The sequence below is a fragment of the Jeotgalibacillus malaysiensis genome (assembly GCF_044789845.1).
GTDB classification, from domain to species: Bacteria; Bacillota; Bacilli; order Bacillales; family Jeotgalibacillaceae; genus Jeotgalibacillus; species Jeotgalibacillus malaysiensis_A.
Map to the genome: position 1 here is coordinate 3,359,067 of NZ_CP085252.1, position 57,180 is coordinate 3,416,246.

The 57,180-nt window shown below is 44.3% G+C and carries 60 protein-coding genes, 1 pseudogene and 1 riboswitch (1 of these 62 cut by a window edge); of the genes and pseudogenes, 27 read left to right on the top strand and 34 right to left on the bottom strand.

Annotated features, from left to right (window positions below; all coding sequences use genetic code 11):
• A protein-coding gene (locus LG330_RS17355) for a CynX/NimT family MFS transporter (protein ID WP_404406095.1) crosses the window boundary here: on the bottom strand, window positions 1–584 show its 5' portion. The gene continues 571 nt to the left of window position 1, outside the view; only the first 584 of its 1,155 coding nucleotides appear in the window; the start codon lies at window positions 582–584; its stop codon lies beyond the left edge, outside the window.
• A gap of 190 nt (window positions 585–774) precedes the next feature.
• Here LG330_RS17355 and LG330_RS17360 point away from each other — a divergent pair, with 190 nt between their 5' ends.
• Entirely contained in the window at window positions 775–1,413 is a 639-nt protein-coding gene (locus LG330_RS17360; protein ID WP_404406097.1) for a DUF429 domain-containing protein, read from the top strand.
• Here LG330_RS17360 and LG330_RS17365 read toward each other — a convergent pair whose 3' ends face one another.
• From LG330_RS17365 to LG330_RS17395, 7 genes are all read right to left on the bottom strand, one after another.
• Complete coding sequence (locus LG330_RS17365; protein ID WP_404406099.1) at window positions 1,414–1,965, bottom strand: TVP38/TMEM64 family protein; 552 nt, start codon at window positions 1,963–1,965, stop codon at window positions 1,414–1,416. It abuts the gene before it with no gap.
• Between the two features lie 273 nt (window positions 1,966–2,238).
• Entirely contained in the window at window positions 2,239–2,451 is a 213-nt protein-coding gene (locus tag LG330_RS17370) for a hypothetical protein (RefSeq protein ID WP_404406101.1), read from the bottom strand.
• Between the two features lie 51 nt (window positions 2,452–2,502).
• The gene (locus tag LG330_RS17375; protein WP_404406103.1) at window positions 2,503–2,772 is read right to left on the bottom strand and encodes a hypothetical protein; all 270 of its coding nucleotides are present in this window, start codon (window positions 2,770–2,772) and stop codon (window positions 2,503–2,505) included.
• A gap of 55 nt (window positions 2,773–2,827) precedes the next feature.
• Window positions 2,828–3,898, bottom strand: a complete 1,071-nt coding sequence (locus LG330_RS17380; protein WP_404406105.1) for a branched-chain amino acid aminotransferase — start codon at window positions 3,896–3,898, stop codon at window positions 2,828–2,830.
• 302 nt (window positions 3,899–4,200) lie between these two features.
• Window positions 4,201–4,824 (bottom strand): NUDIX hydrolase, encoded by a 624-nt coding sequence (locus tag LG330_RS17385; RefSeq protein ID WP_404406107.1) that lies wholly within the window; start codon window positions 4,822–4,824, stop codon window positions 4,201–4,203.
• 79 nt (window positions 4,825–4,903) lie between these two features.
• The gene (locus tag LG330_RS17390; RefSeq protein ID WP_404406109.1) at window positions 4,904–5,533 is read right to left on the bottom strand and encodes a lipase family alpha/beta hydrolase; all 630 of its coding nucleotides are present in this window, start codon (window positions 5,531–5,533) and stop codon (window positions 4,904–4,906) included.
• Between the two features lie 576 nt (window positions 5,534–6,109).
• On the bottom strand, window positions 6,110–6,352 hold the full coding sequence (locus tag LG330_RS17395) for a type B 50S ribosomal protein L31 (RefSeq protein WP_404406111.1): 243 nt from the start codon (window positions 6,350–6,352) through the stop codon (window positions 6,110–6,112).
• 165 nt (window positions 6,353–6,517) lie between these two features.
• On the opposite strand from LG330_RS17395, the gene selD reads away from it, so the two are divergent.
• The 5 genes from selD (at window position 6,518) to LG330_RS17420 (ending at window position 10,000) form a co-directional block, all read left to right on the top strand.
• A complete protein-coding gene (gene selD, locus LG330_RS17400; protein ID WP_404406113.1) occupies window positions 6,518–7,582 on the top strand; it encodes a selenide, water dikinase SelD in 1,065 nt (354 codons plus the stop codon).
• Window positions 7,579–8,631, top strand: coding sequence for a tRNA 2-selenouridine(34) synthase MnmH (mnmH, locus tag LG330_RS17405; protein WP_404406115.1), 1,053 nt, complete (start codon window positions 7,579–7,581; stop codon window positions 8,629–8,631). The genes selD and mnmH overlap by 4 nt, the downstream gene beginning before the upstream one ends.
• Window positions 8,632–8,673: 42 nt before the next feature.
• On the top strand, window positions 8,674–9,036 hold the full coding sequence (locus LG330_RS17410; protein WP_404406117.1) for a fluoride efflux transporter FluC: 363 nt from the start codon (window positions 8,674–8,676) through the stop codon (window positions 9,034–9,036).
• Window positions 9,033–9,383 (top strand): fluoride efflux transporter CrcB, encoded by a 351-nt coding sequence (gene crcB, locus LG330_RS17415; RefSeq protein WP_404406119.1) that lies wholly within the window; start codon window positions 9,033–9,035, stop codon window positions 9,381–9,383. The genes LG330_RS17410 and crcB overlap by 4 nt, the downstream gene beginning before the upstream one ends.
• Window positions 9,384–9,715: 332 nt before the next feature.
• The gene (locus LG330_RS17420) at window positions 9,716–10,000 is read left to right on the top strand and encodes a hypothetical protein (RefSeq protein WP_404406121.1); all 285 of its coding nucleotides are present in this window, start codon (window positions 9,716–9,718) and stop codon (window positions 9,998–10,000) included.
• A gap of 10 nt (window positions 10,001–10,010) precedes the next feature.
• Here LG330_RS17420 and LG330_RS17425 read toward each other — a convergent pair whose 3' ends face one another.
• Entirely contained in the window at window positions 10,011–10,361 is a 351-nt protein-coding gene (locus LG330_RS17425; RefSeq protein ID WP_404406123.1) for a hypothetical protein, read from the bottom strand.
• Window positions 10,362–10,565: 204 nt separating this feature from the next.
• On the opposite strand from LG330_RS17425, the gene LG330_RS17430 reads away from it, so the two are divergent.
• Complete coding sequence (locus LG330_RS17430; protein WP_404406125.1) at window positions 10,566–12,767, top strand: EAL domain-containing protein; 2,202 nt, start codon at window positions 10,566–10,568, stop codon at window positions 12,765–12,767.
• Between the two features lie 42 nt (window positions 12,768–12,809).
• Here the strand turns inward: LG330_RS17430 and LG330_RS17435 are convergent, their stop codons facing one another.
• Window positions 12,810–14,462, bottom strand: coding sequence for an alpha-glucosidase (locus tag LG330_RS17435; RefSeq protein WP_404406127.1), 1,653 nt, complete (start codon window positions 14,460–14,462; stop codon window positions 12,810–12,812).
• Between the two features lie 93 nt (window positions 14,463–14,555).
• Here LG330_RS17435 and LG330_RS17440 point away from each other — a divergent pair, with 93 nt between their 5' ends.
• Window positions 14,556–15,155: a class I SAM-dependent methyltransferase gene (locus LG330_RS17440; protein WP_404406129.1), complete on the top strand. Its 600-nt coding sequence runs from the start codon at window positions 14,556–14,558 to the stop codon at window positions 15,153–15,155.
• 324 nt (window positions 15,156–15,479) lie between these two features.
• On the opposite strand, the gene LG330_RS17445 is transcribed toward LG330_RS17440, so the two are convergent.
• The gene (locus LG330_RS17445) at window positions 15,480–17,012 is read right to left on the bottom strand and encodes a gluconokinase (protein ID WP_404406131.1); all 1,533 of its coding nucleotides are present in this window, start codon (window positions 17,010–17,012) and stop codon (window positions 15,480–15,482) included.
• 234 nt (window positions 17,013–17,246) lie between these two features.
• On the opposite strand from LG330_RS17445, the gene LG330_RS17450 reads away from it, so the two are divergent.
• The gene (locus tag LG330_RS17450; RefSeq protein ID WP_404406133.1) at window positions 17,247–18,596 is read left to right on the top strand and encodes an FAD-dependent oxidoreductase; all 1,350 of its coding nucleotides are present in this window, start codon (window positions 17,247–17,249) and stop codon (window positions 18,594–18,596) included.
• 298 nt (window positions 18,597–18,894) lie between these two features.
• Here the strand turns inward: LG330_RS17450 and LG330_RS17455 are convergent, their stop codons facing one another.
• From LG330_RS17455 to LG330_RS17475, 5 genes are read right to left on the bottom strand one after another with little or no spacing between them, the layout of a single operon-like run.
• The gene (locus tag LG330_RS17455; RefSeq protein WP_404406135.1) at window positions 18,895–19,479 is read right to left on the bottom strand and encodes an SCO family protein; all 585 of its coding nucleotides are present in this window, start codon (window positions 19,477–19,479) and stop codon (window positions 18,895–18,897) included.
• On the bottom strand, window positions 19,476–23,138 hold the full coding sequence (locus LG330_RS17460; protein WP_404406137.1) for a copper oxidase: 3,663 nt from the start codon (window positions 23,136–23,138) through the stop codon (window positions 19,476–19,478). The genes LG330_RS17455 and LG330_RS17460 overlap by 4 nt, the downstream gene beginning before the upstream one ends.
• A complete protein-coding gene (locus tag LG330_RS17465; protein ID WP_404406139.1) occupies window positions 23,135–23,437 on the bottom strand; it encodes a hypothetical protein in 303 nt (100 codons plus the stop codon). The genes LG330_RS17460 and LG330_RS17465 overlap by 4 nt, the downstream gene beginning before the upstream one ends.
• Window positions 23,438–23,451: 14 nt before the next feature.
• A complete protein-coding gene (locus LG330_RS17470) occupies window positions 23,452–23,742 on the bottom strand; it encodes a hypothetical protein (RefSeq protein WP_404406141.1) in 291 nt (96 codons plus the stop codon).
• Between the two features lie 43 nt (window positions 23,743–23,785).
• Window positions 23,786–24,454, bottom strand: a complete 669-nt coding sequence (locus LG330_RS17475) for a hypothetical protein (RefSeq protein ID WP_404406143.1) — start codon at window positions 24,452–24,454, stop codon at window positions 23,786–23,788.
• A 125-nt stretch (window positions 24,455–24,579) separates the two neighbouring features.
• Here LG330_RS17475 and LG330_RS17480 point away from each other — a divergent pair, with 125 nt between their 5' ends.
• Entirely contained in the window at window positions 24,580–24,984 is a 405-nt protein-coding gene (locus tag LG330_RS17480; RefSeq protein WP_404406145.1) for a hypothetical protein, read from the top strand.
• A 14-nt stretch (window positions 24,985–24,998) separates the two neighbouring features.
• On the top strand, window positions 24,999–25,427 hold the full coding sequence (locus LG330_RS17485) for a hypothetical protein (RefSeq protein ID WP_404406147.1): 429 nt from the start codon (window positions 24,999–25,001) through the stop codon (window positions 25,425–25,427).
• 4 nt (window positions 25,428–25,431) lie between these two features.
• Here the strand turns inward: LG330_RS17485 and LG330_RS17490 are convergent, their stop codons facing one another.
• On the bottom strand, window positions 25,432–26,973 hold the full coding sequence (locus LG330_RS17490; protein WP_404406149.1) for an esterase/lipase family protein: 1,542 nt from the start codon (window positions 26,971–26,973) through the stop codon (window positions 25,432–25,434).
• A 318-nt stretch (window positions 26,974–27,291) separates the two neighbouring features.
• Entirely contained in the window at window positions 27,292–28,269 is a 978-nt protein-coding gene (locus LG330_RS17495; RefSeq protein ID WP_404409656.1) for a ring-cleaving dioxygenase, read from the bottom strand.
• Between the two features lie 166 nt (window positions 28,270–28,435).
• Here LG330_RS17495 and LG330_RS17500 point away from each other — a divergent pair, with 166 nt between their 5' ends.
• From LG330_RS17500 to phnC, 9 genes are all read left to right on the top strand, one after another.
• Window positions 28,436–28,936 (top strand): hypothetical protein, encoded by a 501-nt coding sequence (locus tag LG330_RS17500; protein ID WP_404406151.1) that lies wholly within the window; start codon window positions 28,436–28,438, stop codon window positions 28,934–28,936.
• A gap of 17 nt (window positions 28,937–28,953) precedes the next feature.
• Entirely contained in the window at window positions 28,954–29,136 is a 183-nt protein-coding gene (locus LG330_RS17505; protein WP_404406153.1) for a DNA-directed RNA polymerase subunit alpha C-terminal domain-containing protein, read from the top strand.
• 287 nt (window positions 29,137–29,423) lie between these two features.
• A riboswitch (TPP riboswitch) is annotated at window positions 29,424–29,527 on the top strand.
• An 82-nt stretch (window positions 29,528–29,609) separates the two neighbouring features.
• The gene (locus tag LG330_RS17510; RefSeq protein ID WP_404406155.1) at window positions 29,610–30,200 is read left to right on the top strand and encodes a YkoF family thiamine/hydroxymethylpyrimidine-binding protein; all 591 of its coding nucleotides are present in this window, start codon (window positions 29,610–29,612) and stop codon (window positions 30,198–30,200) included.
• Window positions 30,193–30,765: an ECF transporter S component gene (locus tag LG330_RS17515; protein ID WP_404406157.1), complete on the top strand. Its 573-nt coding sequence runs from the start codon at window positions 30,193–30,195 to the stop codon at window positions 30,763–30,765. The genes LG330_RS17510 and LG330_RS17515 overlap by 8 nt, the downstream gene beginning before the upstream one ends.
• On the top strand, window positions 30,758–32,137 hold the full coding sequence (locus LG330_RS17520) for an ABC transporter ATP-binding protein (protein ID WP_404406159.1): 1,380 nt from the start codon (window positions 30,758–30,760) through the stop codon (window positions 32,135–32,137). Before LG330_RS17515 ends, LG330_RS17520 begins: the two co-directional genes overlap by 8 nt.
• Window positions 32,109–32,804, top strand: a complete 696-nt coding sequence (locus LG330_RS17525; RefSeq protein WP_404406161.1) for an energy-coupling factor transporter transmembrane component T family protein — start codon at window positions 32,109–32,111, stop codon at window positions 32,802–32,804. Before LG330_RS17520 ends, LG330_RS17525 begins: the two co-directional genes overlap by 29 nt.
• A gap of 261 nt (window positions 32,805–33,065) precedes the next feature.
• The gene (gene phnD / locus LG330_RS17530; RefSeq protein WP_404406163.1) at window positions 33,066–33,971 is read left to right on the top strand and encodes a phosphate/phosphite/phosphonate ABC transporter substrate-binding protein; all 906 of its coding nucleotides are present in this window, start codon (window positions 33,066–33,068) and stop codon (window positions 33,969–33,971) included.
• An 11-nt stretch (window positions 33,972–33,982) separates the two neighbouring features.
• On the top strand, window positions 33,983–34,735 hold the full coding sequence (phnE, locus tag LG330_RS17535) for a phosphonate ABC transporter, permease protein PhnE (RefSeq protein WP_404406165.1): 753 nt from the start codon (window positions 33,983–33,985) through the stop codon (window positions 34,733–34,735).
• Between the two features lie 12 nt (window positions 34,736–34,747).
• Window positions 34,748–35,488: a phosphonate ABC transporter ATP-binding protein gene (gene phnC / locus LG330_RS17540; protein ID WP_404406167.1), complete on the top strand. Its 741-nt coding sequence runs from the start codon at window positions 34,748–34,750 to the stop codon at window positions 35,486–35,488.
• A 185-nt stretch (window positions 35,489–35,673) separates the two neighbouring features.
• On the opposite strand, the gene LG330_RS17545 is transcribed toward phnC, so the two are convergent.
• On the bottom strand, window positions 35,674–36,462 hold the full coding sequence (locus LG330_RS17545; protein WP_404406169.1) for a cytochrome c oxidase assembly protein: 789 nt from the start codon (window positions 36,460–36,462) through the stop codon (window positions 35,674–35,676).
• Window positions 36,463–36,903, bottom strand: a complete 441-nt coding sequence (locus LG330_RS17550) for a DUF2243 domain-containing protein (RefSeq protein WP_404406171.1) — start codon at window positions 36,901–36,903, stop codon at window positions 36,463–36,465.
• A 157-nt stretch (window positions 36,904–37,060) separates the two neighbouring features.
• Between LG330_RS17550 and LG330_RS17555 the strand changes: the two genes are divergently transcribed.
• Entirely contained in the window at window positions 37,061–37,927 is an 867-nt protein-coding gene (locus LG330_RS17555) for a pirin family protein (protein ID WP_404406173.1), read from the top strand.
• A gap of 282 nt (window positions 37,928–38,209) precedes the next feature.
• Window positions 38,210–38,770 carry a DUF2179 domain-containing protein gene (locus tag LG330_RS17560; protein ID WP_404406175.1) on the top strand — a complete coding sequence of 187 codons (561 nt, stop codon included), beginning with the start codon at window positions 38,210–38,212 and terminating at the stop codon, window positions 38,768–38,770.
• Window positions 38,771–38,809: 39 nt separating this feature from the next.
• Here the strand turns inward: LG330_RS17560 and LG330_RS17565 are convergent, their stop codons facing one another.
• From LG330_RS17565 to LG330_RS17580, 4 genes are all read right to left on the bottom strand, one after another.
• The gene (locus LG330_RS17565) at window positions 38,810–39,262 is read right to left on the bottom strand and encodes a GNAT family N-acetyltransferase (protein ID WP_404406177.1); all 453 of its coding nucleotides are present in this window, start codon (window positions 39,260–39,262) and stop codon (window positions 38,810–38,812) included.
• A gap of 161 nt (window positions 39,263–39,423) precedes the next feature.
• Window positions 39,424–40,335 carry an HD domain-containing phosphohydrolase gene (locus LG330_RS17570; RefSeq protein WP_404406179.1) on the bottom strand — a complete coding sequence of 304 codons (912 nt, stop codon included), beginning with the start codon at window positions 40,333–40,335 and terminating at the stop codon, window positions 39,424–39,426.
• 63 nt (window positions 40,336–40,398) lie between these two features.
• Window positions 40,399–40,980, bottom strand: a complete 582-nt coding sequence (locus LG330_RS17575; protein ID WP_404406181.1) for a hypothetical protein — start codon at window positions 40,978–40,980, stop codon at window positions 40,399–40,401.
• A gap of 240 nt (window positions 40,981–41,220) precedes the next feature.
• Window positions 41,221–42,063 (bottom strand): methyl-accepting chemotaxis protein, encoded by an 843-nt coding sequence (locus tag LG330_RS17580; RefSeq protein ID WP_404406183.1) that lies wholly within the window; start codon window positions 42,061–42,063, stop codon window positions 41,221–41,223.
• Window positions 42,064–42,242: 179 nt separating this feature from the next.
• Here LG330_RS17580 and LG330_RS17585 point away from each other — a divergent pair, with 179 nt between their 5' ends.
• Window positions 42,243–43,082, top strand: a complete 840-nt coding sequence (locus tag LG330_RS17585; RefSeq protein WP_404406185.1) for an aldo/keto reductase — start codon at window positions 42,243–42,245, stop codon at window positions 43,080–43,082.
• Between the two features lie 135 nt (window positions 43,083–43,217).
• On the top strand, window positions 43,218–44,111 hold the full coding sequence (locus LG330_RS17590) for a fructose bisphosphate aldolase (RefSeq protein ID WP_404409658.1): 894 nt from the start codon (window positions 43,218–43,220) through the stop codon (window positions 44,109–44,111).
• A gap of 202 nt (window positions 44,112–44,313) precedes the next feature.
• On the opposite strand, the gene LG330_RS17595 is transcribed toward LG330_RS17590, so the two are convergent.
• From LG330_RS17595 to LG330_RS17640, 10 genes are all read right to left on the bottom strand, one after another.
• A complete protein-coding gene (locus LG330_RS17595; RefSeq protein ID WP_404409660.1) occupies window positions 44,314–45,894 on the bottom strand; it encodes a malate:quinone oxidoreductase in 1,581 nt (526 codons plus the stop codon).
• 366 nt (window positions 45,895–46,260) lie between these two features.
• Window positions 46,261–46,764 (bottom strand): hypothetical protein, encoded by a 504-nt coding sequence (locus LG330_RS17600; protein ID WP_404406187.1) that lies wholly within the window; start codon window positions 46,762–46,764, stop codon window positions 46,261–46,263.
• A 177-nt stretch (window positions 46,765–46,941) separates the two neighbouring features.
• Window positions 46,942–47,589 (bottom strand): IucA/IucC family C-terminal-domain containing protein, encoded by a 648-nt coding sequence (locus LG330_RS17605; protein WP_404406189.1) that lies wholly within the window; start codon window positions 47,587–47,589, stop codon window positions 46,942–46,944.
• A gap of 35 nt (window positions 47,590–47,624) precedes the next feature.
• Entirely contained in the window at window positions 47,625–48,659 is a 1,035-nt protein-coding gene (locus tag LG330_RS17610; RefSeq protein WP_404406191.1) for a FecCD family ABC transporter permease, read from the bottom strand.
• The gene (locus LG330_RS17615) at window positions 48,656–49,660 is read right to left on the bottom strand and encodes a FecCD family ABC transporter permease (protein WP_404406193.1); all 1,005 of its coding nucleotides are present in this window, start codon (window positions 49,658–49,660) and stop codon (window positions 48,656–48,658) included. The genes LG330_RS17610 and LG330_RS17615 overlap by 4 nt, the downstream gene beginning before the upstream one ends.
• A gap of 61 nt (window positions 49,661–49,721) precedes the next feature.
• Entirely contained in the window at window positions 49,722–50,711 is a 990-nt protein-coding gene (locus LG330_RS17620; RefSeq protein ID WP_404406195.1) for an ABC transporter substrate-binding protein, read from the bottom strand.
• A gap of 154 nt (window positions 50,712–50,865) precedes the next feature.
• Complete coding sequence (locus LG330_RS17625) at window positions 50,866–51,528, bottom strand: hypothetical protein (protein WP_404406197.1); 663 nt, start codon at window positions 51,526–51,528, stop codon at window positions 50,866–50,868.
• Window positions 51,529–51,649: 121 nt separating this feature from the next.
• Window positions 51,650–52,381 (bottom strand): sulfite exporter TauE/SafE family protein, encoded by a 732-nt coding sequence (locus tag LG330_RS17630; protein WP_404406199.1) that lies wholly within the window; start codon window positions 52,379–52,381, stop codon window positions 51,650–51,652.
• 123 nt (window positions 52,382–52,504) lie between these two features.
• On the bottom strand, window positions 52,505–54,310 hold the full coding sequence (locus tag LG330_RS17635) for a dihydroorotate dehydrogenase (protein ID WP_404406201.1): 1,806 nt from the start codon (window positions 54,308–54,310) through the stop codon (window positions 52,505–52,507).
• 169 nt (window positions 54,311–54,479) lie between these two features.
• Window positions 54,480–55,619: a M50 family metallopeptidase gene (locus LG330_RS17640; RefSeq protein WP_404406203.1), complete on the bottom strand. Its 1,140-nt coding sequence runs from the start codon at window positions 55,617–55,619 to the stop codon at window positions 54,480–54,482.
• A 228-nt stretch (window positions 55,620–55,847) separates the two neighbouring features.
• On the opposite strand from LG330_RS17640, the gene LG330_RS17645 reads away from it, so the two are divergent.
• The 3 genes and pseudogenes from LG330_RS17645 to LG330_RS17655 form a co-directional block, all read left to right on the top strand.
• On the top strand, window positions 55,848–56,408 hold the full coding sequence (locus tag LG330_RS17645) for a sugar O-acetyltransferase (RefSeq protein ID WP_404406205.1): 561 nt from the start codon (window positions 55,848–55,850) through the stop codon (window positions 56,406–56,408).
• A 105-nt stretch (window positions 56,409–56,513) separates the two neighbouring features.
• On the top strand, window positions 56,514–56,819 hold the full coding sequence (locus LG330_RS17650; protein ID WP_404406207.1) for a nucleotide pyrophosphohydrolase: 306 nt from the start codon (window positions 56,514–56,516) through the stop codon (window positions 56,817–56,819).
• Window positions 56,820–56,844: 25 nt separating this feature from the next.
• Window positions 56,845–57,126: pseudogene (locus LG330_RS17655) on the top strand (esterase family protein); the annotation flags it as partial.
• Between the last annotated feature and the right edge of the window lie 54 nt (window positions 57,127–57,180).

The following is a 57,180-nucleotide window of genomic DNA, read 5'->3' on the forward strand; positions in this document are numbered from 1 at the left end:
GTCCAAGGCAGCTCGGTTTTCTCAGGCAGACCTGACTGCTTTTTACCGGGAAATCTGATCCACACAACCATTGCAGCCAGTCCAAGCACTGCCCAGATCGCAAGCGCAGGCTCCCAGTTGCCGAGTGATTCGTAAATAGGTGCTGAAATGCCGGTCGCACTGCCTGCACCAATTGCCATTGATACTGTATAAACACCTACGACCCCAGGCTTTGTCGGAAAATACTGCTTAATAAAACCTGATACAAGCGGTCCCGCGACACCAATTCCAACACCTGCTAAAAATGCCGTCACAATCAATAATGGAACCGTACCGAAAAATCCTCTTAATGCAGTAGCAATTGTAATTAATACGAGAGAATAAAAGATTCCGCGTTCAAGTCCAACGCGTTCACTGATTTTAGTCGCAAAAGGCGCAAAGATCCCCATACATAATACAGGCAGTGTCGTTAAAAGTCCTGCAGTCGTCCCGCTCATGCCAAGATCCTGCTGAATTGTATCTAAAAGTGGCGCTACAGATGTAATCGCCGGTCTCAAATTGATCGATATAAGAAATAATGCAATGATGTACATCCAGATCTTCATCCTGTTCACCTGCCCGTTTCAAGAATAAGAGCTTTGCCGGAGTGGCAAAGCTCTCTATTAACCTTACTGCTTTTTACTGTGAATCTCTACCACTTTGAACGATTTGTTCTCTGTGGCTAATCATAGCATGCGTGTAAAAGGACATTTGTCCTGATATGATGAAAAGACATTATTTTAAAGGAGCGCGACTATGATCATTATTGGAATCGACTTATCTGGCCCGTCTAATCATCAGGATACAGTGGCTACAGCTTTTAATATGGATCACGGCTTGACCTTTAAAAAATCGGTATCCGGTGCCTCTGATGATGAGATCCTGAATCTTGTCAGGGAATGTTTGACTGAAGGAGAGGTAGTGATTGGAATTGATGCACCTTTATCTTATCAGGATGGGGGCGGTGACAGACCGCATGATAAAGCACTCAGAGGCGTATTGAAAGCAGGAGGGTTGAATGGGAGCTCCATTATGACGCCGACCATGACGCGAATGGTTTATATTACGCTAAGAGGCATCCAGCTCACAAGAATGCTTCAGGATCCCGGCGTCGAAATCCTTGAAGTTCATCCCGGCGCTGCAATCGGCTTAAGGATGGAAGACCCCACACCGGCACTCAGCTATAAAAAAGACCCTTCTAAAAGGGCAGAAGTTTTCACCTGGTTACAGCAGCAGGGACTGCATGGGCTCACAGAAGATATCGCTGAAACCACCCATTCCATTGATTCCTGCGGGGCAGCCCTTGCAGCGTGGCATTACAAAGCACCTGATAAACAGCCGGTCTGGAGCTATACACACACTTCAGCAGCACATCCTTTTATCATGTGCTGCTGATTATGAGATCGTATCCATCTTCTCGTTATGCATTTTCCCGATCACCTTATAGACAACCAGCAGTAAAATAAAGAGAATCGCCGTTCCATACCACGGCAGCTCATGGATTGCTCCGCCAAATGCAGTATAGATGACTGCCGGAGCAATGACACCGACCATAGAATAAATCATATACTCCTTACGCGTTTCAGTCATTTCCATTAAGTAAAACGATAAAAGATGAAAATGGACAAATGGCATAATCCGAAGCACCATGATCTGTCCCACTGATAAATGGCGATCCGGAAGTACTTTATCTTTCAGCTTTGAAAGCTTTTGTTTAAATGCCGGAAAACGGTAGATCAATGTATAAGAGACAAAGCTCATCAATGTGAGTCCGATAAATGACAGGATGGCACCTTCTATAAAACCAAACAGCAGACCGCCTGCCACGCATACTAAGATCACCGGCAAAAATAACAGCGGTCTGATAAGGTGCAGCAGGATAAACAGGGCCGGACCAAGCCAGCCTGACTCTTCGATTAAATGCTGAACTTCCGCCAGTTCTTCCAACCGGATCCCCTCCCTGCGTTACTTCAATATATGTTTAAACTCATCATATAGGCTTTTTAAGTAAATTGCATCATGAAAAAGCCGGACCTTCTGGCAGATCCGGTTCATTCCCTATTATGACGTTTATACGCCGGCTTTTTCAAGCGACATTTCTCTCAGTACGTATTTTTGGATTTTACCGGAAGCGTAAGGCGGCGTCCGTAAAGCTTCCGCCTGAAGCGCAGCGGAACGATTAAAAAAGCTGAAACAATGATATGTCCCAGCTCCATCAAATTACACTTTTTCTACAATATAAGCACGCTTCGTCTGGTAGGATGCACCGTGACTGTGAAAGCCCTCATACCATGAAACCACTCTATATTCACGCGACGCATCAGTAAATAGCTGGTCTTCATTGGAGGACAGCAATAAAACATCTTTACTTTCACTGATTTTCTGCAGCTCTTCTCCAGTGTAATTTCTGCCTGGTTCCAGTAATTGGGTCATCTTACCACTCCTTTTTACGAATTGGTAAGTCTTTTCCCATTACGTGGGTTCCTAAACCAGTTTCAGCGCACGCTCAGTCTGTAATCTGCGAATATACTTTTGAGCTTCCGGCTGGTTCAATCCAGTTTCATCTCTGACAAATCGTACGATAATTTCTTCGTCCTGACCGCTTCTGATTAGATTGACTACCTGCTGTTCAAGTTTTTTATCATTACTCAGTCTGCCTGAGACATCCTGATGAATCTTTTTGTTATTGTTCATGACAACAGCAATGATCAAAGCGAGCATCATCAGCGTCATAATTAATGCAACATATACCATATATAAACGCCCTCCCTGACTGTTATTTTACATCAGGAAGGGCGTTTGAAGAAAGTTATTTTACCTCGACTGTCCAGTTGAAGTCATCAGGTCTTCTGCCTGTCTGGATGCCTGTGATCGTGTCATATAGTTTCTGGGACAGCTCTCCGATATTATGATCATTGAAGACCATTTTTTTGTCTCCCCAGTTCAGCTCGCCAACCGGTGAAATCACAGCTGCTGTACCAGTTCCGAATGCTTCTTCAACCTGACCCTTTTCATATAAATCATACAGCTCATCAATCGCAATGCGACGCTCTGTAACAGGAATGCCCCAGCTATTCAGCACTTCGATAATTGACATACGCGTGACACCTTTTAAAATACTGCCGCTCAGCGCAGGTGTTACGACTTCTCCATTAATTTTGAAGAAAATGTTCATGCTGCCCACTTCTTCAATGAAGCGTTTTTCAATCCCATCCAGCCATAACACGTCTGCGTTTCCTGCTTCTTTAGCACCGGCCTGTGCCTGATAGCCTGATGAATAGTTTCCTGCTGTCTTCGCCATACCAGTCCCGCCTTTTACAGCGCGCGTGAATTCCTGTTCAACATGGATGGTAACCGGCTTCAGCCCACCCGGGAAATAAGGGCCAACTGGTGAAAGGAGAATCATCATCCGGTATGTTTTTGACGGACTGACTGCCAGATTCGGTTCTGTTGCAATAATAAACGGACGGATATACAGAGAGTGTCCAGGTGTAGACGGCACCCAGTCCTTTTCAAGTTCGATTAACGTCTTTAAATATTCGAGCACCTGCTCTTCATCAACAGGTGGAATGCTCAGGCGCGCTCCTGAAAGATTCAGCCGCTCAAAATTCTTCTCAGGACGGAACAGAAGAATACGGTCGTCTTCTGTACGATAAGCTTTTAATCCTTCAAAGATCGTCTGTCCATAGTGAAAAATCATTGCTGCAGGATCGAGTGTCAGCGGTGAGTATGGTGTAATCCGGGCATCATGCCAGCCTCTTCCTTCTTCATATTCCATAATAAACATATGATCTGTAAACGTTGTACCAAAGGGAACCCCCTCAGATGGCTTCTCTTTCAGCTGCTGTCTTTTTACAATTTCTAATGCTTTTGTCTTCATCTGTCATGACTCCTTTTTTGGCTCTTTATTTGAACCATTGTACACAGAAGTTTTAATGATTAAAAGTACTAAAGTGAAAAAATTCAGAAATAATTGTATTTTAGTAGTGGGGGTTTGGCGGGGTTCGGGTTTAAATCCAGGTGGTTCGGCACATCTTCTGTATGGTTCGCCACTCAATCTAACTACTTCGACGCTTGTCCCTGCACTTTCAACGTTCATCACCTGATGTTCGACACTTCATGACATTTGACCCGCAAAAAAAGCTCCACCCAACCGCTTCAGAAGCCGCCGGATGGAACCTATTATTCTTTCTTTAACACTTTATCAACAAACTCCTTCAGTACACGCGCTGTCAGACCCCAGATCACTCTGCCTTCATAGTGATAAAAGTACTCTGAATACTGCCTTGTCTGCCATTTATATTCACGTCCATTGGCAATCAGCTCATAAGGAAAGCCATCCTCAGGCTTCACTTCAACCTTAATAATGTGCTCATCCGGATTTTCGTTCAAAAAGTAGGAAAGTGGCACTGTAAATACTTCTTCCACTTCTGCCGGATTCGGTTGGATTTCAGATTCATGATCAATAAAACCGACAAATGTGCTGATCGTCATGCCAAAAGGGGATACCAGTTTCCCAAACGAATAGACGCGCCCGATCGATGCGTCGCACAGCCCCAATTCTTCCTGGGCTTCACGGATTGCTGCACCCTTCGCGCTGTCATCATCACGATCAACTTTTCCGCCCGGGAAGCAGACTTCTCCAGGCTGTCTGCGCATGGTTAGGGAGCGGACTTCGAACAGCAGATGAAGTCCATCTTCTTTTTTAATAAAAGGGATTAAAATGGAATAATTGCGTACGGTCTCTTCCCCGAGAATGATTGGTTCATGCGCCTGAAGCCGTTCAATGATTTTATGTTCTTCCATGTCATCAGCCCCGTTACTCTTTTTCTTAACTATATCAGAATTTCATATCCAGCAGTCTGCTTACCATCTGCCGAGTATGTTAATGAAAGCTGCCATGCCTGAAAAAGTGATCGATCAGCCCGGCAGTTTCCGGCTGGTGATGAATCTGCTTGTGATGGAATGGAAGGATCAGGAAATCTTTTATATCCGGCAGCCAGACTGAAGCCGTTTCAACACGGCCATCATTGCGTTGCCTGAGCATTTTCCCAAGCAAAAGCCCTGCATGATCTCCCGCAATCGCGCCAACCTCCACGCCAGAAGCAGCAAATGGATATTGATTAATAAATGCCGGAGTAATAGAAAAGAGCGTTTTATATACAGCTGTAAAAGGACGGATCATATGGGCAGCACCAGCCAGACCGCTCCCCTGATTCGGTGAAGCAATCAGTACAGCACGCGCTACTTTCCCGGCACACACCGGATCTGAAAGCACCTTACGAATGACAATGCCGCCGGTACTGTGCCCAATTAAAAAGACTTTTTCACCATCTGCCACCTTGTCTCTTAACATGTCAGAGAGTACCGCTGCAGCATGTTCAAATGGATGAAAACGCAGTTGAAATGAAAGGGTGATACAGTTGTACCCCATTTTACTGAGAAAACGCTCAAGAGGGTACATATCTGCTGCGCCCTTATTAAAACCATGAATCAGAAATACTTTACTGCCCATCAGCTCTTCACCTCTTTTACAGCTTTAAGATTCCCATTATTCTTTATTTACCCTTCATCCTGATACGAATATAGACAAACTGCTCATTTAATTTGCCCAGAAAAAAATGCCGGCAGTAACGGCTACTGATATAATCAGCGAGTTCATCATTGCCCCGAAGAAATCAATCTGTCCCAGTACGTTTGTAAAGTTCGTTACAAGCTCAGGTCACGGCAGAAGTGCCGGTGGCGTCTGGTTGATCACGTGGTTTGGCTGAGTCGCCTTGACAAACATCCAGTAGAACGGGAATAGTAATACGAGTCCGGCGAAAATCAGTAAGCCTTACAGGACGAATCTTCCCGAATGCTTTTTAGGTTGATTAACTGTTGCTGGTTTCATTTATGCCTTCCTCACTTTTCGTTTAGTTTATTATTTAAGTAAAATGTTTCGTTAATTTGGATTTTAAACTCATTTTAAAGCGCTATTAATACATTATTTGCAGTTTTATTCGCCTTATTTAGAGAATAATCACGAAATATTTTCGTAAATCGACAAAAAGACTGCTGCATCAATATTCGATGCAGCAGTCCAGGTTGTTTAAAGATTATATTTCTTTTTAAATCTTTCTGCTCGGCCGTCTTTATCAGCAAACTTCTGACGCCCTGTATAGAAAGGATGTGTATCTGAGCTTACTTCTACTTTTAATAACGGGTAAGTATTGCCATCTTTCCACTCGATTGTTTCGTTTGAACCTTTCGTGGATCCAGTCAGAAACTTGTATCCGCTATTTGTATCCATAAATACAACTTTCCGGTATTGAGGGTGTGTATTCTGTTTCATATCTATTACCTCCAGTTTATATAAATCGTAACCATTACGTTTTATATTAAAACATGTATGACTTAATGAGGCAAGTCAATTGCTTCACTCGAATCTTCTATAGAATGAAGTTTTTCATTTTGTGCTAAACTTAAAGGAATGAATTGATAGGAAAGGTTGATATAAATGTCTAACACAATAAAACTGACTTCACTCTCTTCTAAAGGAGGCTGCGGCTGTAAGATCGGTCCTGCTGATCTGTCCCAGGTGCTGAAAAACCTTCCGCAGGCAGAAGCAAACCCAAACCTGCTTGTCGGTCTGGATACGAGTGATGATGCAGGAGTTTATAAGATCAATGAAGAGACCGCTCTTGTACAAACACTCGATTTCTTTACACCAATTGTTGATGATCCTTATGATTTCGGTCAGATTGCTGCTGCAAATGCAATTAGTGACGTTTACGCAATGGGTGGTACACCACTGACTGCATTGAACATCGTGGCATTTCCAATCTCAACGCTTGATAAGAGTATTTTGACTGATATCCTTCGCGGTGCAGGAGATAAGCTAAAAGAAGCCGGTGTTACACTTGTAGGCGGCCACTCGATTGATGATCAGGAGCCAAAGTTCGGACTTGCTGTAACTGGTACTGTTCATCCTGATAAAGTCAGAGCAAACTCCGGCGCACAGCCTGGAGATAAACTGATCCTGACAAAACCGATCGGTGTCGGGATTTCTACAACTGCACTAAAGAATGGATTATTAAGTGATGAAGAAACGAAAAACGTTACAAGTGTAATGGCAACTTTAAATAAGACAGCGGCTGAAACAATGGCTGATTTCGATATACACGCAGCAACGGATGTAACTGGTTTCGGATTACTTGGACATGCTTCAGAAATGGCAGCAGGCAGTGAAGCAGGCATCCGTATTTACAATGATCAGGTTCCTGTTCTGCCACGCGTCCGTGAGTTAGCTGAGGGCGGGACGATCCCAGGCGGCACGAAAAATAACTATGCTCACCTGGAAGGTAAAGTCACGTTCCCTGAAGAAATGGATCAGATTGATCGCTATATTCTGTGTGACGCCGTTACATCAGGCGGTCTGTTAATTTCAGTATCTGCCTATGAAGCTGATGAGCTCCTCGCTAAGCTGCGCGCGCAAGCAGTAGATGCGCATATGATTGGTGAAGTTGTCGGTGATCATAGCGGCAAGATCACGATTCAATCGTCTGAAGGTGAACAGCGTTGACAAGAGAAATCAGCTTAAATGACTTGATGGAGGTCCATGAAAATAACGAACGGATCCTCGTTGATGTCCGTTCCCCGGGGGAGTTTGAAGAAGGGTCTATTCCCGGGAGCATTAATATTCCAGTATTTGATAACGAGGAACGTGCAGAAATCGGTACAATCTATAAACAGGTAGGGTCAGAAGCTGCTAAAGAACGCGGGCTTGAAATATTCTCTGCAAAGCTTCCTGAGTTTGTAAAAGCGTTCAAAGAGTTGGAGCGTCCTGTTTCAGTGTTCTGCTGGCGTGGAGGCATGAGAAGTAAAACGGCTGCAACGACAACCGAATTGATGGGTGTTGATGTAAATCGTTTGACCGGAGGGATCCGAACTTATAGACAATGGGTGGTACAATGTCTTGAATCATTTGATTTTACACCTGAACTACTCGTACTGAATGGGTATACCGGATCTGGCAAGACTTTGATTTTAAACCAGTTGAAAGAAGAAGGGTATCCAATCATTGACCTTGAAAAAATGGCCGGTCACCGTGGTTCAATTTTTGGTCAGATCGGTTTAGAACCAAGCAATCAGAAGAAGTTTGATTCATTACTGATTACTGAGTTAAGAAAACTGAAAAATTCGCCATATATACTGATTGAAGGCGAGAGTAGGAGAATAGGTCGGGTTCACATGCCTGATTTTCTACATGAGAAAAAAGAAAATGCCCCTCAGCTATTTCTTGACCTTCCAGCCGAAGAGCGTGTAAAAAACATTTTAAAGGATTATCAGCCTGATCAGACACCTGATCAATTTATGGAAGCATTTGAAAAAATCGAACGGAGAATCCATACGCCAATTTCCCGGGAAATACGTGCTCTTTTGACAAACCGGGACTATGAGGAAGCCGTGAAGCTTCTGCTTATCTATTATTATGATCCACGATATGAGCACTCAATCAGTTCACAGGACGGATCTCACACATTTATTCAAGCTGAATCGATGGAGGAAGCTTATGAGAAGGTAAAAGCAGCAGCGGATTCGTTCCGCTTATCAGCAAGCCGTCAGCACTAATGACGGTTTTATTTTTTAATTTCAAAGTGAGCAGGTGATGGCATGAATGTGTTGTGGGTTGGAATTGGCGGGGCCGCCGGAGTGTGCCTAAGGGCTTTAGTTAATACGTTGATTCAAAGCAGCTTCCCTTTCTCAACATTAATTGTCAATCTTCTCGGTTCGTTTTTACTCGGGCTCCTTTCTACAGCTCAGCTTAAGCTGAGCAGAGGCATCAGACTTGCACTTACTACAGGGCTGATTGGCTCTTTCACTACGCTTTCAGCTGTCAGTGCAGAGTTGTTTGGATTTTTACAGAGCGGGCAGTATGTATTTGCTTTTTTATACTTTATGATTAGTCTGGCTGGCGGGTTTGTGCTTGCCTACTGCGGAATAAAGGCTGGAAGAAAAGCAGGTGTAAACCAATGACTCTATTATTACTTGGCGCAGGAGGATTTTTCGGTGCAATCTCAAGATACCTGCTTTCGTCATATGGAAACGAAAGGTTTTCGTCCCTTCCATTTGGTACACTTGCGGTCAATCTGATCGGATCTTTTCTGCTTGGTATGGCCATTGCTGTTGAGCTGTCATCAACATTCTATGCGCTCTTTGCAACAGGCTTTCTCGGTGCGTTTACAACTTTCTCAACCATGCAGACTGAAGCGGTGAAGTTATTTGATGATAAAAAAAGGCTGCAAGCGGTTCTTTATCTAGTCATAACGTTTTTAGGCGGTACACTTTTTGCAGCATTAGGGTTTATACTCATTATGCGTTAAAACGCGAAAAAATCTCCGGTAGCTACCAGAGATGTCCGCAATTTCATTTATATGGGGAAGAATATATGCCCTCTTAATCGCCAATTCGGGTGGTTGGATCCTTTTCTTTAAGAAAGCCGCTGTCTTCCCTGCAGTCACGACAATGCAGCAAAATAGCGGTTCATTTATCCGCCACTCCACCGTTGATTTATGTGGTCACAAAGAATATTTACCCACGGTTTCGGAGGTTAAAACCACCTTAAACACATTCGTACGAACCTCCTGTTATTTTTAATACTCCCTCATTTAAATAAGCCATATTTATCAGGAGCAGCACAGAAAGGGGCAGTAAAATGGATCAAAAAGAAATAGAAGCATATATTATTAAGCAGTATCAGGAAGATGAGCAGGTCATGGTGCGCATATTCATTCAGTGGTGTCACGAGCATGATCTGGACCCTGAAAAAGTGTACCATGAAGCTTATCCCGTACAGGCTCCTAATCCTCTTTTAAAGAAGCTGAAAGAAGAAAGCGAAGTGTTTGATATGACCGTGGATTCCGGTACACTCATCAACGTCCTGCAGGTTTTCGGGAATGATGATCTTGCTTTTGTTGTTTCAGAATATGCAAAAAAATAACATCAGGCTGCTACGGAAGCAGCCTGAAGAAATTCCCCCACTCACGCGGAAGCTGATCCACCCCAACCGCCTGAAGATTTTCGCCCTCACCAGTGATAACCACCTGCCAATACAAATCTGATTGTATCCGGTCAGGCCGCTCCTCGTTCCTTAAAGTATTTACATTCAAAAAGGTTAATTTTTCTCTTAGTCTATTGTTTTCAAGTTCATTCAAAGTTGAAGGAATAAAATCAACTTTTTCATCATTTATGATTCCGGATCTTAATATGCAGTTTTTATCAAAATCAATAATAGTCCGATAGGAAGTCCCCACTGTCCCCGAAATCCGGATCTCAAGCTGCTTCAGTTTTTTTGCGTCCAAACTTTTCACTCTGCCTTTTACTTTTATTTTACCAAATAACGCTATTGTCCGAAAAGACGTAATAAGTTCTTTAGACTATAATAAAATGTAACTTTTTACACTCAAAAGACATTATAATCGTGACATACGTCACCATTCGCTTTATGATAGAAGTAATTATTAATTTCTTATATATACGGTTGTTTGTTTGGAGGAGGAAAAGAGATGGAGTATCTGAAAGCAGACCCCCAGTACCTGTTTGATTTTTTCACGGGACTTTATAAGATGGTCTTTCTAATGGAAGTGGATACGCAGGGCTATAAATATGCAGATGTTACTTCAGAAGCAGCCCGGCTCGCTTCACTTCCTGAGGACTGGAAGGGTCGCTATATTCATGAGATCTATGAAGAAAAAGTCGCAGCTCCTCTCATCAGTCAGTATGATGAAGCGGCTTCTTCAGGTGAGCCTGTGTTTTATTCTGATCAGATGAATAAGCTTTCCAATATATCAGAGTACGCCGCCTCGGCTCTGATGCCAATCACAGATGAGCATGGTCATGTCAGATATATAATCGGACTGACCAACGATCTTTCTGACTCTACATCTACCAAACTGCTCGCTTCAATTGAAAATATTGATTACTTAACCGGACTGCCGAGTCTGCTGCAGGTAAAAGCAGAACTGTCTAAAATGGAGCATTCCTCATTTTCAATTCTATATTTGAATATCGACAGGTTCAAGCTCATTAACGAATGGCTCGGTATTGAAGCGACAAATGTTTTACTTAAGAAAATCGCAAAGCAGACCGCTGCCCTTTTGCCGCCTGAATCAATCCTTGGAAGAATTGATGGTGACGAGTTCATTGTGACTGTCGCTGACCACTCTGAAGACCAAACGACCCAGCTTGCTGAAAACATCCTTTCTTCCTTATCCCAATTTACTTATGAGGTGAATGGCGTATCGATTCCCGTGACAGGCTGCATTGGCATCTGTATGAGTCCCGGTCACCCTAATTCCATGATTACCAATGCCTGTGCCGCTATGGTTGAAGCCAAACGTGAAGGAAGAAACTCGATTCGTCTGTTCAAAAATGAACATCACCATCAGGCAATGATTGATGAAGCCATTATGGAGGCAGAGCTTTATAAAGCACTGGATCAGAATGAGCTGGCGGTCTATTATCAGCCGAAATTACATGCCAGGACGAATCGCGTTCACTATGAGGCACTGGTCAGATGGTTCAGCCCTGTGCTTGGGACAGTACCGCCTTTAAAGTTCATACCGGTTGCTGAAAACACAACGCTGATTCAGGAAGTAACAAGGGCTGTCACATCCAAAGTATGTCAGGATATTAAGCATACACCTGAGCTTTTTGAAGACGCAGTTACGTCTATTAACCTGTCTGCCGCTTTGTTTGAGCCGGATTTAATTGATGCCCATTTTATTCAGGTAGTAAGCGAGAGTGCCGTTGACCCTTCAAATATTGAAGTTGAAATTACTGAGAATATGCTGATGAAGGATCCGATTAAAGGTGTGGAAATCATTAACCATTTAAAAGAGCTTGGTTTTCGCGTTGTCATTGATGATTTTGGTGTCAGCTATTCATCTTTAAATTATTTGAGAAACTTTTCACTTGATGGGATTAAAATCGACCGCTCCTTTATTTCTCAAATTGATCATCACCATAATGAAAAAGATATCAGCATTGTCCATTTTATTATTCAGCTTGCGAAAAAGCTGGATCTTTATGTTACGGCTGAGGGTGTGGAAACGAGAGAACAGTTTGATATTCTGACAAGCCTCGGCTGTGATGAAATTCAGGGATATTACTTCAGCAGGCCCCTGCCTCTTGAAAAAATTAAAAGTACGATTAATCACTTTTTTGACTATATCCTATTGAAAGACCAGTCTTCCCAGGAAGCAGCCGCCACGCAGGAAACGAACGGGGAAGCAAGCAGGCTGAAGGAAATTGAGCGTCTGCAAATTCTTGATACACCGTTTGAAGAACGATTTGACCGGATTACCAGGACAATCAAAAATGCTTTTCATGTGCCGATCTGTTTTATTTCCATTATTGATGATAAACGTCAGTGGTTTAAATCGTGTATCGGGCTTCCGGAACCCGTACGGACAATAAGAGAAGTGCCCCGCGATCAGACATTATGCGATTATGTCATCAGACAGCAGGAAGCACTGATCATTGAAAACATGGCTGAGCATCAAGATGGAGAAATCCGTGAATTCTTTAAAATGAGCGGACTTCAGTTTTATGCCGGCATCCCGCTCATCTCGAGGGGTGAAATGATTGGAACGCTATGCATTACTGATTATCTGCCGCGTACATTTAATGAGCAGCAGGTTGAAACGATTTCAGATTACTCAAAATGGGTAGAGTCTGAGCTCGAGCTCTATAGCCAGCGGGTTTAATATAAGTTAACGAAAAGACAGCGCGGGTGCGCTGTCTTTTCGTTAATCTGCTGACACAAACTCATATACACGGGCTTCATATGGTTTAAGGTCAAGCGTCTCAGGCAGAACAGATTTTGCTGCAGCGTCAACCTTGTAATTACCAATCACAAGACGCGTTGCTTCACCTGCAAGGGTTTTCGGACTTTCCACTGAAAGTGCCTGCTCCGAGTGATTCAGTGCAATCAGCCATGTCGTATTTTTATATGTTCTTTTATACATGTACAGTGGTTCTTTCCCTTTTGAAAGATCCTCATAATCACCATAAACCATTACAGGATGCTCTTTGCGCAGTTCGATCAGGTTCTGATAAGTATAGAACACGGAGCTTTGATCATCGAGCGCCTGCTTTACATTGATTTCCTGATAATTTGGATTCACTTTAATCCAGGGAGTTCCCTCAGTAAATCCTGCATATTCCTGACCGTTCCACTGCATTGGCGTCCGGGAATTGTCACGGCTGAGCAGCAGCAGATCCTCAAATACTTCTTCAGGATCCCTTCCTTTTGCCACTTCTTCTTTGTATTTATTTTTCATCGCAATATCATTGTAGTCATCGATGGAATCAAACCGGACACCGGTCATCCCGATCTCTTCCCCCTGATAAATATAAGGCATACCGGGCAGTGTATGAAGCATGATCCCGAGAAGCTTCGCAGATTCGGTCCGGTACTGACCGTCATTCCCATAACGCGTGACCTGGCGTGTATGGTCATGATTATTTAAAAATTGGGAGTTCCATCCCTTTTCAAAAACACCTTGATACCAGCTCTCCTGAATTTCCTTATATTTCGATAGGTCCATCACAGGCATCTCATCAGCTACCTGGAAATGAAACAACGTATTTAACTCATTCCGGTCCTCATGAACGTATAAAAGACCTGTGTCCGGATTCACAAACGGAATTTCTCCCACTGTCATCACGTCGTAACGGGAGAGCACTTCCCGGTTCATCTCCTGCAGGTAATCATGAATGCCCGGGTTATTAGCCAGATAACTGATATGCTTAGGATTCTCTGCATCCGGGAAGCCATCCTGCTTTGCCAGCAAATTAATGACATCCATTCTGAATCCGTCAATGCCAAGGTCCAGCCATGAGCGCATCATGCGAAAGATTTCCTGTCTGACTTCAGTATTCTCCCAGTTCAGATCAGGCTGCTCCTTTGCAAAAGAATGAAAGTAATATTCTCCTGTCCCCTCATCTTTTGTCCAACTCGAAGGTTCAAAGTAAGAGCGCCAGTTGTTCGGTGGTCCATCACTTTTTCCTTCCTTCCAGATATACCAGTCACGCTTCGGATGATCTTTCGATGACTTTGAATCCAGAAACCATTGGTGTTGATTTGAGGTATGATTCACAACAAGATCCATGATCACTTTCATTCCTTTATTATGAATGGCTTCAAGCAGTTCTTTAAACGTATCCAGATCACCCGCTTTTTCCATCACAGCCTCGTAGTCTGATATGTCATAGCCATTATCACGGTCAGGTGATTCATAAAACGGATTCAGCCAGATCACATCGACACCGAGCTTCTTTATGTAATCCAGCTTTTCAAGCACGCCCCGGAGGTCCCCATACCCGTCACCGTTACTGTCATAAAAGCTGCGCCAGTAAACCTGATAGACAACAGCTTCCTTCCACCATGTTTTCTTCATGCAAATCCCTCCCTGCAAATGTAGCTCCATTATAACCGCTTACAAATGAGATTACTGCTCAGAACCATTATAATTCAGTAGAGGAGTGATCAAATGAATGCATGGGATAGAAGATTTCAGAACAAAACTTATATTTACGGAAAAGAACCAAATGAATTTGTTGTATACGCACAGAACAAACTGAACTTGAAGAAGGGTTCCCTGCTTGCAGTTGCTGAAGGAGAAGGCAGAAATGCTGTATTTATGGCCGAAAAAGGACTCAGCGTGACAGCGTGGGATTACGCTGAAGAGGGCCTCAAGAAAACGCATGCGCTCGCTGCCGAAAGAAATGTCCAGGTGGAAACCGCACTTGCCGACCTGACTGATGCAGACTGGATGCCTGAATCCTATGATGCGGTACTCAATATCTTTGGTCATATTGATCCTGCAGGGAGAGAATCAATGCTTGAGGGGATTAAAAGTACAATCAAACCTGGCGGCTATTATATCAGTGAGGTGTATTCAAAGCACCAGCTGCCTTACAAAACCGGTGGCCCGCCAAAAGAAGAGTTTCTATACGATGCAGGAGACATGCTCGAAGCCTTCAAAGAATGGAAGATCATCCATTTCTTCACCGGAGAAGTGATCAGACAGGAAGGCAAGCTGCATAACGGACTTTCTCACGTGATTCAGACCATTGTGCAAAAAATCTGAAAATGTTTCACGTGGAACAATGAAAAGTGGAAGGCGCTTGGTCAGCTCTGACGGGCATAAGCCACGGAGCGGAAAATGGGCGCCCTTCCCATTTACCGATGCGTGGCTTATGACCCGAAGAGCTAGCGCCTGGAGCTGGATCTAATGAAAAGCGGAAGCAGGCGTTTAGGTCCGACAAGCATAAGACGCAATGAGAAAAATGAGCGCCCTTCCTCATTTTCTCATTGTGGCTTATGACTCGAGGACCTGCCTGCTGGAGCTGGATCTAATGAAAAGTGGAAGGCGCACGTTCAACTCTTATAATCATAAAAAGCACCCTCAACTTTACACATCTTCCATTACTGCCTTAACAAATTTACTGTAGCGCTCGTAAATCTTTACATATTCCTTATGCTGTTCTTCATCAGGTTCAACTCGCTCACCTAAAGGAATGTTTTCTTTTATCTGCTGCAGCGAGCTCTTTTCACCCAGTGATGTCAGCACCAGCCATGCTGCTCCCCACGCAGCACTATGGTGGCTTTCAGTCCGCTGTACTGGCTTATTGAAAATATCTGAAAGAATTTGAACCCAGAGAGTTGATCTGGATAGTCCCCCATTTACATAAATCACTTCTGCTTCTTCTCCAGCAGTACCGAGTGAAAGGTAAATCTGATAGAGATTGAATGTAATCCCTTCAAGCACAGCTCTCGCATATTGCGGAATACCATGAGATATCGAAAGACCAATTAAACTCCCTCTGGCATCCTGATCCCATAACGGCGCACGTTCACCGTTAATATACGGTAAAAAGAGCAAGCCATCCGCTCCAGGACTGACTGCTTCTGCTTCCATGATCAATTCTTCATAAGTGCCGTGATAATTCAACGTCTTTTTTAACCAATCTATCGCTACTCCTCCATTATTAGTAGGTCCTCCAGTTATATAATGCTCCGGTGTGAATGCATAACAAAAGACTTCCTGTCCGTTACTGACATTGAAGCGATTTGTCCATTTACGAACCGCTCCACTCGTACCGGCTGAAATCGTCAAACAGTTTTCTTCAAGTCCACTACTGCCAAGATTAGCAAGCTGACCATCAGCCGATCCCACGACAAATGGTATGTCCTGTGGAAGTTTTAAGTAGTTTGCGATAATTGGATTCAGCTCTGTCAGCTGATAATCAGCAGATACCGTTTCACCAAGCTGTTCTTCTTTCAAACCTGCTGTATTAAGTATTTCTTCATCCCAGGTCAGTGTCTGTCCATTCATCATGCCGGTCGCTGCTGCCATTGCATAATCTGTGACCCTTTCATTAAACCACTGATAGATGATGTATTCTTTAATTGACATAATATATCCGGACTCCAGATAAGGGGCGTAGCCGGTTTCCTTCATCCATATCAGCTTGGTTAAAGGTGACATTGGATGGATGGGTGTGCCTGTAAGCTTGTAGAAATCAGGACCTTTAGAGCTCATCAATTCCTTTGCCTGCTTACGGCTTCTGCCATCCGCCCATATCATTGCTTTTGAAAGCGCGTGCCCATCACCATCTGTGCAGATCAGGGAATGCATTGCGCTTGAAAAACCGATTCCAAGAATATTTTCTGCACTGGCACCGGTCTCATCTAAAACGCTTTTTAATGCAAAAACGGCAGATGACACGATGACATCAGGGTCCTGTTCTGCATGTCCATCTGTTGTATAGAAGGTTTTTATCAGCTGTTCCGCTTCAGCTTTTACTTTTCCATCTTTCGTAAACATGACTGCTTTCACACTCGTTGTACCCAAGTCAAGACCGATTACAAATTCCTTCATATCATCTCTTCCTTTATTAAAATCATTTTTTACGTTAAATGAATGATTTACTTCATCAAGCATATCACAGGAAACTCTTATCATCGGTACAGATTTTCATTAGTAATCAGATGTCACCTCTCATTTAAGCATCTTTAGGCTCAATTACATCTATCCCATCCAAATCGATTTTTTTGCATAAAATAAGTTTGTGAAATACTGAACAAAACACTTGCATTCCATTTCAAACCGTCGTATACTGAAGTTATTAAATGATTGTGAAAAACTTCACAATTAAAACTTAGGAGGAATTATCTCATGAAAATCGCAGTCATCGGAAGTACTCACGCTGGAACAGCAGCTGTAACGAATATGGCCAATATGTATCCCGAAGCAGATATTACAGTCTATGAGAAAAATGATAATGTGTCCTTTCTTTCATGTGGTTTGGCATTATATGTAGGCGGTGTCGTTGAAGATCCGCAGGGACTTTTCTACAGCTCTCCTGAACAGCTGAAAAGTCTCGGTGTAACGATGAAGATGCAGCATGCCGTGCAGGAAATCGATACTGCGCGCAAGCAGATTAAGGCGTTAAATCTGATCACGGGTGAAGAAGTGAATGACAGCTACGATAAGCTTGTGATGTCTACTGGCTCATGGCCAATCATTCCACCAATTGACGGCATTAAAATGGATAACATTCTGTTAGCAAAAAACTTCAATCAGGCAAATACAATTATTGAAAAATCACGCGACGTCAAACATGTGACGATTGTCGGCGCAGGTTATATCGGTGTTGAACTTGTAGAGGCATTCCAGCAGGCAGGTAAAAAAGTAACACTGATTGACGGTGTGGACCGCATTCTGAATAAATACCTTGATCAAGAATTTACAGATCAGGTAGAACAGGCATTCATTGACCGCGGCGTTGAACTGCGACTCGGTGAAACGGTTACCCGCTTTGAAGGCGAAACCTCTGTTGAAGCAGTTGTCACAAATGCAGGACGCGTTGAGACTGGCCTTGTCATTATGTGCGTTGGTTTCCGACCAAACACAGAGCTCTTAAAAGGAAAAGTGGACATGCTGCCAAATGGGGCAATCACTGTTGATGATTACATGCGCACAAGCGACCCTGACATCCTTGCAGCCGGTGACTGCTGTGCAGTGAAATACAATCCGACTGGTCAGGCTGCCTATATTCCACTTGCAACAAACGCAGTCAGAATGGGTACACTTGTTGCCCGAAACCTGATTGAACCGGTTATGAAAAATGTTGGTACGCAGGGAACTTCAGGCCTTCACATTTATGATCTGAATATGGCATCAACCGGCTTAACTGAAACAAGTGCCCAAGCGATGGATATTCATGTGAAAAGCGTCACAATCTCTGAGAAGCACCGTCCTGAATTTATGCCGACATCAGAAGACGTATTGCTGAAAGTCAGCTACCTCCCTGAAAGCCGTAAAATCATTGGCGCACAGGTACTGTCAAAAGCGGATGTTACACAATCCATTAATACACTCAGCGTCTGCATTCAGACAGGAATGACGATTGATGAGCTCGGCTTTGTCGACTTCTTCTTCCAGCCGCACTTTAATCAGCCATGGAACTTCCTGAACAAAGCGGGGCTCGCAGCAGCTGATACGCGTAAACCGGAATTGGTCTGACTGCATATGCAAAAAGCGCACTTTTAGGTAAGTGCGCTTTTTTGTGCCGCTTGTGGGAGCTGATGATTAATTGATTCAGCGTTGGGGATAATTGGTGCAGTGGGCTGAGTAATTCTATCACCGCTTCTGTTAATTGAATCATACAGGCTGACGGCGGTATTAATAGACTCAAGGGTGCAGATAATTGGTTCACCGCTATCATTAATTGAATCATCTCTCAGGTTAATTGAACGCGCCACACCGGCAGCTGTGCGCTTCGGTCAGGGTCATCCTGGTGACAAAGCGCTAACCACCCATCTCACTTCTCAACCAGCCTCAAAACATCACCAATCAGCTCTTCCCTGTTCACCCGGTCCTTGGCAGTCGCCATCTGATAAGTCCCACGTATCTGGTGATCTGCATCAACTAAATAGAGTGTCGTGCTGTGAACAATCTGACCATCAAGTTTTACGCGCTGCATACGGAACTGTTCAGTTGCTGCAGCAGTTTCCTGTTCTGTGCCCCTCAGCCAGTGCCAGTGATCTGTCACGGCATCGAATGAGTTGGCGTAATTCACAACCCGCTCTTCTGTGTCTGCCTCAGGATCCAGCGTAATAGATACAAATTCCACCTGACCATCAAATACACCTTTATCGTCAAGCTCATCATACGCTTCCTTCAGGTCACTCATCGTAAAAGGACAGATATCCGGACAGGCAGTATAAAAGAATGCCACCACTTTAATCCGGTCGTTTTCAGAATCATACTTCTCTCCGTCTACTGCAGAACTCATCTGAAAGGGCTCAACCGTTTTTAAAACAGGAAGCGATGTCTGCAGATACCATAACCCCCATAACCCTCCTGCGATTAAAAAGAAGAACAGGATCGTAGTCAGCAGCTTCATTTCTGATCATCTATCTTCTGATTAAGCGGCGGCAAATGCTTCTGCATCCGCTTATACACTCTCAACATACCCCACATACCAAGCTCGATATCCCAGCGGATATTTCCTGAACGGTACAGATAATCACCGGATAAACCGTACCAGCCTCCTGCTCCGTAGTGAAGCCTCAGATCAGCTGTGTGACCGGTAATAATCGGTCCATCAAATGATTTCACCTGCGACGTCAGATCCATTGCATCAGTATTCCAGTAGTGGCCGTGCAGCCTGAACGTGTGGGCCCGCCTGCGCTCAGATGGATTTACAAGCCGGATCGTAACCGGATCGCCCGGATAGGCTTCAAATACTGGTGTTGACGGATCGCCGTGTGCTTTTGAGCTGAACAGCCATGCAAGATGATCATGCTTTTCAAGCCTTCTGACTAACCTTTCTGTCCGGTAATTGAATCCTCTTGATCCCTGGTCATACGTATCAAAAAGATCCTCTTCCTCCGTCTCACCGAGGATACCGTCAGCCGGGTCAATGATCAGGTTTCCGTTCTTATCCTCAAGTCTCACACCATCATGCATAACGAGAACAAACTCTCTTGTATCCGGTAAAAACGGATGTTTTAAAACAATGGAAGAGGCTTTGCTGTCCTCAGTCAGATTAGCTGGATCCAGCATTTCTGACCCTCTTGGCTCTGCGATCAAAACGCCAAAAGTACCAAGCGACCGGTGATTTCTGATATCTGTCATATCCCACAGCCCGCTCGCTCCAAATGCATGGTCAATATACCAGCGATAGGTAATTGTTTCACCCGGCTCTGCTGACTGCCTGAAGTTAAAGCCTGCTGTTTCACCCGATGCCGTTTTCACATCAGCCAGTACCAGCTGCGGATGCAGCGAAATGTGTAAGGAAGGCGGGTAAAAAGCCTGCTCTTTCACTTCAGGATAAGGCCATATCCCGTCCTGATAAGGGAACCTGCCAGGCGTAAGCGCATTTGTTAACCGGATCTCCACTTCTTCTCCGGCATTTGCGCGCAAAATCAGCGGCTCCGGCTGTTTCCGACCTGCTAAAATATCTTCTTTATCCTCAGTATAGGCAAAGATGATGCCATAAGGATCATGTTCCCCATATTTACTGTAGGTGATTGGGAGATGAAAAGCTGTAATATCAAAGCGTCTAAGCGGGGCTTCATCAGGTGCAGGGCTCTTAACCTCTTCTGTTTTAGCAGGCGGGATCCCGTCAGGTACAGGTAATAAAAGCGGCTCAGGCTCATGCTGCTCTTGATCATTTAAAGGAATCAACCCCTCAACAGGCTCATCAAAGGCACGGATGAGTCCCCATAATCCATTCCACAGATCTTCTTCTGTTGCAAAGGTCCATAAATAATCTCCTGCATGAGGAGCAAATGTTTCGAGCGTAAAGGACTCTGATATGCCAATGTGCTTTTGAGATTCCAATCGTGTTTCGACATCCGGGCGCTCTGCTTTCCAGCGCATTCCGTGAATATGAAAGCTGTGCGACTCCTCATGCGCACCCTGTATCAGCCTGACTCTCAGCTGGTCCCCTTTATAACATTTAAATACTGGTGTAACCGGATCGCCATTAACGTACGAACTGAAGGTATAGGCCGGATCCCCAGGTCCCTTCAAACGGAACTGCAGCGGTTCACATTTATAATTGACGCCAAACACACCCGGATCATCCTGTGAGCCCGGGAAATCCGGCGGCTGGATCGGTGTACCGTCGCGCTCATATAAAAGGGTAAAGTCCTGAACAAAAAGTGAAAGGTCACGATAGTCCGGGATGAGTGGATGGACAGCGGTAATCTCAGTTCCTTTGATCACAGCGTCACCTGTTGCTGAATCGAGAAACTTTGTAAAACGGGGATGGATTACACCCGAACCAAAAACGCCGTGCTGCTGATGGTGAGCAGCAAACAGGTGGTCATGATAAAACCACGCTTTCAACTCAACATCTGCATAATATTCGTAGGTGATGGTCTGCCCCTGCAGCACACTCGAATCATAATTCCAGCCTATATTCGCTCCATCGTTCACTAACCCGTCGAACTTCATAAAGTGAATGTGAAAACCTGCTTCATACGTGCGGGTAAACAGCTGAAATACATCTCCTCCTGCGATTTCAGGCAGACGGTTGGTAAAATGGATTCTGACGCAGGCACCTGCCGGCGTATGAAGGACAAGCGGTTCGGGCTCTTTTTCACCGTTTAAAACAGCCTCAAGGTCCTCATCCAGAACAAAGATCCTTCCCTTCGGATCATGCCAGCCCTGCCGGTTATAAATAATCGGCAGTTCAATAGCGGAAATGCGGTATTCAATCACCTGCGCCTCAGGATTGAATCCGCATGGATCCGCAAATACAGCGCCAGGTCTCGGGTCAGGTATTGCAGCGAGACGTTCAAGCTCTGTTAACCCTCTTCCGCCTTCAATGCCAAGTGGGGGACGCGGTGCTTTAAAGCCCGGCTTCCCTGGTATAAAATTCGGAAAACCCGGTTTATCCTTGGTCGGCACTGGAGGCTTTGGCCGGTCAGGAAGCGGCTGCAGCGCTTTGATCTGCTTCCCGTCCGGATAACACTGTGTGCCGTCCTGGAGAGTGTCGAATATCCGGTTCATGCCCCACATCCCCGCTTCAAAATGTGGATACAGGTGACAGTGAATAACCGCATCTCCAATCGATCCCTGCAGGCTGCCAAGTCCGTAAAGCGGTTCGATATCGTACCAGGATTGAGGGCTGATACTCTGTGCGTCAATAATTTCAGAATCGGCATTGGACGGATCCTTCAGCCACTGGTGAACGTGGTAATGAAATACATGCGTTTCCTTTACCCCGCTGTGCACAAGACGGACAACTGCCGGGTCTCCCTTATACCCTTTTAGAATCGGCGTTGCGGGATCACCGAATACCCATGAATCATGATGAACCTCTTCCCCGTCACATTCCGGACAGACAACACCTTCATCGATCAGTTTCTTGCGGTTCCCAAGCGGCTCATAGCGGTAGTTTACCGCATGGGTCGACTCAGCTGACTCATTCGTCATCGGATTAATGGGCTTATTTCCGGTTAAATCATTTGTTTCCATTTCATCATGAAACAGCCATGCGTACTCACGGAAAGAAGGCAGAAAAGGATGGTGAATATCTGCAAATGGACCGCTTGTGATTGTTCCGCCTGTTTCAGGGTGCGTCCACCATGACCCCCTCTTTTGAACAAATAGAGCACCAAACAGACCGTTGCCATTCGATCCGTTTTCCGTACTCGAAGGATTTCCGAGATCTGAGAATGGATAAGTGCCCGGGCGGTTCAATTTGAAGTAATAAGTCTTTTTCTTACCTTTCCCGACAAGTGATGAATGATTAAAGCCCGCTTCAGCTCCATCTGAATCCATCACATCATAATCTGCTTCTTCCATATGAATACCTGCCGGAAATGGCAGCTTATTTTCAAACAGGATTTCAATCTCATCGCCCGCATTTGCCCGGATGATTAAAGGCTGGACAAGTTCAACCGGCGTAAACGGATTCTTCTTTACAAGCCGCTTCACTTTCTTTTCATTCTCTTTTAATACGTACATCATGCCATTTGGATTGTGATCACCGAACTGATTCAGTACAATCCTGATCGGAATGGCCACAATGTGAAAGAAACGCTTCACCCGTCACCACCTGTTTCCTTCAGCTGCGGAATGAGCGGCCAGCCGTCGCGCTCAATATAAAATACTTCTATATCGTGAATGTGAAGGTGCCATTCCCGGCCTTCAAGCTCTGCTACGTTCGTTGTTTCAACACTTAACACCACATAGTCATCCATCACCTGAATGATTTTTCCGATAAAAAAGTACGGAAAAGATGATGTCAAAGCAAGCATTTTAGCACCTGCATTTTCAGCAATAAATTGAATCAGCCCTTCTTCATGTCTGTCATTTGAAGTCATATTTCCCTTTGCATGCTCCACATTTAATCCCCCTTTTAAGTCAGCGGAAATACTTTATCCGCAGCAAAGTTGCGTGTAAAGTGCGCGATGTTTTCAAGCGGAATACTGAGAGGTACCGGGAATTGAAAAAACGGTGCAGTGACCATCTTGACCGTGACCGGATCAAGTGTCAGATGCCCTTCCCCCACTTCGCGCAGTGTACCAACAAAAATCGGTCTGAACGTCTGTCCGAATAAATTCAGCTGATCTGACTTTGTTACCACTAAGACTGACTCACCGATCAGCATTCCGAGCTCTTTTGCTCGCTGTTCATCTGATAACGCCATCTTTTTCTCCCCTTTTATTCATCCGGCCATGCTTTTGAACGCATCATTGAAACCGGGACTTCTTTATGCTTTTGATTTGCCGGTAATGGATATCCTGTTTCTTGTTTTTAACGAGCAAACTCAGCTTCTCTTCTTCTGATCTGATCAGTTTTCCGTAATAGCGCTGTCCATCTGTCATTTCCACTTTTATCCTGCTGTTTTTCCATCTGGACAAACTGGTTTTTAACGTTTCCCGGTAAAACATTTCTTTTAATTTCGAGCGTTTTGATACGGTTGCACCAAAATTTTTAAGCAATCTCTTTCTAAGATGGTTATCAAAAAAGACATATCGATGGGTGTTTGTGAATTCCGGGGCGCCGTAAGGGACTTTCACTTCTGACATCGCACTGTAAGGAATCCAGCATTTCGTAAAATAGCTTGTCAAAACGAGATAGTCCCTGCCAATATCCTGCACCCTGCCTTTAGAAATTGAGTGATTGTGATGGATTACTTCCACCGTCTGATTTCTTTTTTCAACCAGGAATGACTGCAGCAATAAGATTTTCCCTTTTTCAGGATTGTACTTTAGCTGCAGAAAGATATTAGCCAGTTCAATATAGCGTTTTCTAAGCAGTATTTCTTCCGACGTTCCCTTCCCGGCAGGAGACGGGTAAGTTTCCCTGATCACCGGGGCTGAGGCAAGCCAGCTTTCCACATCAAAATCTGAATACACGATGACCCTCCTTTCTATACAATTCATGATCATTTTATGCAGGGAGACGGCTATCTGAGTGGGTTTTGCACGTAAAAATCAAGGATTCCATACAATAAAAGATTATGTGAAAGGAGAAACGACAAATGGCAACTGTGCTTTTTTTGCATATCATCATCACTTCTTACTGTTTAAAACGTTTTTTTGTCTTACGTGATCAGACAGGGTTCCATCTGGGGATGAATATTGTGATGCTCACAGGGGGCTTTTCAGGATTAATTACAGGGATTGTGCTCATTGATTATTTTCCGTTCTATTTTGTATGGATGACGATCATTGCTGCTGTTACTGGTGCGCTTGCTGGAGGGATAAACGGTCTTTTTTATGATGGGCAGACGGGGCTGACCGGACTCGCAAATGGTTTTATGATGGGGTTAATGGGACCGATGATTGGGGCTGCTGCAGGAGGGGCTGCAATGCTTGCAGTCATGCTTGAAGCCGTTTATATCTTTTTATTAATGCTGGCTTTCACTACTGCAGTCAAATCTTAAAGGGTGTGAATGGTATGCCGGAAGTCATCCTTTTCTCAGCAGCTGCAATCTTTCTGTATCATGTAGTTTTAATGCTGAAAAGGAGAATCATTTTAGCGGAAAGGTTTGTAAATACAGTCGTGAGTGTTACTGCCGGAGGCGCAGGATTAACCGCATCACTGTCATTTTTCCTGGTTTTTGAAGGGGCGGTTTTGTGGGTTTTCGCTTTATTCGCACCAGCAGGCTATTTTTACGGAGCGTTATCAGGCTATGCTTCAGCCGGAGTTTCGGGGGCGGTTCATATGAGTATAGGGAGCGCAATGGGCCTGATGCTCGGTGAAGTAATGCAAAACCCGGCGCTATGCGGACTCCCTATCATGGAATGGCAGATGATGCTGCCGATCTGCTCAATGATTTATTTCCTTACTGTCAGTGTATTAATTTTCTTTTCATTCGAGTACTGAACTTCTAGTAAGCGACCCCTTCCTCATCCACAAAGACTGATTCGATCACTGTACGCTGGAATTTCTGACCTGCAGGGGTTGAGCCTTCTACCTCTACAGTCATATTGTAAGTTCCCTCTCCTGAAGGAATGGTGACCGCTTTACCACTTTGCTTAAACTGACGGATTTGCTGACCTGGTCCGCGGTTTTCTTTACCATTCCCCGGCGCGAATCCGATCTCACTGAACATCTTAATTTCAGCATGACGCTGTGACTTGTTTCTTAATCCGGGATTTGTTTTCAAAGCCCATTTTTTCTTGTTGTCAGAAGGCTCCAGTGCAAGCTGATCGTTTAAATCAGACGTAAACGTCACCATCAGCGCATAAGCAGATTCCTGATCCGTTACCGTTTCTGCTGTCCATTTTCCGGCTGCAGGGTCAGTAATTTCAATAGTATGATGATAAGCGCCGTTAAAAAACATCGTATCATCCTCATCAGCAGTCACTTCATAATCTTTTGCAGGACCTCGTGGCGCTTTTAACGTAACAGTCTCATGCGGCGAGGCACTCATCCAGTTAATCACAAGACTTTCCGCCTCATCTTCAACGTAAAAACTCTCAGATGCTTTACCATTCTGTTCTCCGCCTCTTAGCAGCGTATCAAACGGCTGGATTTCTTTCTCATGAGCTTCCATCGTGCTGAAGCTTGAAAATGCAGCTGCGCGCTGTGTTGTTAAATAAGGCTGGAAGATCGATAGCGTATTGTATCCTTTATTGATCTCACTGTGGTTCCAGTTGCCAACAGCCAGACTTCTGCTGTAAGGCAGCTGAGAACTCGCAACTGACACCACTCCATCGTTAGGGCCTGAAATGAATCCGCTTCCAAACCAATAGCTGCTAAATAGCGGGCCTGTACGTGTGCCGGCAAGTGAAAAGTAACTGTTTTGAGATGCTTCAAAGCGGTTATCGGTGATTGACCTGAAGTAATTCATCGTGCCAGTCTGAAGACTTTGCGTCCCCTCACTGTTTTGTCCAATCAGATTGGCAAGCCAGCCCAGTGACGTACTATTTGCCAGATCAGCAAGCTCACTGCCATAGTGAGGCGAGCTAAGTGTAATGACGTTGGATACAAGCGGGTATTTCCCCTCATGAATCAGGGCAACCTGCGTATCAACGCCTCCTTTACTAAATGCCACAATCACAAGCTTTTTCCCGCCAAAATGGGCAGAGATTTCTTCAAGTTGTCCTGCAAGCATCGCACCATTATCCCAATAGCTTTTTGGCGTGCCACCGGAATCATTTAGCTCGACAAAAGCAGTCTCATAGCCTGCTGCAACTGCACGACTGTACATATCATTTTCGTTATACCAGACAGTTGAATCATTTGTCAGACCCTGAACGAACACAATCGCAGGCTTTGCAGGGTCTATGTAAGCAGGGGCTTCACCAATACTGATTGTTCCGGGAACAAGCGAGTTACCCGGTGTCTTAAATCCTCCGGCAAAAGCGGCAGACGGCAGTGACAGAAGCAGGAACACAGCAATCAACAGGGAAAGCGTCTTTTTCATCCAATCTTCTCCTTTAAACAGCTGTACCGGGAAACCCCGACCATCTATGTATTTCGACATCCGGAAGGTAAATCCTGTATATTTCGGATAATTAAATTATGATTTATTTATGTATTGAGCTGAGTGGGTTTGGGAAGTTGTCGCTGTTTCCTCTCAGGATGTAGCATTCCCCGCCTGGGTTGTAGCGATACGCCCGGATACTTGTCACAATCTCCCCCGCACTTGCACCAATCCCCCACTTTCCACGTCATATTCGGCACGCTCACCACCCCAAAACATAAAAAAACCGGATACCCATTAAGATATCCGGCCCACCCACTATTCTTTTTCAAACGTCTTTGTACTTCTTACCGTATCAATCGGACGCACTTTACTTTCGATCTCATCCCGTTTCGGCTCTAAAAACGGTGGCAGTGAGAGTTTTTCACCGAGCGTTTCATACGGCTCATCACCCATAAACCCTGGACCATCCGTTGCAAATTCGAACAGAATCTGCGGTGCCACTCTTGCATACAGGGATTTAAAGAAGAAGCGGTCCACAAAGCCCGATGTCGCGAAACCGAAGCTCTTCATGCGCTCGTCCCATTCATCAAGCATTTCTTTATCCTCAAGTCTGAAGGCTGCATGGTGAACAGTGCCGAAGCCCTGCTGCGCCTGAGGTAAAAAGGTGTTGTGTTCGACAATCACACTTGCACCGTTTCCACCTTCTCCTACTTCAAATAAGTGAAATGATTTGTCTTCTGCCGTTTCTTTAAAGAGCAATACCTTCTCAAGCATTTCCTTAAAATAATCAAAGCGGTCAACGCGGACAACCAATGGCCCAAGCCCAGTAATGGCGTATTCAAGCGGTACAGGTCCCTGCTGCCACGGTGTACCTGCTTCTACACCATGATCATTTTCATCAGAAATCAGCTGATACTGCTGATCATCGAAATCAACAAAGGAAATCGTCTTTTTACCGAATTGCTCCTGTATGCCTTTGTGTTTCACATTCAAACGATCAAACCGCTTTTCCCAGTAGTTAATCGCTGCATCACTCGGTACACGGAAAGACGTTTTTGAAATTTCATTCGTGCCGTGATTCCCTTTTGGAATGCCAGGGAAATCAAAGAACGTCATATCGGTTCCGGGACTTCCTGTATCATCAGCGAAAAAGAGGTGATACGTCTGGATATCATCCTGGTTGACTGTCTTTTTAACCAGCCTCATACCAAGTACATAAGTGAAAAACTCGTAATTTTTTTCAGCACTGCTTGTGATCGCAGTGACGTGATGAATGCCTTTTAACTCTTTAATAGACATAATAATGAGCCTCCTCCAGTGCATTTTTCATACACATAGCATCTAATGATTCCAGACTGAATGCAAGAATAATGACCGCTCAAGTGTTAAAAATGTAAATCTGCTGAAAAGTGCTTCATAATAAGAAGTAACTACCTTACTTGAAAGGAGGAGCAATGATATGAGTATTCCGAAAGTGGATTTTTACTTTGGCGCGCTGCTGTCACACCTTGTGAACCGAGGATTCTCCCCTGTTATGAAAGAAGGCGGACAGGACCGGAGAATCTATGCGCTTGAAAATGAAACCGACAGCTACTTTATTTATGCAAAATACTCGTTTACACCCCGTTTTAAAAAAGAATCCCGTATCTGGACCTTCTCCTTTTACGATACAGAAATGGAAAAGACGCTTCGCAGCCAGCATGACAACCAGTATCTGTTCGCTTTTATCTGTGGTGAAGAAGACCTCCAGAACACTGAAATCATTTTACTGACAGCAAGTGAAGTATCTGAGTGTATCAAAACTTCAGAGAACGGACGCAAGTGGCTGACGATTGAGATGGCTGACCGCAAAAGGACCCTCACTGTCCGTGGAAGTGCACATTCAAAACCCGGCTATTCACTGAAAATTACCCGCAGCACAGACCAGCGGCTTGAAGAACTTCCAACTATGCTTTTTTAAAAAGGAGGAAAGCAGGCATGACGACCGAACTACCTTTTAACTTAAGCAAACCTTCACAGCGCGCATTCGATCAGGCAGGGATTAAAACGATGAATGATATAAGAGCGTACACCGAAAAAGAGCTTCTTTCCCTCCACGGCGTTGGACCAAAAACCATCCGTCAGCTGAAAGAAGCAGGTGGATCTTTCAAAAATACTTAAGAGGTGACGATTTATATGATGACAATCATTCTGATCTTTTTTGTATTTTTCGTGACCTTTTGCATTAGTGCCGTGATGAATATTTTGAATAAAACCACTCAGGGCCGGCACTGGTTCTATTCCGTATTGTTCAGCCTCGTGATTGCGGTTATTGGTGTGCTGATATTTGAACCGAGGGAATGATTTTTTAACAAAAAGTCATAATATGGTTCTAATTAGTTTTTCAGGGTGTTGCACATTCAAATCTCTGGTGATATAGTGGTCGTGCACAGAAAATTAAATACCGTTATCTGCACTAGGGGTGCAAATTAGCTGAGATGTGAGCATTAGCTCCGATCCCTTATGACTCGATCAGGATAATACCTGCGTGAGGAAGTGTAGTGACTTCTCTTTTTATATCAGGAGCAGTGGCTACATCTTTCGCGGATGTGGTCTTTTTTTGTGTAAAAAACTGCTCCTGGGAGGAATACTAAATGGAATGTGGAACAAGCAAAATTGTCGGATGCCGTTTTTCACTGCATCCAATGGCGGGAGATTTTATTTCGGTCATTAAAGGCGCGCTCGAGGCAACTGACCTGACTGGTGTCTGGAAGCATACAGATGATGTCTCAACCGTGATTCGCGGACAGGAACAGCATGTATTTAACGTGATCAAAGCGATTACGCTGCATGCTGCAAAAACCGGTGAACATGTCGCCATCAATGCAACTTTTTCAGCAGGCTGTCCGGGTGATACAGCAGGCGATTCTTATATGGACGTTGATCAAGAAGTGCACAACCATGAAGAAACAAAGCAATATGTTTCTTCACAATTCGCACTATACCCGATGAACAATCCGGATTATATGAGTGTCATCTACAGGGAAGTAGATCGTGCAAAGGAACGCGGTGTATTCAATGACTCTATGCATTATGCAAGCGGGATACATGGAGATATTCATGAAGTGTTTGATTTTTATGAGGAGACTTTCGGTAAGTCAAGATCAGATGAGCACCGGCATTTAGTGATGACCATGTCAATGAGTATCAATAGTCCATCTCACAAGGGGGATCACCATGCTTAAGAGTTGGAAGCTGAAAGAAGTCGTTCTGATGTCGCTATTTGCAGTTGTATTCGGCATTATTTACTTATTGTTTGTACATATCGGAAACATCTGGGCATCTTTGATTGGTCCGATTGCATATGAATGGATCTTCGGTATCTGGTTTATCGTGTCTATTATTGTCATGGCGATCATCCGAAAGCCTGGTGCTGCAGTGATTCCTGAGACCATGGCTGCTGCGATTGAAGTCATGCTTGGGAACGCACTCGGTCCCCGTTTGATTTTAGTAGGAGTGATTCAGGGACTTGGAGCTGAAGCTGTTTTTGCCGCCACGAGGTATCGCCATTTTAACCTTGGGATTTATATGATGGCTGGTGCGGGGGCCGCGGTGTTCAGCTTTGTGTACGGGTATCTGTTAGGCGGTTTTGCAGCGCTCAGCACTGAATATGTATTACTGATGTTTGTGATCCGTGTGATGAGTGGTGCCGTTATTGCAGGAATTGGCGGTAAATACCTTGTAGATGCACTGCTTGCGACAGGTTCGCTGAGAGGCTATGCCATTACAAAGCGTGATGCACATGTATAACGTCATCTCTTTGCAGAATGTATCATTCCGTTTTCCAGATGATGCGGAGCCGGTATTTGAACAGCTGCATTTTGAGGTAAGAGCCGGCGAACGTGTTGTGATCACAGGACCAAGCGGGTGCGGGAAGTCTACGCTTTTATACCTGCTTAACCGCCTTTACCCTGAAAACTGTGACGGGATCATCTCAGGACAGGTTGACCTGCTCGAAAAGGCAGCAGCTGACTATGCACCAGGTGAAATTAATCAGCGGATTGCCACTGTTTTTCAGGATCCTGACAGTCAGTTTTGTATGCAGACCGTTGAAGAAGAGCTCGCTTTTACACTTGAAAATGTGGGTGTACCATCAGATAAAATTAATGACCGGATCGAACAGGTGTTACAGGAAACCGGGCTGGAATCGTTCAGGGAATCTGTTATTCAGACACTGTCAGGCGGTCAGAAGCAGCGTGTCGCTACTGCATGTGCGTGGGTGTTAGAGCCTGAAATTCTTCTGCTTGACGAGCCGCTCACACACTTAGATCCGGTGACCGCTCAGGAGTTTGTCGCTTGGCTCCGCGGCCTTCATGAATCAAAAAACCTGACAGTGATTGCGATTGATCATCAGGTTGCTTTATGGAACGACTTTTTTGACCGGGAATGGCAGATGGTTGCTTCAAAACCTGTTGAACAGGCAATCACAAGGGAGCAAATCCAGACAGATCAGATCGCTTTAGCTGCAAAAGGCCTGGCTGTAGAGCCAATTGTTTCACCAGCCACTTTTTCATTAAAAAAAGGAGAGATTGCAGTTCTTGCAGGTCCAAATGGCAGTGGAAAATCCACGCTGCTGAAGGCATTGTGCGGGCTGAAATCCACTGGCGGCCAGGTAGAACCAAAACGGATCGGATATGTACCGCAGTCTCCTGAATTCTTATTCTTAACGAAGTCAGTCAGAGAAGAGCTTTTATTTGGCGGAGGATCAGATGTGGAAGATATTCTCAAGCGGTTATACCTGAATAAAGTGAGTGAATCAAATCCTTTTGCTGTCAGTCATGGTCAAAAGAGACGGACAGCGATTGGTGCCATGCTTTGTGACGGACGGCCTGTGATCGTAATGGATGAACCGACTGCCGGACAGGACAAAGCTACTTTACGGGAGCTTGAAAATCTGATTACAGCGCGCGCAAATGAGGGCGTCACATTTCTGATCGTGACGCACGATATGAATTTTGCAGACCGTGTGGCAGATTCACTGCTTTTATTACATAAAGGCAGTCTGAGCGGTCCATTCAGTCCTACTACAGTCTGGCAAGATCAAGAGCTTCTTAAACAGCACCGCTTATGTCCGCCATTCGGAGGTGACCTGCATGATCAACCGTATGAATCCTTCGGTTAAATTCATTGCGATCACCGTTTCAATGATCGCAATGGCATTCTTTTTCAATCCATGGACGCCACTTGTGTTCTTTGTCGGTGTTGTATTGATCCAGTTGATTTTCGCAAAAATTTCATGGAAGGTGTGGAGCCTGATGATGCTTCCCTTCCTGCTTGGCGCAGTCGGTTATTTCTGGACGACACTTGTATTTGGCAGTGAAGACAGCACGCTTGGCACTGCACTGTCCCTAAGCTTCAGGGTGCTTGCATTCTCCAGCCTGTCTCTGCTTTTTGTCTTTACCACAAAACCGGTTGATTTCATCTTAAGCCTGATGCAGCAGATGAAGCTGTCTCCAAAAATTGCGTACAGCATCCTCGTCGGATATCAGTTCCTGCCTGTTTTAAAGGATGAATTTTTCCAGATCCGGCAGGCTCAACAGCTAAGGGGACTTGAAGTGCCGAAGTCTCCTGTTAAAAGGGTACTCGCGATGCGGCATGTACTGATTCCAATGCTCGCCGGTGCTGTGAGAAAAGCGGAGCGGACTGCTTTTGCAATGGAAGCGCGCGGATTTACCGGTCAAGGCAAACGGGATTTTTACCGGAAAATATCTGTCGGCCGGGTTGATGCAGCAGGAATTGCTTTGTTTTTGGTCCTGCTGTGCGGGAGCATGGCTGCAGGAGTATTATGAGAAACAGCTGGCGTCGGCCGGCTGTTTTTTAGGGAGCAGACCCAGGACTATTTACACTTTCCTGCGAACATGGTGTGTTTTTCTGCGAACGACTCGTGTTTTTCTTCGAAAACCACTCATTTTTTTTAGCACACATTCCTCCATTCTGTGAACATCACCCACTTTTCTACGAACCGGTCCTGACAATTTCTTTACACCTCCCCCAATTAAGCATAAAATTTAACTATTGTTCAAAATCAGACTGAAACGAGGAATATTAACATGAAAAAAATGATGTTATCAGCTGCTGCACTATCCACTGCGTTAGTGCTTGCTGCATGCGGAAACGCTGAAGAAACCGAGGACACAGACCAACAAAGCTCCACAGATGAAGTATTTACAATCGGTGTCATCCCCGCACAGACTGAGGGTGAAATGGAAGGCGCGATGAATAAGCTTCAGGACGTGCTGACAGAGGCACTTGGACGGGAAACGGAAATTGACGTTTACCCTGACTATAATGGTGTCGTTGAAGCGATGAACTTTGACCAGATTGATATGGCTTATCTTGGACCGTTGACATATGTGATCGCACAGGAAAGAAGCGATGCAAAAGCAATTATTACACAGCTTGTAAATGATGAACCGTTTTACCATTCCTATATCATTACGCACCAGGATCAGCCGTTTGAATCAATTGAAGAACTGCTGAGTGACCCGTCAGAAATCGATTTTGCGTTTGGTGATCCAAACTCAACTTCAGGCTCACTGATCCCTTCAATTGAACTGCAGGACCGTGGTGTGTATGAATCAGAAGACAGCTATGAATTCAGTACAGTCAGATTTACCGGTTCTCATGACGCAACGGCGCTTGCTGTGCAAAATGGACAGGTCGATGCCGGAGCGATTGACAGCGCGATTTATAACCAGCTGATTGAATCTGGTAAAATCGATGACAGCCAGTTAAAAGTGATCTGGACGTCAGAACCGCTCTTCCAGTATCCGTGGGCTGTTACTGCAGGCACTGATGAAGATACGATCGCTTCATTGCAGGAGGCATTTTTAGCGATTGAAGACCCTGAAATTCTGGACGCATTCGGTGCATCAGGATTTACAGAAGCAACACCTGAGGATTACGACAGTATTTTAGATGCGGCACAAAAAGAAGGCATTTTAGATGCTGAATAGAGCTGATTGCTTTGTGGTTTAAGAAAAAGCACATCGCACTTGCAGCTATTTTGATTGCTTTGGTGTTATTCAGTATGCGTATAACTGAATTTGACCTTGCAAAATTTCGGGACTTTGGAAATATGATCGAGTTCCTGGGACAATGGTTTCCAATGGATACATCAAAACTGCCGCTCATGATTGAGGATGCCGGTGAAACACTCGCTATGGCATTTCTCGGAAGCTTTCTTGCACTGCTTGTGGCGCTTCCAATCAGCTTTTTGGCAGCAAAAAACACAGCGCCGACTGGATTCTTTTACTTTTTAAGAACGGGTCTGAGCTTTATCCGGTCTGTTCCTGAGATCGTCATTGGGCTAATTCTGCTGACCATGCTTGGTCTCGGTCCATTTCCGGCAGTGATCGCGATTATGATTCACAATGTCGGCGTACTTGGCAAGCTGATTTCAGAGCTGATTGAAGCAGCTGATCCCGGTCCGCAGGAGGCCATGCGCGCAGTAGGAGCCAAACGCTGGACTGCGCACCTGTTCAGTATTCTGCCTCAGATCTGGCCGAATGTGTTATCACATTTTTTCTATCGTTTCGAAGTGGCAATCCGTACATCGCTCGTACTCGGATTCATCGGTGGCGGCGGAATTGGCCAGCGGCTGTTCAATGATTTTAAAACATTTCAATATAGCGCAGTCGCACTCGATGTCCTGATTATCATGATCATGGTCATCGTCATTGATTTTCTCACCAGCTATATCAGAAACCGTGTCATTTAAGGAGTGAACAGGATGATCGAATGTAAAGAGGTGTCAGTAACATATCCTGGTTCTCAGACAAAAGCACTCCAGGCGGTTAATCTGACATTTACAAAAGGGGAATTTATCTGCGTGCTGGGTAAAAGCGGTGCCGGCAAATCAACGTTTATCCGCTGCCTGAATGGACTTCAGACACCAACTGAAGGTGACGTGATTTACAGTGAGCAGTCTCTGAAAAAACTGAGTGAAGCTGAACTCAGACAGATCCGGCAGCATACAGGTATGATTTTTCAGCAGTTTAACCTGATCCCGCGTTTGTCTGTGATGCAAAATGTATTAACCGGTCTGTTTGGCAGCCGCTCTTCATTTAAAAATCTGACGGGTCTTTTTACAAAAGAGGAAAAGTCCGCTGCTCATAACGCAATCAGAAGTGTTGGACTGAATGGATTTGAAAACCGCCGCGTGGAACAGCTCTCTGGCGGACAGAAGCAGCGTGTAGGTATCGCAAGAGCACTTGTCCAAAAGCCGGCTGTCATGCTTGGCGATGAACCTGTTGCTTCACTTGATCCCGGAACAGCCAATCAGATTTTCACGCTGCTGCGGAATATGCATGATGACCTGGGACTGCTGACAATCATTAATGTCCATGATCTTCAAATGGCGAAGAAATACGCTGACCGGGTGATTGCACTAAAGGATGGTCAGGTGATTTTTGATGGACTGCCGGAGATGTTCGGTCAGGAAGAATATAACGAGACTTATGGTGATGAATGAAAACTGCCGGGCACTGGTATGCGTGTCCGGCAGTTTTTTCAGTTTAGTAGTGGCTAATCAAAAGTCCCGAAGTATTGAAGCCGGGCTGAAATACGTTGAGGGCAGGATGATTTCCGCCGAAGTTTACGTGCACTCCTTTGAACATCCATACTGATCTGCCGAACGCTGCAAGATTTCAAATCTCTTCACACAGGAGAGGGCTTGTTCTGGATCGTAAAGGTTTTCTGGCGGCTGCGGTACCACTGATAACAGATGAGAATAATCAACATTACATCTATCGCGTCACCCCCGTAATACATCAGCATCGCACCACTTTCCCCCGCTGTCCGGCTGATCCCCTCAGGCGGAGTTGCATAAATCATTTTAGAGAGAATTTTGTGTCCTGCAAGTGCAAGAATCAGAATTGCTGCACGATGATAAAAGGAATAACGGTGGGCAGTGAAGTCTGCTTCCAATATGACGTGAGTGAATAAATATCCTGCGAGGAACACATGCAGGTGAACAAGAATAAATAGAACGAGAGATGAATGTATCTGGTGGAACAGACCTGTCATATATAGCAGGAACAGCCCGCCAATATTTAAAAAAGCTCCTGTCAAAGGGACATGTAATAAGCTGATATATCTGCTTCTTTTTATAAGAGAAGTCAGCTGTCTCGCTTTTAAAACAGGAAGCGATTTTAACAACAATGTAACCGGTTTTGATAACACCAGTAAAAGCGGAGCCAGCATCCCCAGCAGTAAGTGGACGACCATGTGTAGTGTGAAATTACCATGCGCACCATTTGCAAGAGGTCCCGCAAGACTGGTAACAGCTGTTGTTACACCGGCGATAAATAGGACGAAACGATAGCCGGGCCAGTTCGACTGCTTTTCATAGCCAAGGTAATAAGCAGTTAATGCGATCACACCAATCATCACAACTGCAACTTCAAATCCGGGACCGGGAAAAGAGGCTTCATGTACATGCTCCATCTAATCAGCCCCCCTGGTGAATGACGTTTTCTTTAATAGGACTGCTCCTGCGACCAGGAGTGCAGCTGCAAATAGATTCCACGCAAGGTCGTATGGCAAAATATCAACGCCATAGCGGATTTGATGGATCTGCAATAATTTGTGATTGACGATCCCATCAAACAATTGAAATCCACCCGCCCCAAGACAGACGCTACCAATCCATTTTGCCCAATGAATATGTAATTTTCTTCTGAGATCTGCAAATAGAAACAGCCCGAACACTGCTGCAAAGAAGCCGAATGATGTCAGTAACCCATCAGTAAGAATACCAAATCCGGTTGTCGCACGGTCATAGAAATGATGCCATTGAAGCAGCTGGTGGAAAATGACTTCATCAATGATCACCATTAATCCAATCCCGAATAAGACGCCTGACCAAAGATGCTGCTTTTTCTCCATCTTTTTCACCTCTTTTTCATCGTTGTTTTTCAGGTACCCTCTTATATTTTCCTGAAACAGACATTCTCAAGATTTCCCAGAAAAAAACTTCAGCCTAATGAATGATTGGTTTTTACAGGCGAAATATGGTTCAGTAGTACATGAAGGAGTGATTCAAATGGCTGAAGAAAATCGCTTTAAAAGAGATGTAAAAGATCATTGGAGAGTTTCTTATAATCAAAATGGATATCCCCACGTCCAGCAGGGGTGGATTTTACCGCCTGAACGGATGAAGGAATTTGATCCATTTATTTTAATGGCAGATGACTGGTTCAAGCGCGGGACTTTTTCAGACCATCCGCACAGAGGATTCCAGACCATCACCTATGTAGTAGATGGCAGACTTGAACATATAGATAATCACGGCGGACATTCAATTCTTGACGCAGGAGATGTGCAGTATATGAACGCCGGCTGGGCTGCGCGACACGGTGAGGAAGCAGTGGATGATGACCTGATTCATACGTTTCAGCTCTGGCTGAACCTGCCGCACGAGCTGCGGACAACCACAACTTCTTATCAGAACGTCTACCTTGAAGATGCACCGGTAGCAGAGGTGGACGGTGGCAGTGTACGCGTATATTCCGGAGAGATTGCCGGAGTCAAAGGACCGATGGAAAGCCTTGTTCCAATCACAATGACTGAAATCCGTTTGAAAGAAGGGGCTGAATACAAGCATGTGATCCCTGAAAATCATAATGGATTTTTCTATGTGACAGCAGGGGAAATCGAGGCAGGAGAATCATCAGTTCCACTTGCGAAAACGGATGTTGGAATCCTGACGTATAAAGAAGACGGAAGCGATGCAGACAGTGAATTCACAATCCGCGCGAAGACACGTGCACGCCTGCTTCTATATTCAGGCGTTCCACTGAAAGAAGATTATGTTGCACACGGCCCATTTGTGATGAGCAACATGGATGAGATCCGTGATGCGATGCGTGATTTCCAGGCCGGGAAGTTTGGCAAGCCTGCGGTGAAATAAGACACTGCTAAAAGAGGATGGGACTGCCCATCCTCTTTTTATTATGTGATACCATTTTTATCAATCCTTATGCTTTATACGGAGTACCATGGAAAATGTTTCATGCAGAGAAGCGGAAGACGTGTTTTGAAATAAGTGGAAAGGTGATAGAATTAATCTGATTGCTGACAGAAAAAATTTATAGCAGTAGATAAATGTCCAATGTCATAATTGTGTCACTTGCTCTCAGGAAGCAACGCTTGGTAAACTTAACAGAACGTTTTTAGAAAGAAGGTGTCACGCTTGCTACAAGCTTTAATTATTTTTGTTGCCCAGCTGATTTTTGTTCCCGTACTGACCCTTCGCACAATTATGATGGTAAAAGGAATGAAAGGGAAAGCCTCGGCGCTTGGTACGCTTGAAGGTGTTATCTATGTTATTGCCCTTGGTCTCGTGTTTAGTGATCTATCAAACTATTTAAATATGGCAGCTTACGCATTAGGTTTTGGTCTTGGTGTATACCTTGGACAACTCTTAGAGCAGCGGCTTGCAATCGGATTTGTGTCGATAGAAGTCAATATTATCAGGAAAAATGAAGAGTTAATTCAGAATCTGCGAAATGAAGGCTTCAGTGTATCAACATCTGAAGTGGAAGGAATGAATGAAGCACGCCGTTACAGACTCGACTGTACAGCCCGTCGTGACCGTGAGCGTGAATTTATTAACATCGTCAGCACGTATGAACCAAATGCGTTCATCGTTTCCTATGAACCGCGAAACTTTAAAGGCGGCTATATTACAAAGGCTATGAAACGTAACAGAAAGCGCGGATTGCAGAAAAAGGAAGCGTTAAAAGACTCTTAAAAACCGGCTTCGGGATTTTTCCCGGCCGGTTTTTTCTATCTACAGCTCGCGCTCAAACATGACCAGGTCCAGCCTGCGGATTCCATGCTCATAGACTGGTGGATCATAGTCTGCAAAGTAGTCTTTTATAATTGAAAACATACGAAAGCCTGCTTTTTGATAAAATGCAAGATTTTCAATACTGGAATTCGCCGTACCAACATTCATTGTCTTAAAACCATTATCTTTATATAATTTCACTGCCGCATCAATCGCTTCTTTTCCTAACCCTTTTCCCCGCTGATCTACTGACAGCGCAATGTTTTTAAGCTCTACGCTATGCTCAGACAGTGTGATAAAAAGCACAACTCCGGCAACCTGTTCCTCAATATGTATAACGTATAAATCTCCATAATCAATATATGAACGGACGGCATCTTCACTATCGTCAGCTAAAAGCAGCCAATCAATATAGTCAGCACGCTGTTCATAAGGTACAGCTTTCAGCAGCATCACATTGTCCCCCAGATATAAAATAAACCCCCTGATCCTAAGACCAGGGGGTTCCTCAAAATTTGCGGCGCCGGACCACGCTCCACAACGTGATAACATCCGAACGTCTTATGCAAACGAGCTCATCGCAACGTTTACTTTACGTGATCAAAAGAAAAGTGTCAATCTATTTTTCCTTCCTCACGCAGTACTTCCTCAAATAATTCAACGACTGTTTCATCATATAAATCGCCTTTATGCGCCTTTATTTCCTTTAAAGCACTCTCGGCAGTCCAGGCTTTACGATAAATCCTGTCTTCAGTCAGCGCATCAAAGGTATCACTGACTGCAATAATTTTTGCCTCAATCAGGATCTCGTCACCTTTTAGCCCGTCCGGATACCCGGAGCCATCAAGCCGTTCATGATGCTGGTGAATGATCGGAGCCAGATCCTTATAATAAGTCTGTTCAACCATCGCAGCGCCGTCTGCAGGATGTTTTTTCATGATTTCATATTCTTTTTCTGTCAATTTTCCCGGTTTATTCAGAATGTCTTCCGGGACATGTACTTTGCCGATGTCGTGTAGGAAAGCAGCCCTGGAGAGCCTTTTCAAATGGCCTGTATCCATCTTCATTTTTCTGGCAATTCCTACTGAATATTCAGCAACCCGCTGACTGTGTTTAGCTGTATAACGATCCTTTGCTTCTACTAACTTTGAGACTTCTTCTAGTGCTGCAAGTTTTTCACTAACATGATAAAAAGACTCTTCGTTGGAGAAAATTAGTAACTTTACGTCTTCAAGCGTTTTAAAATGAACTGGTTCTTCAAGCCCCTGAGAACAAATATAATCTCCAGATGAAAGTACAACCTTTTCACCATCATAATCTTCACACTTGAATACACCAGATAAAACATAATAAAACTCCAATACTTCTTCGTGAGCGCTAGGATAAATATAGAACATTTTATCTTTTTTTATTAATTGATCCATGATTTCCATCCTAGGATTATTAACAAGAAGATTAACTTTGGTGCTGTCATAATCAACTTGCTCAAGTGAATGGCCTGCTTTATTAATACTAAACCCCCTCATGTTACAACCTCCTTACAATTAAAATAGAACGAGTATTACGCCCGTTCTATCTCATATAAAATATTAATTTCTAGTTCCGCCAACGATCTCAATCGGATCAATCCACTCTCTCGTATCACCAAAGCGTACATGCACCCAGCTGCATTTCGCCAGTAATCCAAGTTCAGCTGCTTCCTGAATACCCTGATCTGTTAATGCAAGCGTCACGTCGTATACGTGCTTGATCACTGCATCACGCTCAGCTTCATATGCTGCTGTTAATTCAAAGTATGTTTGTACCTGCTCGGAATCTGCATTTAATGCCCCATGCGCCTGTTCAAGCTGAGCTTCTTTAACTGAAAGCACCTCATTCAATGCTCCATCTTCCTGACCTGACGCTTCCAGTGCAACCAAGAGCGCAGTTTTTTCCTTTTTCAATGCTAGAATATGAGCAACTTCGTCAAGTTGACTAATCTCATTAAAATAATCATTTTTTAATGCATCTGTAACAGCGACGCCATGATCAATTTCCGAATAGATCTCATTGTTTTTCTCATCAACTACCTCTAAAGCGTCTGTATTCGAAGTATCTCCTGTTGCAAATGCCGGTGTTGCCAAACTTAATAGTAAAACGAGTGAAAATAGTGCTGTCATAAATTTTTTCATTTTTACATCTCCTATCCTATTAGTTGCAATGCACCTTCTTAAATTCTTTTTCGAAATAACATCTTACCTGATATTACCTCTACTTTATCCCCCCTTTATTATACAGGCGCTAAAAGGATAAGGCTATTATTTTTAAAATATTTCGAACACTCTTGTATGATTATACAGGAAGTGTGTATACAAATATAAAAACCCACCGTGTTGAGGGAGGGTTTCACAAATAAGATGATAGTCATTTCATCACAACTTCGCTGCATATTCCTTAAGTTTTACACTCATTTCTTCTATTTCATTTATAAAAGATGAGATTTCTTCGGTCGCAGAGGCCTGCTCTCGGCCAACAGTCACAACATTTTCGACCATTGACTGAATTTCGAATATAGACGCCTGCATCAGCTTTAATGTTGAACTGATTTTTTCTGTAGACTCGAGTGTATCATTTGATAATTTGCGGATTTCTTTCGCTACAATATTAAATCCACGTCCATGCTCACCTGCTCTTGCAGCTTCAATGGATGCATTCAGACCGAGGATATTCGTCTGACTCGCGATCTTCTTAATCATACTGATGACTTCATCAGTATTTTTCATCGCATCAGTTGCCTCAGTCGATTGCTGCAGCAGTGTTGAAGAATAAGTAGCAAGTCCCTCTGATCCGTTATGTATAGAAGTTATTCTGTCATTTGCCTGATTGATTGATTTAAAAATCTGATCCGAGATCTCCTGAAGTGCTTTTTCGTTCTGCTCCTGAATTTGAATCGCTATCGCTCCAATTACCTGACCATTTTCTAATATTGGCGCAGCAAGACCTGTGAAAGAGACACCGAAAAATGCTTCAGGTACTTCCTGCTTAATGTCCTTTTGATCACGAATGCACTCAGCAAGTGGTTCATTCGGGTCTATATTACGACCTGCCCGAGCCCCGATATCAATCTTCCTTCCAGGATAATAAGCAAGCCATTTTTCGGTGTCGACTACACCAATGCCCACGTCAGGCAGCATCGCGTGTATAGTAGGTATAACCTGTAAAAACGCTTCCAATTTACTTGTTGTGGTTTCATTTGAATACTCGATTGATTGCATGGATATAACCCCTTTTATTTTTTATAGATATTTTATATACCCGATACTTTAGAATGATAAACTAAAGACCTAGTTATCATAAACAAAAACGGGTAAAAGGGGCACATTGAAAAGCATGTTCAGGTTTAAGCCAAATACTTAAGGGAAAAATTATAGAAAACTCATGAAGGAGCTTACATATGACCAACATTCCGGAATGGACGATGCATGATGGCTATAAAATCCCTGTCACAGGTCTTGGGACGTATACGCTAAAAGGCGAGCAGGGCGTTGAATCAATGACCGCTGCAATTAAAAACGGCTACCGCCTGTTCGACTCAGCGATCCGCTATGATAACGAGGGCACATTAGGTGAAGCAGTTAAAAGATCAGGTATTTCCCGTGATGATCTATTTTTAACGTCAAAACTGCGTGCACAGTATTATGATTACGATCGTGCGCTTGAGATGATTCAGGAATCACTTTACCGTGCAAACCTGAGCTACTGGGACCTGTACCTGCTTCACTGGCCAAATCCAAAACAGGATCAGTACGTTGAAGCATGGAAAGCGTTGATCACTGCACAGGAAAAAGGGTGGGTCCGCTCGATCGGTGTATGTAACTTTATGCCGGAGCATCTGGAGCGGCTTGAGAAAGAAACCGGTGTAAAGCCAGTGATTAATCAGATCGAACTGCACCCTTACTTTTCTCAAAAAGAACAGCGAGAATACAACAAGCAGCATGAGATTCTCACAGAAGCCTGGAGTCCGCTTGAGAGAGCCGGCAGCGTTCTGAACGACGAGACACTTCAAAACATTGCAAATCAGCATAACAAGTCAGTAGGGCAAGTCGTTCTCAGATGGATCTATCAGCTCGATACGATCTCACTGCCAAGGTCCTCTAATACGCACAGACAGCGCGAAAACCTTGAACTGTTTGATTTCGAATTATCCGATGAAGAAATTGAAAAAATTAATGGTCTAACGCGGGAAGACGGAAGAATTGCAGACCAGGATCCGCGAGAATATGAAGAATTTTAATGATCCGGATCAGCAGGCAGCACTGCTGATCCTTTTTAAATATAAGTAAATTTTTACACAAAAGATGTTAGATGTTCCATTAAAAAGGGAAGAGTATAGGTGGCAGAAAAATTACATATTAAAGGAGTGGAGAAAATGAATCAGGAGCAATTTGACAAGGTCAAGAACGGAAAAGGTTTTATCGCAGCACTCGATCAGAGCGGTGGCAGTACGCCAAAGGCACTAAAAGCTTATGGTGTAGAGGAAAATGCATATTCCAATGAAGATGAAATGTTCGATATGGTCCATGAAATGCGCACAAGAATCATTACTTCTCCTGCTTTTACATCTGAAAAAATACTCGGCGCGATTCTCTTTGAACAGACAATGGATCGTGATATCGAAGGTAAGCATACAGGCGACTATCTATGGGAAGAAAAGGGTGTTGTCCCGTTTTTAAAAGTCGATAAAGGACTCGCAGATGAAGAAAACGGCGTGCAGCTTATGAAACCGATTAGTGATCTGGACGAAACCCTTCGCCGTGCAAATGAAAGACATATTTTCGGTACAAAGATGCGCTCAGTCATTAATGAACCAAATGAAAAAGGAATCAGAGACGTCATTGACCAGCAATTCGAAGTAGCCAAACAAATTATTGCTGCAGGTCTCGTACCGATCATTGAACCTGAAGTCAATATCCATAGTAAAGATAAAGAACAATGCGAGGCGATTATGAAGGATGAGATTTTGAAGCATCTGAACAATCTCTCTGAAGACCAGAATGTGATGCTGAAGCTGTCGATTCCAACAAAAGCCAACTTTTTTAAAGAGCTGGTAGAGCATCCACGTGTTGTGCGTGTGGTCGCATTGTCAGGCGGGTACTCACGTGATGAGGCAAACGAAAAGCTGCGTGAAAATGACGGCCTAATCGCCAGTTTCTCACGCGCACTTGCATCTGATCTGCGCCACGGCCAGACACAGGAGCAGTTTGACGCCGGACTAAAAGATTCAATTGATACGATTTATGATGCATCGGTGAATAAGAAATAATATTTTATGCTGCCTGAAGCGATGATGCTGCAGGCAGTTTTTTGTTTTTTCTGCATAGGTCTAAATTTACTTTTCTACGAAGTAGAGATGAGTTTCTAAGGACACTCACGTCTATTCTAAGAACCACCGCAATTATTCTACGGACCAGTATCTTCTCTAAAAAAACACCGCAGACTCCTAAAGCCCGCGGCATTTCATCAAATTATACAGTTGTCGTCTCTGCTTTAATCGGATCTTCAGCAATCGCAGCACCGGTATTCACTAAACCAAGTGCATTTGAAGTCGTTTCGTTAATTTCTTTAATCAAGTCCGGATGCTCAAGCAGATTTTTTCCGTAAGAAGGAATCATCTCCTTGATCTTCGGCTCCCACCCCTTCATTTCGTCAGGGAAGCAACGGTTCAGAACATCGAGCATGACGGAAACTGACGTTGAAGCACCTGGTGAAGCACCAAGCAGCGCAGCAATCGATCCGTTTGCACCGCTGATAACCTCTGTTCCAAACTGAAGCGTTCCTTTGCCGCCCTGCTTCGTGTCCTTAATGACCTGGACACGCTGGCCGGCTACAACAAGCTCCCAGTCATCACTATTTGCATTCGGTACAAATTCACGCAGCGCTTCCATACGCTGTTCCTTGGATTGCAGCACCTGCTCGATCAAATACTTTGTCAGCGGCATATTTTTCATACCTGCAGCAACCATTGTTGTCAGGTTGTCCTTTTTCACAGAAGTAATCAGATCCATATTTGAACCTGTCTTCAGGAACTTCGGTGAGAATCCTGCGAACGGACCGAAGAATAATGATTCTTTTCCATCAATCAGGCGAGTATCAAGGTGCGGCACAGACATTGGCGGTGCGCCAACCGGTGCTTTCCCGTACACTTTTGCATAGTGCTTCTCTACGATCTCAGTCTTTTTACATACCATGAATAAGCCGCTCACCGGGAACCCGCCAACATTTTTGCTTTCAGGAATACCTGATTTCTGAAGCAGATGAAGGCTTCCCCCGCCCGCACCGATAAAGACAAATTTCGCCTTATGGTATTCAAGACGATCGTTTTTAAGGTCGCGGATTTTCAGTTCCCACTCACCATCCTCAGTACGCGTCATATCGTCAACCTGATGCTTGTAATTAACTGAAACGCCCTCTTCTGATAAATGAGCAAATAGTTTACGCGTCAGTGCACCGAAATTCACATCCGTTCCAGCATCAATTTTCGTTGCTGCGATCGGCTGATTCACCTGACGACCTTCCATGATCAAGGGAATCCATTCCTTCAGCTTCTCCGGATCATCCGAATACTCCATACCGGAGAACAAAGGATTTTCTGAAAGCGCTTTAAATCGGTTTTTTAAAAAATTTACATCTTTTTCACCATGAACCAGACTCATATGAGGAAGAGCCATAATAAATTCCTTAGGATTCTTAATCAGTCCACTATCCACCAAATGGGCCCAAAACTGCTTGGAAACCTGGAATTCCTCATTTACTTTATTTGCTTTCGCGACATCAATTGTCCCGTCAGGTAATTCATTTGTATAATTTAATTCACATAAAGAAGAGTGACCTGTCCCTGCATTGTTCCACTCATTTGAGCTTTCTTCCCCTGCACTGTCAAGGCGTTCAAAAGCTTTTATATTCCAATCTGGAGCCAGTTCCTTCAGCAAAGATCCAAGCGTTGCACTCATAATACCGGCGCCAATTAAGATAACGTCTGATTTAATATGTTTGTTACTCATTTTTACCGTCCTTTTGTAAGCTAAGATTTTATTGAAAAGATTAATAGTTATTTTTCGAACTATTTCTACATATTAATATTGTATCATTCTGAGGGATTCTTTCAAATCTTTATTTGTTCATGTCATACTGGGGACGGAGGTTAAAATGCCGTCATACAGCACTTTAACCTCCGTCCCCAGGGTGCCCAACTGGTAACATTTAAACAACCTTCTTCAATTTACTAAGAATTTCAGAAACACCAATCGCAATTGCTGCATTCAGCATTACTAAGATCGAAATAAGAAATCCCATAGATTCATATTTTGAAATAAAGTTCATTATGAAAAAAATAAAACCTCCTGCAAAAAAAAGGAGCCCGAATATTAACAGAAACCTATCCAGTTAAAACACCTCTATCTAAAACTTCTATACTAATCCAGGTGTTTTGTTCCGGCGCTTCGCTGTCTTTCAATCTCTTTTTTCAATCGCTCACGCTGACCTCTCAGCTCACGCGTAATCACTAATTCATCATTTACATCAGACGTCTTCAGCTTCAAATACTGATCAATCGCTTTTTCAAATCCCCGGCTCACTTCATCAATCGCTTCAATCAGCGTGTGATGCGTGAGCGGAATTTTATCCTGCTGGCTTGCCTTATTCACCTTCTGCATCAAAATCGTCTCAGCATATAAAAGATTGGCATACGTTTCAATTGACTCTTTGTTAGCCGCCATTCCCTTAATGTCAGCCGCCATCTGGATCGTCCTGACAATCATCCCGGTCATCGCATCAGGATCAACCTTTTTTCTTATAATTTTTCTTACTTTCGTTTCCCCAACACCATTTCTTAACGACTTTTCAAACGTCTGTAATGTCTGAACAAATGTTGACCGGAACCGCTGCTCTTCCAAGTTCTTCTTTATATTTTCAAACATGAGATCTCTCCCTTACTCAGTCACAGGATTTTAGGACATTATAACAAAAATTAGGGGAAATGTTGGTGGTGGCGATTAGAATGGTATTAAAAATGGCACAGCGGGGACGGAGTTGAGTGCGCCACTTTTAGAATCATTCCAAAAATGAATCACTCAACTCCGTCCCCGCTGTACCGCTTACCTCAAAGGACAATTCCCGCAATACGGCTGCTCCTGCCCCTCCTTAATCTGATACAGCCTGCAGCATGTCTCCCTTACAGGAATCACGTCCCAGCTTTCCGGTCGCTGAAGGTATTTTGTAAATGGATTTGTTGCAACGCCGGTCCATTCTGCTTTAGGGTCTGTCATTTCTTTAAATAGTGCTTCGAGCATTTCCTGAGGGTACTCCTCGGCTTTCTTCCGAAACACGGCCTGCATACGCACGGCGATATTTTCCCATAAAATCTTTTGAGGAATTTTACAGGTTTTAGAGAAGTGCTGAACCATTGGCGTCAAATGTTCTGCGAATACAACCGTTTTCCAGTCACGGTCCATTTCATGGTACTGTTGACCTTCGAGTAATACGAAATGATCAAAGTGAAACGCTGCTTCTTTCAGCCAATTTTCTTTTCCTTTATAGAGTCCGTAATATTCAAGAGCGGCTGCTGCAGTCATCACTGCATATCTTTTCATCACAAGAGAGGCCGCCGTTGACTCAAGCTTAATATCACTGACGCGGGCATAGCGGCCAACGACTTCTGCGATTACATCCGGGTTCTCAAGCTGCTTAATCAGTAAGCCTTCTCTGCCATGCTGTTTTTCAATCCGGTATTGTTCTAAGTCCATGATCAGTCTCCTTTTAAAAGCGTTTAATCTTTACATCACTGGTTCCGGTAGCGAAACAGCAGATAGAGGAAAAATGGTGCGCCGATTGCAGCGGTGAATACACCTGCCGGAATATCAAGCGGCATGAACACCGTCCGTGCCACAAGGTCCGCAATGAGCACGAGAAATGCACCAATCAGCGCCGTCAGTACGGCCAGTCCCGGGAATGAACGATGAACGAGGCGTCTTGCGATATGAGGTGCCATCAATCCTACAAATTCTATTCCTCCTGCATAAGCGGCTGCAGTTCCTGCAAGCATCACACTGCACATTAAAAAGATAAACTGCTGGAGCTGCACGCGAATGCCCACACTGACCGAAAAATCCTCACCAAGCTCTGTTACGTTCAGACCTCTGCCAAATACGATTAAAAACGGAATCGGGATGAGCAGCCACCAGATCATTGAGGTGACTTCACTCCATGAGGCAGCGTAGATACTGCCAGTCAGCCATATATAGGACTGTGTGGTGGTGGCCGTATCACTCATTACCAGCATAAACGTCACACATGCCTTCATAATTGCGGACAACCCGACCCCGATCAGCACAAGCCTGATCGGCGTTACCCCTTTATTCCATGAAATCAGATAAATCAGAAGGGCCGCAAATAAGCCGCCTGCAATTGCTGAAAGGGGTAAATATTGCATACTGATGACCCCGGCACCAAAAGAAATAAATGTAACAGCACCTAGAGACGCGCCACTTGTAATCCCGATAATATCAGGTGCAGCAAGTGGATTTCTCACCAGACTCTGCAGGATCAGACCAGCCACACCCAATGCCGCTCCAACTAAAATCGCCATCAGCGCACGCGGCAGGCGAAGTGTCTCTACAACAAACGAATGCTGATCAATCTGTCCTGTGATCTGCATAAATACTTCAGTGAGCGGAATCCAGTTACTTCCTGATGAAAGACTGACTAAAAATACGGTCATCACTGCCAGTAACCAGATACCTGTTACCATCAGCCAGCGCGCCGACAGCTGAATCGATACACGATCGTTAAATAAACGGAATGTCCATTGCTTCATCTTTTCGACACTCCTTTTTTAGCAAGGTAAATAAAGAATGGTCCGCCTATAAATGCGGTCATAACACCAATCGGCACTTCCTGAGGCGCGATCACAACACGGGCGATGATATCTGCAGCAAGCAAAACTGCCGCTCCTAAAAGACCACTGTAAGGCAGGATCCATCTGTAATCATTACCTACAAGACTTTTAGCCATGTGAGGTACAATCAGGCCAATAAAACCAACAGAGCCAACAACGGCAACTGAACCGCCTGCAAGCACAATGACCAGCATCCCCATCACAAGCTTCGTCAGCCATACTTTTTGTCCAAGCCCTTTAGCTACGTCATCACCTGATGAGAAAACCCCCATCGGCCGCGCCATAAATAGACTGATCACTAAAGCAGTTAACAGAAATGGCAAAACAGACATCAGCATCTCCAGATCGCGCCCGGCCACTGAGCCTGAGATCCAGAAAAGAACCGTTTGAATTGACTGCTCATCAAGTACGAGCATGCCCTGTGTAAAGGATACAAATAATGCTGACAATGCAACCCCTGCAAGAATGACTTTGATCGGTGTAAGACCATCACGGCCAAGGCTTCCAAGGAAAAAGACTGTCCCTCCGGCAATGGCAGCGCCTAAAAACGCAAACCACATATAACCTGAAAGTGATGAAATCTCAAGCCAGGTAATCGCAAATACAATAAAGAAAATGGCCCCCGCATTGATGCCTAACAGATCGGGTGCAGCAAGCGGATTTCTTGTCAGCGCCTGGACAAAAACCCCTGCCAGTGCAAGGTTCATACCAATCACTAAAGAAATCAGTCCTCTGGATAGACGGGAGGTGCCAATAATAAGATGGTTCGTATTATTCGGGTCATAGCTGATAATCGCTTCCCACGTTTCAGGCAGGGGAATTGCCGTCTGACCAACTGCCAGACTTGTCAGAAACAGAAAAATAACAGCAGCGATTAAGCTGATCAGACCGGTGAGTTTTAGTATTGGGGAACGTAACATGATAACGCCTCTTCTTTCATGAGAAAAAGGGGACGCAATATGCCTCCCCCTCACTCAAATCTTATTGCTCAAGCTCAAAATATTCGTACATATCATCAAGCATCAGGTTCGCAGCCTGCAAACCGCCAGCCATGTTCCATGCAACCTCATCTACTGTAAATACGTTATCGTTCTGTACAGCTTCAAGGTTCTGATAAAGCGGGTGAGCCGTCCAGTCTTCAAATGTGTTCTGCACATCCGGTGTATCCTCCATGAACTGGAAGAACACATCTGCATTCATCTGTGGAATAGCTTCTTTATCATTTAACATCACGATTTCTTCATTTTGACCCTGAAGTTCAATCGGCTCTTCAAACCCTGCTTCCTGAAGAATTGAACCGGCAAAGCCAGTCACATAAATACGTGCGTGATCTGCACGGTAGTTCAATACAGCAGCGCTCATTGGCCAGTTTTCATTAGAAGCGATCTTTTCCTGGAAGTCTCCAATACGGCTTTCCCAGTCAGCTAAAAGCGTTTCAGCCTTTTCTTCTTCTCCAAGCGCCTGACCAATCAGGTTCGTTGTTTCTTTAAAATCATAGATCGTTTCGTTTACAATTGTTGGTGCAATCTGTGAAAGCTGCTCATAAATCTCTTCATGACGGATCTGTGAAGCAAAAATCACATCCGGCTCTAAAGCAGCAATCTCTTCAAGGTTAGGCTGCGTTTCCTGCCCCACATAAGTCACATCCTGAAGGTCTTCCTTTATGTAATCATACATCGGCACCTGTACCCACGATTCTACAACGCCAACCGGTGTCACATCAAACTCAAGTACAGTATCAGTTGCACCCTGATAAAGCGATACAACACGTTCAGGCTTTTCTTCTAAAGTAGTCGTACCCATCGCATGCTCAACTTCAATTGCGCCGCCTTCAGACTCAGTTTCTTCTGAAGCAGTGCCATTATCTGATTCAGTTGCATCCGTAGACTCTTCCTCACTGCCGCCGCAAGCTGCCAGCACGAAAGCAGAAACCAGACACGCAACAATAAATAACAATAACTTTTTATTCATTTTCTTAACTCCTTTTAGTGATAATGATTTTCATTTGCAATATCATTGTATTATAAGTGAAAATGATTATCAATATCTCATTGAGAATTATTTTCATTTATTTTTAGCGGCGCAATGGGCACAACAAAAAACAGCCCGTAGACTGCTTTTTCATTTACTCATGATTGAATTTACCAAATGCCCTCATCGCCAGTGGCACCACACTGAAAATGGCCAGGAATAAAAAGCCTGTCGCAAGTGTGAACTGAGTGGCAATATAACCAAATCCTGTACCAGCTACAATTAGAACTGCATTAAAAACCAGTGATTGAAAGGATTCAAGCGTGGCCCTGATCCTGTTGTCTGCCTTTTCATGAAGCGCACCCAGGATTAGCGGCTCTGTCATGCCTGCAGCCAGTAAAAAGAAGATGATAGCTGCAGCGCCAAGCCAGTTGACTTGAAATGCTGAGAAGATCAGCGCCGATGCACCAGTCAAAATCACAACTGTCAGCAGACTTTTACGCCTGAATCTTTTTCTTAACGCGTGAGCAGCCAGCGCACCGGGTATTTGAACGACCAGAATGACGCCATAAAACAGCCCAAAAATAGAGAGCCCGATCCCTGCATCAACAAGGTACAGCTGCCAAAACTCTTCAACAAAACCTGCAGCCAGTCCGACTGCGATACCTAAAAAGAGAACATACACTAAGGCAGGCTCCCCTTTAAAAAACCTGAATGCTTCAATGACCTGATCAGACATGGAGTGGGCCATTTCATCAGCTTGACGGACAGTATCTTTTAATAAAAACGTGAGGATAAAAGCAATCACTGTACTCATCAGTGACAGCCAGTAGTTAACCTCAAGCGGAACATTTACAGCTAACAGGCTTCCTCCTTTTAAATGTGACTTCTATTTTTTATTATATCACTAATATCTAAAAATTCAGACTTATACGAGATCATAGCTGTTCAATGATTAGCTGAATGATGAGGACTGCAGTGACAATTCTGAGCAGCGGTTTTACCTGGGACGGCTTCATCTTTTGTGCAAGCCTGACGCCCGTTTGCGCACCGAGAAAAGATCCCGCAAGTAAAGCAAGCGTCAGCGGCCAGATAATATGACCGGCTGCGATATAAGTGACTGCTGCACCAAAACAGCTCGAAAACGTAGCCAGACGCACGAGCCCGACCGCTTTAATATAAGAGACCTTCAGCCAGCTGAACAAATACAGCATCAGCGTGCCCTGTCCAGGTCCAAATAAACCATCATAAATTCCGATACCGTAAAGTCCGGCTGCACCAAATCCGCCTCGTTTCAACGTTTGGTTATGTTCAAAAGTACTTTTGTTTAAAAAAGAAGTCGTGAGTGCAAAAATCAAAAGAATGACTGCTACAATCGTCAGGTTTTCAGCCGGCAGTGCAGAAGCTATCAAACCACCCGTGATGCCTCCGGCTAAGCTGAAAGGAATAATCCAGAGGGATTCTTTTAAATTGATATTTTTATGACGTAATAAATAATAAAATGCTGAGAATGAACTGACTGTATTTGATACCTTATTTGCCCCGATCGCACTGTGTACCGGTAAACCCAGTAACAGCATAACCGGCAGACTGATCAATCCACCGCCACCTGCAAGCGTACCAAGTGTTGTCGCAACGATGCCCGTTAAAAAGATGAATAGCAGTTCCATACCGATCACTCCTCTTGTATATATTGTAAAAGGAGTTTTTATATAAGTAAAATCGATAATAATTATGCTTTTTGATTAGTTTTACTTATTAAAAATAGACGCCCTCTTATGAAAGCGTCCAATTTAATACGTGTTAGATTTCATTTTTAAAAACGGAAAAGAAAAAACCAGGCCTGCCAGATAAATAACGACAAGCAAGTAAACAGGCAGTAAATGAATAAACGTTGTGTATCCAATCACAAAGTGTGTGGCAATACCTGCAGTGAATGCCGGCAGCGCCCCGATCGCGATCGTATTCCAGACCCACGCTGCACCTTCCCGGAAACCCCATAAAGCAAGCAGCAGAACGATCAGACCAACACTGATCAGTGCACTTCCAAAACCGGCCCGGTCATGTGCAATAACCGGAATCAAACGCTCATTAACAGCTTGGAGCATTTCAGGTGTTACGCATAAGTAACCTAGATCCGTCGCGACAAATACGCCTGTCATCCCGATGAACGTAATCACAATGCCGCCAACCATAATCATCGCACCCATCATGACAAATAGAAGCTGGCCAATATTGCTGAGCTTCCAGGCACGGCTGTTGGTTCGATTAGATGACGATGGAAATGCATGCGATTCTTGGGTGAGATAAAAACTCGTCAGATAAATCGGCAGCAAAACCAGCCAGAACACCCCGTGAAGCCAGTCAAAATAGCCATAGCCAATAAACGCAAAAATCCCCAGAAACCCTGTTATTGCAGCAGTATGAAAAGCGACTTTAGTCCAATGAAGACGTTTTGAAAGACCATGACGTGCCAGCTGAATATATAAAATTCCGCCACTGATCATCGTCCCGGCAAGCGCCATCCGGTCATGTGCCATAAAAGCCAGTACAGCCGGATTAAACGCTTCAATCTCTGCTCTTGTCATGCCAATAAACTGTTCATCATACGGCAGAATAATCCGGGTCATACTGAACCCGAGCGCAATCATACCGCCGATCAGAATCGCAAGCCCAAAAAGCAGCCCCCACAGTGCACCTTTAGCATTTTCTTCCTCAGGTGTTTCTTCTAACATCAATTCGTTTATTCGCTTTGGAAGTCCGGGCCCTGAAAAGACATACCCTTCCTCAAGTAAAAGAAGAGACGCACCTGCACCTACTAACTTCTTCGCATCAGCAGGTTCTTTCACAGCGCCTTTTACGACGACAGTAAGATCATCAGAAACTGCACGCACTTCATTAGCGGCTTCTATACATGCAGAAAGTGCCTGGTCATCTTCTGTAAATGTATGTTTGTACTCTTTTTTAGGCGCATCTATTACAACACCTTTTATGTATGGTGATCTAAGTAAAACTGCATTCAGCGTTTCAGGCTGTTGCAATAGATAAGCAACATCTGCATACTCTGCAGCTTCTATCTGATGTTCATGCAGAATAAATCCTTTTATAGCATCCTTCATTTCAGTGATGATGACCACTGTCTGATCTAGTGTCATACTTTCATCAATCGTTACCAGCGACGGGCCTTCGAACATACTGACTGCACGTCTGCATGTTTCAAGACTTTGCATCGGTTCCTTTGATGAGAAATAGATTTTTTCTGCCCGCCAGTCGATCTCAGGATCAGATGCTTCTTCTGTATGTAACGACACGGGTCCCGCTTCCAGCACACTAATCCCAAGTGAACCAAAAGTCTTCGCACCTGTTCCCTTTGGATCAAGCCGTGCACTCACTCCGACAGCACTTTTATAATGAACCCCATCAGTCGTATGATGCAGGGAATCACCTGGCGTCATATGTCCAAGTAACTTGATAAACGCGCGTCCGCCAGGCAGTGACGACACAACGCCCATACTTCTGTATATAAACTCTCTCGATTGTCCCGCCTCAAGTCTTGATAACAACGGACGAAAAATCGGATGGTAACTCCAGTCAGGCATGTAAACCTCCTATTGAGATGAATCTTGTTCTTTGATTGTATCGTATGAAGGGGTGGGGTTCTATGGGCAGGGAGGAATTTTGGGTTGGAGACAGCGGGGACGGAGGTTGCTGTATCAATTATGCAGAAAATTCCATAACGGTACAAGAACCTCCGTCCCCGGTGTGCCCTTAAAGAACCTCATCAAGCTGTAATCTGTTGCGAATCTCCTGGGTCACCTTCCGTTCGCCTGCACCTTCAAGATAAAGCGGATGCCACTCTCCGATAGCCTGATCAGCTTTATCCAACGCGTTCAATGCCTCTTTCTTTTCATCATGTATGATTGCAAGGTAAGCATCCCGCATATGACGTGATACCTCATTTTTATCACTGATCAGCTGAATCTTCTCTTCAATATCAGGCTCTTCATGCAGTTTTCCAGCAAAGTAAAGACCTGTTGCCGCTGCAGTGTCAATCATATCCTGAAGCACGATCGCTTTATTCATTCGTTTTTTAAATGCTCTTCCCTTAGTCAGCTCAAGAAAGCGCTCCGGATCAGACGTGTAATAATAAGGACCAAGAGTGGCCAATAACGACGCAGCAAGCGGCCAGTCCGAATAACGCTTGATGATATGTTCCACTTTCTCAATCGTTTCCTTCTTCCATCTACCAGTACCTGTAGGATCCTCCTGCAGTAATTGATAGCTGACAAAAATCACTTCTGCCCCAGGCTCTTTTCCATTTAAAATAGCAATCATTTTGCCGTCTGTCAGCACGCCGGTCGGAGTTTCTATGTTTGATAGGTTCGTTAAACCAAGGAACAGACTAACCATCGCAAAAGTTAACAATGCACCTGATGGCCATATAAAATATGCAAATACCAGCGCAACCCCACCAGTAACCATATTTGAAACCGGTCCTGCATAAATCAGACGCAGCAGCTTTTTCCGCATCTCCTCTTCCGGAATCCTGTCAGGAAAGCGCATCATCGCCCGGCCAATATAACCTAATGCAGGCAGCTTGAAGAACATGCGACTTTTCCCGTTGACCTTCGCATACACAAGCGGACCATATGATAAATTCATCACTTCCATCCCGCCAAGCTTTCCACCAACCGCATGCCCCGTTTCATGAACCATGAGGCTGATCACGAAACTGATTACAGCGATAAGCAAAATAAACAATGCGCTGAGAATGGTGATACTCACTTCTTCGCGCAACATGAAGGAAGAAATCAACACACCCATTAAAAGCCCGAAAATCGCCTGTACACCCTGCGTCCTGAACTTCGACTTCGGCTGCACCGTTTCTTTTTCTGTAAACTGAGTCATCGTGACACTCCTATTCTGAGAAAGCAGTAGTTGGTTTATATACGTGCGGGTTTGCAGGAAAGATTCATAAAAAGCGGCACAGCGGGGACGGAGTTGACTGATCCACTTTTAGAATGATTCCAAAAATGAAACACCGAACTCCGTCCCCAGTGTGCCCCTGTACCACTAGCCACCCAACCCCCAAAAATGAGAAACTAATAAAAAATCCATCCAGAAAAGGTGACCCGAATGAAAACTGAAAAACAAAAAATGCTTGCAGGTAAAATGTACGACCCGGCTGATCCGATTTTAATGAGTGAGCGTGAGGAAGCGAGAAGGAAAGTCCGCCTGTTCAATCAGACAACTGAATCTGAAGGGGAACAACGCATTGAGATGTTGAAGGATCTGCTTGGGTCAACTGGCAACCACGTGTATATGGAGCCGAATATCCGGTTTGACTATGGCTACAATACGCACGTAGGCGAGAATTTCTTTGCTAATTTCGACTGCACGATTTTAGACGTATGTGAAGTCCGCTTTGGCGATAACTGTATGCTTGCACCAGGCGTTCAGATCTATACAGCGACTCATCCGCTTGATCCGGCTGAACGGAATTCAGGCAGGGAGTATGCGAAGCCGATCACATTTGGACATAATGTGTGGATTGGCGGCAATGCAGTGATTAACCCAGGCATTACAGTTGGTGATAATGCGGTGATTGCTTCAGGGGCTGTTGTGACAAAGGATGTTCCTGCAAATGTAGTGGTTGGAGGGAATCCTGCGAGGGTGATTAAGGAGATTAATGTGTAATAGTAGGACCTTGACTCATTAATCGCTTTACTATCATTTTAATTCATTTGAATTTGATGGCAATTCTAATATGATAGTATTAAAAAAAGAAAAGGACTGACGCATGTGAATCAAATCGATGCCATCATTCAATCTATCAATGATTTCCGTGAAGAAAGAAATTGGGGAGAAGCACATAACCCGAAGGATCTAGCGATTTCGCTATCTATTGAAGCCTCAGAGCTGCTGGAGGATTTTCAATGGAAAAGCAGTGAACAGGCGATTGAGCAGAATATTGATAACATCAAAGATGAAATTGCAGATGTACTGATTTATGCATTTACACTCAGCAGCGTGCTTGAGCTGGACGTAGAAGAGATTATCAGAGAAAAGATTAAGAAGAACGGGATCAAGTATCCGGTTAAAAAATAGCTTTTATTTGGGAGGAGCGATCACAATGCCTTTATTTGAAATCAACCTTTCATCAACAGCCCTTGGCATTCAGACAGCTGTAAATGTTGTATTGCCAATCAGCGTGGATCAGAAGACATTATCAGAGGAACATACATATTCATACGGTGATCAGAAATTCCCTGTACTTTATTTACTGCATGGCGCTTCAGATGACTACTCATGCTGGATGCGCTGGTCGTCGATTGAACGCTATGCAAATGAGAAGGGAATTGCTGTTGTCATGCCGAGTGCGGACCTAAGCGCTTATACAGATATGAAGCATGGTCATGACTACTGGACATATATCAGCGAAGAGCTGCCTGCTTTTATTGAAGCGGCG

Bases quoted from the DNA above. Each gene is read 5' to 3' on its own strand.
- LG330_RS17605 (WP_404406189.1), bottom strand. From the start codon at position 47,589: ATGGACTTAGAACAATACCGGATTGAAAAACAGCATGGCAGAGAAGGC.
- LG330_RS17510 (WP_404406155.1), top strand. From the start codon at position 29,610: ATGGAATGTGGAACAAGCAAAATTGTCGGATGCCGTTTTTCACTGCAT.
- LG330_RS17450 (WP_404406133.1), top strand. From the start codon at position 17,247: ATGAAAATCGCAGTCATCGGAAGTACTCACGCTGGAACAGCAGCTGTA.
- LG330_RS17580 (WP_404406183.1), bottom strand. From the start codon at position 42,063: ATGCAATCAATCGAGTATTCAAATGAAACCACAACAAGTAAATTGGAA.
- LG330_RS17420 (WP_404406121.1), top strand. From the start codon at position 9,716: ATGGATCAAAAAGAAATAGAAGCATATATTATTAAGCAGTATCAGGAA.
- LG330_RS17490 (WP_404406149.1), bottom strand. From the start codon at position 26,973: ATGAAAAAGACGCTTTCCCTGTTGATTGCTGTGTTCCTGCTTCTGTCA.
- phnD (WP_404406163.1), top strand. From the start codon at position 33,066: ATGAAAAAAATGATGTTATCAGCTGCTGCACTATCCACTGCGTTAGTG.
- LG330_RS17545 (WP_404406169.1), bottom strand. From the start codon at position 36,462: ATGGAGCATGTACATGAAGCCTCTTTTCCCGGTCCCGGATTTGAAGTT.
- phnC (WP_404406167.1), top strand. From the start codon at position 34,748: ATGATCGAATGTAAAGAGGTGTCAGTAACATATCCTGGTTCTCAGACA.
- LG330_RS17635 (WP_404406201.1), bottom strand. From the start codon at position 54,310: ATGCCTGACTGGAGTTACCATCCGATTTTTCGTCCGTTGTTATCAAGA.
- LG330_RS17570 (WP_404406179.1), bottom strand. From the start codon at position 40,335: ATGAGGGGGTTTAGTATTAATAAAGCAGGCCATTCACTTGAGCAAGTT.
- LG330_RS17435 (WP_404406127.1), bottom strand. From the start codon at position 14,462: ATGAAGAAAACATGGTGGAAGGAAGCTGTTGTCTATCAGGTTTACTGG.
- LG330_RS17625 (WP_404406197.1), bottom strand. From the start codon at position 51,528: ATGAGTACAGTGATTGCTTTTATCCTCACGTTTTTATTAAAAGATACT.
- LG330_RS17455 (WP_404406135.1), bottom strand. From the start codon at position 19,479: ATGAAGCTGCTGACTACGATCCTGTTCTTCTTTTTAATCGCAGGAGGG.
- LG330_RS17370 (WP_404406101.1), bottom strand. From the start codon at position 2,451: ATGACCCAATTACTGGAACCAGGCAGAAATTACACTGGAGAAGAGCTG.
- LG330_RS17480 (WP_404406145.1), top strand. From the start codon at position 24,580: ATGGCAACTGTGCTTTTTTTGCATATCATCATCACTTCTTACTGTTTA.
- LG330_RS17470 (WP_404406141.1), bottom strand. From the start codon at position 23,742: ATGGCGTTATCAGATGAACAGCGAGCAAAAGAGCTCGGAATGCTGATC.
- LG330_RS17575 (WP_404406181.1), bottom strand. From the start codon at position 40,980: ATGAAAAAATTTATGACAGCACTATTTTCACTCGTTTTACTATTAAGT.
- LG330_RS17485 (WP_404406147.1), top strand. From the start codon at position 24,999: ATGCCGGAAGTCATCCTTTTCTCAGCAGCTGCAATCTTTCTGTATCAT.
- LG330_RS17610 (WP_404406191.1), bottom strand. From the start codon at position 48,659: ATGAAGCAATGGACATTCCGTTTATTTAACGATCGTGTATCGATTCAG.
- LG330_RS17410 (WP_404406117.1), top strand. From the start codon at position 8,674: ATGAATGTGTTGTGGGTTGGAATTGGCGGGGCCGCCGGAGTGTGCCTA.
- LG330_RS17620 (WP_404406195.1), bottom strand. From the start codon at position 50,711: ATGAATAAAAAGTTATTGTTATTTATTGTTGCGTGTCTGGTTTCTGCT.
- LG330_RS17525 (WP_404406161.1), top strand. From the start codon at position 32,109: ATGATCAACCGTATGAATCCTTCGGTTAAATTCATTGCGATCACCGTT.
- LG330_RS17585 (WP_404406185.1), top strand. From the start codon at position 42,243: ATGACCAACATTCCGGAATGGACGATGCATGATGGCTATAAAATCCCT.
- LG330_RS17555 (WP_404406173.1), top strand. From the start codon at position 37,061: ATGGCTGAAGAAAATCGCTTTAAAAGAGATGTAAAAGATCATTGGAGA.
- LG330_RS17600 (WP_404406187.1), bottom strand. From the start codon at position 46,764: ATGTTTGAAAATATAAAGAAGAACTTGGAAGAGCAGCGGTTCCGGTCA.
- LG330_RS17395 (WP_404406111.1), bottom strand. From the start codon at position 6,352: ATGAAACAGAATACACACCCTCAATACCGGAAAGTTGTATTTATGGAT.
- LG330_RS17430 (WP_404406125.1), top strand. From the start codon at position 10,566: ATGGAGTATCTGAAAGCAGACCCCCAGTACCTGTTTGATTTTTTCACG.
- LG330_RS17565 (WP_404406177.1), bottom strand. From the start codon at position 39,262: ATGCTGCTGAAAGCTGTACCTTATGAACAGCGTGCTGACTATATTGAT.
- LG330_RS17500 (WP_404406151.1), top strand. From the start codon at position 28,436: ATGAGTATTCCGAAAGTGGATTTTTACTTTGGCGCGCTGCTGTCACAC.
- LG330_RS17445 (WP_404406131.1), bottom strand. From the start codon at position 17,012: ATGCTTGATGAAGTAAATCATTCATTTAACGTAAAAAATGATTTTAAT.
- LG330_RS17615 (WP_404406193.1), bottom strand. From the start codon at position 49,660: ATGTTACGTTCCCCAATACTAAAACTCACCGGTCTGATCAGCTTAATC.
- LG330_RS17375 (WP_404406103.1), bottom strand. From the start codon at position 2,772: ATGGTATATGTTGCATTAATTATGACGCTGATGATGCTCGCTTTGATC.
- LG330_RS17385 (WP_404406107.1), bottom strand. From the start codon at position 4,824: ATGGAAGAACATAAAATCATTGAACGGCTTCAGGCGCATGAACCAATC.
- selD (WP_404406113.1), top strand. From the start codon at position 6,518: ATGTCTAACACAATAAAACTGACTTCACTCTCTTCTAAAGGAGGCTGC.
- LG330_RS17440 (WP_404406129.1), top strand. From the start codon at position 14,556: ATGAATGCATGGGATAGAAGATTTCAGAACAAAACTTATATTTACGGA.
- LG330_RS17515 (WP_404406157.1), top strand. From the start codon at position 30,193: ATGCTTAAGAGTTGGAAGCTGAAAGAAGTCGTTCTGATGTCGCTATTT.
- LG330_RS17645 (WP_404406205.1), top strand. From the start codon at position 55,848: ATGAAAACTGAAAAACAAAAAATGCTTGCAGGTAAAATGTACGACCCG.
- LG330_RS17360 (WP_404406097.1), top strand. From the start codon at position 775: ATGATCATTATTGGAATCGACTTATCTGGCCCGTCTAATCATCAGGAT.
- crcB (WP_404406119.1), top strand. From the start codon at position 9,033: ATGACTCTATTATTACTTGGCGCAGGAGGATTTTTCGGTGCAATCTCA.
- LG330_RS17380 (WP_404406105.1), bottom strand. From the start codon at position 3,898: ATGAAGACAAAAGCATTAGAAATTGTAAAAAGACAGCAGCTGAAAGAG.
- LG330_RS17520 (WP_404406159.1), top strand. From the start codon at position 30,758: ATGTATAACGTCATCTCTTTGCAGAATGTATCATTCCGTTTTCCAGAT.
- LG330_RS17640 (WP_404406203.1), bottom strand. From the start codon at position 55,619: ATGACTCAGTTTACAGAAAAAGAAACGGTGCAGCCGAAGTCGAAGTTC.
- LG330_RS17590 (WP_404409658.1), top strand. From the start codon at position 43,218: ATGAATCAGGAGCAATTTGACAAGGTCAAGAACGGAAAAGGTTTTATC.
- LG330_RS17390 (WP_404406109.1), bottom strand. From the start codon at position 5,533: ATGGGCAGTAAAGTATTTCTGATTCATGGTTTTAATAAGGGCGCAGCA.
- LG330_RS17630 (WP_404406199.1), bottom strand. From the start codon at position 52,381: ATGGAACTGCTATTCATCTTTTTAACGGGCATCGTTGCGACAACACTT.
- LG330_RS17505 (WP_404406153.1), top strand. From the start codon at position 28,954: ATGACGACCGAACTACCTTTTAACTTAAGCAAACCTTCACAGCGCGCA.
- LG330_RS17550 (WP_404406171.1), bottom strand. From the start codon at position 36,903: ATGGAGAAAAAGCAGCATCTTTGGTCAGGCGTCTTATTCGGGATTGGA.